The 57,671-nt window shown below is 29.4% G+C and carries 56 protein-coding genes, 1 tRNA gene and 2 pseudogenes (1 of these 59 cut by a window edge); 34 read left to right on the top strand and 25 right to left on the bottom strand.

The window, feature by feature from the left end:
* The 3 genes from AB8B22_RS09365 to AB8B22_RS09355 form a co-directional block, all read right to left on the bottom strand.
* Positions 1-633: the 5' portion of a hypothetical protein gene (locus tag AB8B22_RS09365; RefSeq protein WP_369710908.1), read on the bottom strand. The gene continues 306 nt to the left of window position 1, outside the view; only the first 633 of its 939 coding nucleotides appear in the window; its start codon is at positions 631-633; the stop codon falls past the left edge of the window.
* A gap of 41 nt (positions 634-674) precedes the next feature.
* Entirely contained in the window at positions 675-1,172 is a 498-nt protein-coding gene (locus AB8B22_RS09360; RefSeq protein WP_369710907.1) for a methylated-DNA--[protein]-cysteine S-methyltransferase, read from the bottom strand.
* 177 nt (positions 1,173-1,349) lie between these two features.
* On the bottom strand, positions 1,350-3,053 hold the full coding sequence (locus tag AB8B22_RS09355) for an AAA family ATPase (protein ID WP_369710906.1): 1,704 nt from the start codon (positions 3,051-3,053) through the stop codon (positions 1,350-1,352).
* 191 nt (positions 3,054-3,244) lie between these two features.
* On the opposite strand from AB8B22_RS09355, the gene AB8B22_RS09350 reads away from it, so the two are divergent.
* From AB8B22_RS09350 to AB8B22_RS09315, 8 genes are all read left to right on the top strand, one after another.
* On the top strand, positions 3,245-4,474 hold the full coding sequence (locus tag AB8B22_RS09350; protein WP_369710905.1) for a replication-associated recombination protein A: 1,230 nt from the start codon (positions 3,245-3,247) through the stop codon (positions 4,472-4,474).
* 216 nt (positions 4,475-4,690) lie between these two features.
* Entirely contained in the window at positions 4,691-5,788 is a 1,098-nt protein-coding gene (locus AB8B22_RS09345; RefSeq protein WP_369710904.1) for an RNA-guided endonuclease TnpB family protein, read from the top strand.
* Between the two features lie 249 nt (positions 5,789-6,037).
* Entirely contained in the window at positions 6,038-7,648 is a 1,611-nt protein-coding gene (gene nikA, locus AB8B22_RS09340; protein WP_369710903.1) for a nickel ABC transporter substrate-binding protein, read from the top strand.
* 179 nt (positions 7,649-7,827) lie between these two features.
* On the top strand, positions 7,828-8,766 hold the full coding sequence (gene opp1B, locus AB8B22_RS09335; RefSeq protein ID WP_094079712.1) for a nickel/cobalt ABC transporter permease: 939 nt from the start codon (positions 7,828-7,830) through the stop codon (positions 8,764-8,766).
* A 1-nt stretch (position 8,767) separates the two neighbouring features.
* Positions 8,768-9,568: a nickel/cobalt ABC transporter permease gene (gene opp1C / locus AB8B22_RS09330; RefSeq protein ID WP_094079713.1), complete on the top strand. Its 801-nt coding sequence runs from the start codon at positions 8,768-8,770 to the stop codon at positions 9,566-9,568.
* Between the two features lie 15 nt (positions 9,569-9,583).
* Positions 9,584-10,420: an ABC transporter ATP-binding protein gene (locus AB8B22_RS09325; protein WP_094079714.1), complete on the top strand. Its 837-nt coding sequence runs from the start codon at positions 9,584-9,586 to the stop codon at positions 10,418-10,420.
* Positions 10,413-11,219 carry an ABC transporter ATP-binding protein gene (locus AB8B22_RS09320; protein ID WP_369710902.1) on the top strand — a complete coding sequence of 269 codons (807 nt, stop codon included), beginning with the start codon at positions 10,413-10,415 and terminating at the stop codon, positions 11,217-11,219. Before AB8B22_RS09325 ends, AB8B22_RS09320 begins: the two co-directional genes overlap by 8 nt.
* Positions 11,220-11,372: 153 nt before the next feature.
* A complete protein-coding gene (locus AB8B22_RS09315) occupies positions 11,373-11,783 on the top strand; it encodes an MliC family protein (protein WP_237048708.1) in 411 nt (136 codons plus the stop codon).
* 430 nt (positions 11,784-12,213) lie between these two features.
* On the opposite strand, the gene AB8B22_RS09310 is transcribed toward AB8B22_RS09315, so the two are convergent.
* From AB8B22_RS09310 to AB8B22_RS09230, 17 genes are all read right to left on the bottom strand, one after another.
* Positions 12,214-12,501: a ubiquinol-cytochrome C reductase gene (locus AB8B22_RS09310; RefSeq protein WP_094079716.1), complete on the bottom strand. Its 288-nt coding sequence runs from the start codon at positions 12,499-12,501 to the stop codon at positions 12,214-12,216.
* A 96-nt stretch (positions 12,502-12,597) separates the two neighbouring features.
* Positions 12,598-13,197: a hypothetical protein gene (locus AB8B22_RS09305; protein WP_369710901.1), complete on the bottom strand. Its 600-nt coding sequence runs from the start codon at positions 13,195-13,197 to the stop codon at positions 12,598-12,600.
* Between the two features lie 37 nt (positions 13,198-13,234).
* Positions 13,235-14,356 (bottom strand): hypothetical protein, encoded by a 1,122-nt coding sequence (locus AB8B22_RS09300; protein ID WP_369710900.1) that lies wholly within the window; start codon positions 14,354-14,356, stop codon positions 13,235-13,237.
* Between the two features lie 84 nt (positions 14,357-14,440).
* On the bottom strand, positions 14,441-14,866 hold the full coding sequence (locus tag AB8B22_RS09295; RefSeq protein WP_369710899.1) for a hypothetical protein: 426 nt from the start codon (positions 14,864-14,866) through the stop codon (positions 14,441-14,443).
* 48 nt (positions 14,867-14,914) lie between these two features.
* Complete coding sequence (locus AB8B22_RS09290) at positions 14,915-15,682, bottom strand: hypothetical protein (RefSeq protein ID WP_369710898.1); 768 nt, start codon at positions 15,680-15,682, stop codon at positions 14,915-14,917.
* 16 nt (positions 15,683-15,698) lie between these two features.
* Positions 15,699-16,361, bottom strand: a complete 663-nt coding sequence (locus AB8B22_RS09285; RefSeq protein ID WP_369710897.1) for a DUF6683 family protein — start codon at positions 16,359-16,361, stop codon at positions 15,699-15,701.
* A gap of 33 nt (positions 16,362-16,394) precedes the next feature.
* Complete coding sequence (locus AB8B22_RS09280; RefSeq protein WP_369710896.1) at positions 16,395-17,129, bottom strand: hypothetical protein; 735 nt, start codon at positions 17,127-17,129, stop codon at positions 16,395-16,397.
* A gap of 84 nt (positions 17,130-17,213) precedes the next feature.
* A complete protein-coding gene (locus AB8B22_RS09275; RefSeq protein ID WP_094079722.1) occupies positions 17,214-18,026 on the bottom strand; it encodes a TraX family protein in 813 nt (270 codons plus the stop codon).
* 21 nt (positions 18,027-18,047) lie between these two features.
* Complete coding sequence (locus tag AB8B22_RS09270) at positions 18,048-18,827, bottom strand: DUF6683 family protein (protein ID WP_369710895.1); 780 nt, start codon at positions 18,825-18,827, stop codon at positions 18,048-18,050.
* A gap of 109 nt (positions 18,828-18,936) precedes the next feature.
* Positions 18,937-19,707: a DUF6683 family protein gene (locus AB8B22_RS09265; protein ID WP_369710894.1), complete on the bottom strand. Its 771-nt coding sequence runs from the start codon at positions 19,705-19,707 to the stop codon at positions 18,937-18,939.
* Positions 19,708-19,808: 101 nt separating this feature from the next.
* On the bottom strand, positions 19,809-20,588 hold the full coding sequence (locus AB8B22_RS09260) for a DUF6683 family protein (RefSeq protein ID WP_369710893.1): 780 nt from the start codon (positions 20,586-20,588) through the stop codon (positions 19,809-19,811).
* Positions 20,589-20,677: 89 nt separating this feature from the next.
* Positions 20,678-21,514 (bottom strand): amino acid decarboxylase, encoded by an 837-nt coding sequence (locus AB8B22_RS09255; RefSeq protein ID WP_369710892.1) that lies wholly within the window; start codon positions 21,512-21,514, stop codon positions 20,678-20,680.
* On the bottom strand, positions 21,501-21,914 hold the full coding sequence (locus tag AB8B22_RS09250; RefSeq protein WP_369710891.1) for a flagellar biosynthesis protein FliQ: 414 nt from the start codon (positions 21,912-21,914) through the stop codon (positions 21,501-21,503). Before AB8B22_RS09250 ends, AB8B22_RS09255 begins: the two co-directional genes overlap by 14 nt.
* A gap of 84 nt (positions 21,915-21,998) precedes the next feature.
* Positions 21,999-22,262, bottom strand: a complete 264-nt coding sequence (locus AB8B22_RS09245) for a hypothetical protein (protein WP_369710890.1) — start codon at positions 22,260-22,262, stop codon at positions 21,999-22,001.
* Between the two features lie 74 nt (positions 22,263-22,336).
* Entirely contained in the window at positions 22,337-22,615 is a 279-nt protein-coding gene (locus AB8B22_RS09240; protein ID WP_299575712.1) for a hypothetical protein, read from the bottom strand.
* A 27-nt stretch (positions 22,616-22,642) separates the two neighbouring features.
* Positions 22,643-23,176, bottom strand: coding sequence for a hypothetical protein (locus tag AB8B22_RS09235; RefSeq protein WP_369710889.1), 534 nt, complete (start codon positions 23,174-23,176; stop codon positions 22,643-22,645).
* 244 nt (positions 23,177-23,420) lie between these two features.
* On the bottom strand, positions 23,421-23,939 hold the full coding sequence (locus tag AB8B22_RS09230; RefSeq protein WP_369710888.1) for a DNA methyltransferase: 519 nt from the start codon (positions 23,937-23,939) through the stop codon (positions 23,421-23,423).
* A gap of 233 nt (positions 23,940-24,172) precedes the next feature.
* On the opposite strand from AB8B22_RS09230, the gene AB8B22_RS09225 reads away from it, so the two are divergent.
* On the top strand, positions 24,173-24,769 hold the full coding sequence (locus AB8B22_RS09225) for a CPBP family intramembrane glutamic endopeptidase (protein WP_369710887.1): 597 nt from the start codon (positions 24,173-24,175) through the stop codon (positions 24,767-24,769).
* A 58-nt stretch (positions 24,770-24,827) separates the two neighbouring features.
* On the opposite strand, the gene AB8B22_RS09220 is transcribed toward AB8B22_RS09225, so the two are convergent.
* From AB8B22_RS09220 to AB8B22_RS09205, 4 genes are all read right to left on the bottom strand, one after another.
* Positions 24,828-25,439, bottom strand: coding sequence for a PepSY domain-containing protein (locus tag AB8B22_RS09220; RefSeq protein WP_369710886.1), 612 nt, complete (start codon positions 25,437-25,439; stop codon positions 24,828-24,830).
* Positions 25,436-26,800: a sensor histidine kinase gene (locus AB8B22_RS09215; RefSeq protein WP_369710885.1), complete on the bottom strand. Its 1,365-nt coding sequence runs from the start codon at positions 26,798-26,800 to the stop codon at positions 25,436-25,438. Before AB8B22_RS09215 ends, AB8B22_RS09220 begins: the two co-directional genes overlap by 4 nt.
* Complete coding sequence (locus AB8B22_RS09210) at positions 26,787-27,470, bottom strand: response regulator transcription factor (RefSeq protein ID WP_094080775.1); 684 nt, start codon at positions 27,468-27,470, stop codon at positions 26,787-26,789. The genes AB8B22_RS09215 and AB8B22_RS09210 overlap by 14 nt, the downstream gene beginning before the upstream one ends.
* A 214-nt stretch (positions 27,471-27,684) precedes the next feature.
* The gene (locus AB8B22_RS09205; protein WP_369710884.1) at positions 27,685-28,383 is read right to left on the bottom strand and encodes a DUF2628 domain-containing protein; all 699 of its coding nucleotides are present in this window, start codon (positions 28,381-28,383) and stop codon (positions 27,685-27,687) included.
* A 236-nt stretch (positions 28,384-28,619) separates the two neighbouring features.
* Between AB8B22_RS09205 and AB8B22_RS09200 the strand changes: the two are divergent.
* Positions 28,620-28,829 (top strand): annotated as a pseudogene (locus tag AB8B22_RS09200) (transposase); the annotation flags it as partial.
* Positions 28,830-28,919: 90 nt separating this feature from the next.
* Here AB8B22_RS09200 and AB8B22_RS09195 read toward each other — a convergent pair.
* Positions 28,920-28,996 (bottom strand) — tRNA-Arg (locus AB8B22_RS09195).
* Positions 28,997-29,135: 139 nt separating this feature from the next.
* On the opposite strand from AB8B22_RS09195, the gene AB8B22_RS09190 reads away from it, so the two are divergent.
* The 24 genes and pseudogenes from AB8B22_RS09190 to AB8B22_RS09075 all read left to right on the top strand — a co-directional run bounded on the left by AB8B22_RS09190 (position 29,136) and on the right by AB8B22_RS09075 (position 57,581).
* Positions 29,136-30,854 (top strand): phospho-sugar mutase, encoded by a 1,719-nt coding sequence (locus AB8B22_RS09190; protein WP_369710883.1) that lies wholly within the window; start codon positions 29,136-29,138, stop codon positions 30,852-30,854.
* A 343-nt stretch (positions 30,855-31,197) separates the two neighbouring features.
* Positions 31,198-32,784: a PAS domain-containing protein gene (locus AB8B22_RS09185; protein WP_369710882.1), complete on the top strand. Its 1,587-nt coding sequence runs from the start codon at positions 31,198-31,200 to the stop codon at positions 32,782-32,784.
* Positions 32,785-32,805: 21 nt separating this feature from the next.
* Entirely contained in the window at positions 32,806-33,432 is a 627-nt protein-coding gene (locus AB8B22_RS09180; RefSeq protein ID WP_021745835.1) for a MotA/TolQ/ExbB proton channel family protein, read from the top strand.
* Positions 33,433-33,460: 28 nt separating this feature from the next.
* On the top strand, positions 33,461-33,880 hold the full coding sequence (locus tag AB8B22_RS09175) for an ExbD/TolR family protein (protein WP_018498943.1): 420 nt from the start codon (positions 33,461-33,463) through the stop codon (positions 33,878-33,880).
* A gap of 67 nt (positions 33,881-33,947) precedes the next feature.
* Positions 33,948-36,023, top strand: a complete 2,076-nt coding sequence (locus AB8B22_RS09170; protein ID WP_369710881.1) for a TonB-dependent receptor — start codon at positions 33,948-33,950, stop codon at positions 36,021-36,023.
* 52 nt (positions 36,024-36,075) lie between these two features.
* The gene (locus tag AB8B22_RS09165; protein ID WP_369710880.1) at positions 36,076-37,269 is read left to right on the top strand and encodes a TonB family protein; all 1,194 of its coding nucleotides are present in this window, start codon (positions 36,076-36,078) and stop codon (positions 37,267-37,269) included.
* A gap of 150 nt (positions 37,270-37,419) precedes the next feature.
* The gene (gene hemW, locus AB8B22_RS09160) at positions 37,420-38,610 is read left to right on the top strand and encodes a radical SAM family heme chaperone HemW (protein WP_419951016.1); all 1,191 of its coding nucleotides are present in this window, start codon (positions 37,420-37,422) and stop codon (positions 38,608-38,610) included.
* Between the two features lie 182 nt (positions 38,611-38,792).
* Positions 38,793-39,422 carry a YggS family pyridoxal phosphate-dependent enzyme gene (locus tag AB8B22_RS09155; protein ID WP_369710879.1) on the top strand — a complete coding sequence of 210 codons (630 nt, stop codon included), beginning with the start codon at positions 38,793-38,795 and terminating at the stop codon, positions 39,420-39,422.
* A 12-nt stretch (positions 39,423-39,434) separates the two neighbouring features.
* Positions 39,435-39,965 (top strand): cell division protein SepF, encoded by a 531-nt coding sequence (locus AB8B22_RS09150; protein ID WP_237048713.1) that lies wholly within the window; start codon positions 39,435-39,437, stop codon positions 39,963-39,965.
* Positions 39,966-40,130: 165 nt separating this feature from the next.
* Entirely contained in the window at positions 40,131-40,946 is an 816-nt protein-coding gene (locus AB8B22_RS09145; protein ID WP_314082597.1) for a toxin-antitoxin system YwqK family antitoxin, read from the top strand.
* 21 nt (positions 40,947-40,967) lie between these two features.
* Positions 40,968-41,876: a DNA-binding protein WhiA gene (whiA, locus tag AB8B22_RS09140; protein ID WP_369710878.1), complete on the top strand. Its 909-nt coding sequence runs from the start codon at positions 40,968-40,970 to the stop codon at positions 41,874-41,876.
* Between the two features lie 14 nt (positions 41,877-41,890).
* Positions 41,891-42,919, top strand: a complete 1,029-nt coding sequence (gene lpxK / locus AB8B22_RS09135) for a tetraacyldisaccharide 4'-kinase (protein WP_369710877.1) — start codon at positions 41,891-41,893, stop codon at positions 42,917-42,919.
* Positions 42,920-43,015: 96 nt separating this feature from the next.
* Positions 43,016-43,756 carry a hypothetical protein gene (locus AB8B22_RS09130; protein ID WP_369710876.1) on the top strand — a complete coding sequence of 247 codons (741 nt, stop codon included), beginning with the start codon at positions 43,016-43,018 and terminating at the stop codon, positions 43,754-43,756.
* Between the two features lie 47 nt (positions 43,757-43,803).
* Positions 43,804-45,075 carry a serine--tRNA ligase gene (serS, locus tag AB8B22_RS09125; RefSeq protein ID WP_369710875.1) on the top strand — a complete coding sequence of 424 codons (1,272 nt, stop codon included), beginning with the start codon at positions 43,804-43,806 and terminating at the stop codon, positions 45,073-45,075.
* A 71-nt stretch (positions 45,076-45,146) separates the two neighbouring features.
* Positions 45,147-45,878, top strand: coding sequence for a GH25 family lysozyme (locus tag AB8B22_RS09120; protein WP_369710874.1), 732 nt, complete (start codon positions 45,147-45,149; stop codon positions 45,876-45,878).
* Between the two features lie 105 nt (positions 45,879-45,983).
* Positions 45,984-46,967 (top strand): class II fructose-bisphosphate aldolase, encoded by a 984-nt coding sequence (locus AB8B22_RS09115; RefSeq protein ID WP_094079744.1) that lies wholly within the window; start codon positions 45,984-45,986, stop codon positions 46,965-46,967.
* Between the two features lie 255 nt (positions 46,968-47,222).
* Positions 47,223-48,833, top strand: a complete 1,611-nt coding sequence (locus tag AB8B22_RS09110; RefSeq protein WP_369710873.1) for a CTP synthase — start codon at positions 47,223-47,225, stop codon at positions 48,831-48,833.
* 9 nt (positions 48,834-48,842) lie between these two features.
* Positions 48,843-49,409 (top strand): bis(5'-nucleosyl)-tetraphosphatase (symmetrical) YqeK, encoded by a 567-nt coding sequence (yqeK, locus tag AB8B22_RS09105; protein WP_094079746.1) that lies wholly within the window; start codon positions 48,843-48,845, stop codon positions 49,407-49,409.
* Between the two features lie 247 nt (positions 49,410-49,656).
* Positions 49,657-50,845, top strand: a pseudogene (locus AB8B22_RS09100) (M50 family metallopeptidase).
* 110 nt (positions 50,846-50,955) lie between these two features.
* Complete coding sequence (locus AB8B22_RS09095) at positions 50,956-51,546, top strand: TetR/AcrR family transcriptional regulator (protein ID WP_157697348.1); 591 nt, start codon at positions 50,956-50,958, stop codon at positions 51,544-51,546.
* A gap of 17 nt (positions 51,547-51,563) precedes the next feature.
* Complete coding sequence (locus tag AB8B22_RS09090; protein WP_369710872.1) at positions 51,564-52,832, top strand: TolC family protein; 1,269 nt, start codon at positions 51,564-51,566, stop codon at positions 52,830-52,832.
* A gap of 31 nt (positions 52,833-52,863) precedes the next feature.
* A complete protein-coding gene (locus AB8B22_RS09085; protein ID WP_369710871.1) occupies positions 52,864-54,060 on the top strand; it encodes an efflux RND transporter periplasmic adaptor subunit in 1,197 nt (398 codons plus the stop codon).
* Positions 54,061-54,115: 55 nt separating this feature from the next.
* A complete protein-coding gene (locus tag AB8B22_RS09080) occupies positions 54,116-57,190 on the top strand; it encodes an efflux RND transporter permease subunit (protein WP_369710870.1) in 3,075 nt (1,024 codons plus the stop codon).
* A gap of 94 nt (positions 57,191-57,284) precedes the next feature.
* A complete protein-coding gene (locus tag AB8B22_RS09075; protein ID WP_369710869.1) occupies positions 57,285-57,581 on the top strand; it encodes a PG0541 family transporter-associated protein in 297 nt (98 codons plus the stop codon).
* Positions 57,582-57,671: the final 90 nt, after the last annotated feature.

Below are 57,671 nucleotides of genomic sequence, written 5' to 3'. Positions count from 1 at the left end.
AATTTTTCCAGTATTATAATATTTTCTTGCTTCTACAAGCGTGTAGGTCAAATTCATTGAATGAATGTCCTCATCAGACAGGCCCAGCTCTTTTTTCACATTTTCATCTTTTAATAAATTTAACACTTTTTTTATTTGTGCTTGCCTTTGTATTTTGTCTTTTGTTGTATAAATTTTTATCATTTCCAAAATCGGCGTATTTTTATATTTTTCTTTTAACTGAGAATAATATTCGTCATATTTTTTTTGACTTCCATAACTTCGCTCATAAACCATTTTAGCAAAAGTTTTCTCAAAGTCATAAGGTGTGTATTTTACAAATAAATCCAAGTAATTTTTATAATCTTTTCCAATTTTTGATTCATAGATTGTAATAATATTCTCAGCAGCAACATAATTTCTTTCATCCTTTTTCAAAATATCTGAAAATCGTTGTAATATTTTCCCAATGACAACTTCATCAGTTTGAAAAGCCACAATGTCTCTCGCATCATAATCAGCTTTTACCGTTTCGTTAATAATTTCTTGATTAATTCCCAATTTTTGCAAACTATTTTGTATTTTTTCTTCTCTTGTAAAAGAAAAAGTTAAAATACTTAAAATCAAAAATTTTATCAAAATTATTTTTTTCATCAAATTCTCCTTTTTTATTATTTAGATTTTTATTTATCAAATTATTTTATTTGAACTCCTTCCAATTCTAACAAAAACTGCTTTATATGAAGTCCCCCGCCATAACCAACCAATTTCCCATCGGCACCAATCACACGATGACATGGAATAAAAATTGAAATTTTATTTCGATTATTCGCCATTCCAACTGCACGGACAGCTTTTGGATTATTGATTGCGATTGCGATGTCTTTGTAAGAACGAGTTTCGCCATAAGGAATTTTTTCAAGAGCACTCCAAACAGAAATTTGAAATGGTGTTCCTTCTTTCAAAAATGGCAAATCAAAATTTTTTCGTTTTCTTTCAAAATATTCAAAAAGTTGTTTTTTCGCTTGTTTAATCAGTTCAGTTTCACAAATTTTAAAATCATTATGTTTTTTAAAATCTTCAAAATCTGATTCCCAAATTAAATCTGTGATATGAGAGTCATTTTCCGTCGTAGCAATTCCAATTTTTCCAATTGGAGTGTTTGTTTCATAAAAATAGATGTTTTTTTTCATTGCGTTTACTCCTTAATTTTCATTTATAGTAAAACTACTTTAAAACTAAACTCAAAAGTTATGGCTACTTACTTAAAATCCAAATTTATACAATTTTAATAGTTTTATTTTAAATAGGTTCGAGTGTACAATTGATTTAAAAAAATTAACTTCAAATTACAAAAAATTTTTCATAAATTATTCTCTCTCAAATTTTATTTCAAATTCTTTTCCAAAAAACGCAATTCCAATTTTTAAAATATTGTCAATTCCAGCATTTTTCAAAATCGAAGTATACTCTTTTTCTTCAATTTGATTTAGTGCAACTTCACATTCACTTAACAATTTTTCGTGAATCTTTTCTGAATTTAATTTCAAATTATCTATATTTATTGCTTTTAATTCAATGATAATTCCTTCTTTTCTTTCAAAAATATTTTTAGGTTTCAAAAGTAAATCATATCGACCTTTTCCTGAAAAATTATTTGATGAAATTTCATATTCGTTTTTTAACATTAAGATTAGTCCTAACATTAATCCATGATAAAACTGCTCTTTATAAATTCCGATTACATCAAAAATACCAATATTTTCTAATAAGATTTTATTCAATTCAAATTTAAATTTTTCAATGTTTCCAGTTGTAAGTGCATCAGTCATATCTAGAAAGGTTTCAGAATCTTTGAAATAAATTTCGATAAACATTTCTGAAAACATTTCTAGAATTTCTTTGTTTGGAATTTTAATACTAGCATTTTTTTTCATCACATCATACTTATCAGCCAAAGTCAAATATCCACTATGAAAAAATAGATTCCAAATATTTTTTCCAAAATTAGTTTTCAAATTTTCAAAAGTCATATTGTTGTTTATTCTTTTAAGAATACTTTCTTTATTTAATAATTTTGAAAAATCATCAAAAATATCATTTTTTAATTTTTGGAGATATAATTTGATTAATCCATTTCCGCTTGTATTTACCCAGTAAGATTTTAAATTTCCACGATTTAAAAAATTAATAATCGACCAAGGATTATACACTTTTTTTTCGCCAAATAAATACCCATTGTACCATTTTTGAACATCATTTAATTCATATTTTAAGTCAAAATCTTCAAGAGATTTTTCAACTTCATTTTCCATAATTCCAAAGTATTCTGTAAATTCATCATCTAAAATTGTGTGAACTTCCAAATTATTCAATCCCGAAAAGACATTTTCCTTTGCAACCCGTAATATTCCAGTTAAAATTCCCATTTCCAAATAATTATTATCTTTCAAAACTTTTCCATAAAATGCTTTAAAAAACGCAATACATTTCTCATAATTTCCTTTTATATAGGAATCAATTACTGGCTGGTCATATTCATCTATCAAAACAACAACTTTTTTTCCAGAAAGTTCGTACAAATATCTAGTCAAATTAAACAAGGAATTAATCCAGTCAGCATTATCTTTTTTCAGCCAAATAGCGTCAAAATCTGCCAAGTCACTTTGATTTAAATTATCTCTTATCAAATAAAATTCGTTATACAGCAATTTTATTTCGTTTTTAATTGTGTTAAATCCACTTTCCCAGTTTTCTGCATCATAATTTTTAAAAGAAATAGAGATTACAAAGAAATTCCCCTGTTTTTCAAAATATTCACTTTTAGAAATTTCTAAATTTTCAAATAATTTTTTGTTTTCGTTTTTATTTTTAATGTCAAAAAAGTACTTTAACATCGAAATATTTAAAGTTTTTCCAAATCTTCTCGGACGAGTAAATAATTTAACTTTTGAGCCATCTTCTAAAATGTTTTCTATAAATTTTGTTTTATCGAAATAGTAGTAGTTATTTTCGATAATTTCTTTAAAATCAGATATTCCAATTGGTAATTTCTTTTTTTTGCGATTTTTCATCTTCATTACCCCTCCTTTTTATTTATAAATAATTTTATTGTTTTAACTAAGTGAATATATTATAATATGAATTATAAAAAAAGTAAATTATTTGATTATTACAAAATAGATTGTATAGTGAAATACAATAAATTTAGAATAAAAATATCGTATTAATTATTGTAATTTGAAAAGTAAAAGGGAGTAAAAAAATGAATTTATTTGACAAAGCATATGAAAATAAAAAGCCACTTGCATTTAGATACCGTCCGAAAAGTTTGGATGATTTTTATGGTCAGGAAAAATTGGTTGGAGAGAATGGAATTTTGAGGAAGATTATTGAGCATGGAAATTTTATGAATGCGATTTTTTGGGGAGCACCGGGAACGGGGAAAACGACTCTTGCGGAAATTATTGTTGAAAAAATGAATTATCATTATGAATATTTGAATGCGATAAAGGCATCTGTGACTGATATAAAGGAGATTTCTGATAAGGCACACAACAGATTTCAGACGAACGGACAGCAGACACTTTTGTTTTTAGATGAGATTCATAGATTTAATAAGTTGCAGCAGGATTCGCTTTTGCAGGACTTGGAAAATGGGAATATTATTTTGATTGGTGCGACGATTGAAAATCCTTATTATAACTTGAATAATGCGTTGTTGTCACGATGTATGGCATTTGAATTTAAAAAATTGAGTGAAAAAGATTTACTTGAAATATTAAAAAATATTAATGAAAAAGAGAAAATTGGAATTTCAGATGAGATTTTGAAGTATATTTCAGAGATTATTGAAGGGGATGCAAGACAGGCTATAAATATTTTGGAATTAATTGCGAATGTTGGGGTGGATTTTACGCTTGATGAAGTGAAGGAAGTGCTGAATACGAAAAAATCTTATCACAAGACGGAAGACAAGTATAACACGGTTTCTGCAATGATAAAAAGTATTCGTGGAAGTGATCCTGATGCAGCTGTTTACTGGATGGCAAAAATGCTCTCTGGTGGTGAAGATATTTTGTATATCGCTAGAAGGCTTGTAATTTTGGCTTCTGAAGATATTGGACTTGCAAATCCACAGGCGTTACCAATTGCTGTGGCAGGGCTTAATGCAGTAAAGGAAATTGGAATGCCAGAAGCAAGAATAATTCTCTCAGAAGTTGCAATTTATTTGGCGATTTCTCCAAAGAGTAATTCGGCTTACAATGCGATAAATTTAGCACTTAGCCATATTGAAAATGAAAAAATTCAAGATGTGCCAACTCATCTTACAAAAGTTGGTAAAAAAGATTATAAATATCCTCACAACTATGAAAATCACTATATTGATCAAGTCTATATGAATGAAAAAATAAAATTTTATGAATTTGGCAACAATAAATTTGAGAGGGCGGCTGCGGAATATTTTAAGAAAATAAAAAATAAAGCAAAATAATTTGACTATCAAAATAATTTGTGATAAAATTAAACATATGTAAAAATTTTTAACAAAAAGATATCAAGAAGTCGTAGGCTTTCTACAAGTGGGAGATGAATTGCTTTTTTTGTAAAAAAATTGAAAAAAGGATACACCTATGATACAATTTTTGTGTAAAATATTTAAGAGAAGTCATTAAAAATAATATTCAAAATTAAAAGGAGGTGTAATTTTATGAAATATAATTTAGCATTCAGATACAGAATTTATCCAAATAAGGAGCAGGAATTATTGATAAACAAGACTTTTGGATGTGTTCGTTTTGTTTACAATACGATCTTGTATGCTGCAAATAAATTTTATGAAGAAACGGGGAAAAATAAAATAATTACACCTGCCAGTTTGAAAAGTGAAAACCAATTTTTGAAAGAAGTTGACAGTCTGGCACTTTCAAATGCTCAATTGAATGTAAAACGATCGTTTACAAATTTTTTTCAGAAGAGAGCGAAGTTTCCAAAGTTCAAATCTAAAAAGAATAATATTAAAAGTTACACAACAAATTGTGTAAATAATTCGATACGAATTGAGGAAAACGAATATTTGGTTTTGCCAAAATTGAAAAAAGTAAAATTGAAATATCATAGAGAAATACCAAAGGATTATAGAATAAAGTCGGTAACATTGACAAACAGTAATGGAAATTATTATGTTTCTGTTTTGACGGAATTTGAAAAAGAAATTCAAAAAATGCCAAGTAATGATAAAGTGATTGGACTTGATTTTTCAATGCCTGAATTATTTGTCAGTTCTGAAAACCAAAGGGCTGATTATCCAAGATATTTTAGGATGCTGGAGAAAAAATTAAAAAAATCACAGAAATCATTATCAAGAAAAGTAAAATTTTCTAAAAATTGGTATAGACAAAAAGCGAAAATATCAAAATTACATGAGTATATTAAAAATTGTCGAAGAGATTTTTTGCATAAATTATCGAAAAAATTGTCCAAAGAACATAATGCTGTGATTGTCGAGGATTTGAATATAAAAGGGATGAGCCAGACATTAAATTTTGGAAAAAGTGTAGGAGATAATGGATGGAGAATGTTTTTGAGAATGCTTGAGTATAAACTGATGTTTTTAGGGAAACAATTTTTGAAGATAGATAAATGGTTTCCGTCATCGAAAACTTGCAGTAAATGTGGAAATGTTAAAGAGGAACTGAAATTATCGGAAAGAAGTTATAAATGTGAGTGCTGTGGGATTGAAATTGATAGAGATTACAATGCGGCATTGAATATAAGAGATGTTGGAAAAGAAATGTTGAAATATTAGGAAATAAAAAAACAGGTCAGGAACTGCCCGAAGAGCTTGGTAAATATATTTGGCTAACAAAAGCAGATACTTCCCAAGAAGCTCCCGCTTCTAAAAGCGGGAGTAGTTCACTAAATTAGTAAGATCTCTAAAAGTAATCAAATAGGAGTTTTTTGCTATTAAATCCAATAGGATTTATGTCAATTTTATATTAAATTATAAATTTGAGGATTAATTTTAGAAGAAATTATTTTGTAGGAGGAATTTTTGATGAAAAAGATGAGAAAAAGTAGAATGAAGAAAAACAGGAGTTTCAAATTTCTTGTGATGATGATTGGAATTTTGATGTTTGTGATGTCGTGTGGAGGAAATGTTAGAAAAAATGCTAGTAAAGACGAAATTGTAGCCGCTAATTTTCGTGATATTAGAGATTTGAATCCGCATAACTATGCAGGTGAGCTTTATGCACAGAATATTTTGTATGAGGGACTTGTTTCGATTAATAAAGATGGGAGTATCGCTCCGCAGTTGGCTGAAAAATGGGAAATTTCAAAAGATGGGAAGGAGTATACATTTCATCTTAGAAAAAATGTTGTGTTTTCAGATGGGGAAAAGTTTGATGCAAAGGCTGTAAAAGCGAATTTTGATGCAATTATGGAAAATAAAGATAGACATGGGTGGCTTGAAAGTGTGCGTTTATTTAATGGATTTGAAACACCAGATGATTATACATTTAAAATTAAATTAAAAGAGCCTTATTATCCAATGTTGATTGAGCTTGGTTCGATTCGTCCATTTAGATTTATTTCGCCAAAAGCTATGAAAAATGGTAAAAGTACAAAAAATGGAGTTGACAAGTATATTGGAACTGGACCATATGTTTTAAAATCAAATAAAACTGATGAAGAAGCAATTTTTGAAGTAAATGAGAAATATTGGGGAAAAAAACCAGCAATTAAGACAATTCGTGTAAAAGTTATTCCTGAAGAACAGACAAGGGCATTGGCACTTGAAAAAGGGGATATTGATATTGTGTTCGGGCGTGATATGATTGATAGTGAATCGTTTAAGAAATTTAAAGATAAAAAAGGATTTTCAGCTATAATGTCTGAGCCAGTTGCGACTAGAATGATGCTTGTGAATACTACAAAGGGTGCATTGAAAGATAAAAATGTGAGAAAAGCGTTGCAACATGTTTTAAATAAGAAAGAAATTTCAGAAGGAATTTTTGAAGGTACAGAAACTCCAGCTGATTCAATTCTTGCGAAAACAGTTCCGTATGCGAATATTGACGTGCCAGTTTACGATTATTCATTAGATGAAGCAAAAAAATTGTTGGATGCTGCTGGCTGGGTTCAAGGTGCTGACGGTAAAAGACAAAAAGATGGAAAACCATTGGTAATTACATTGAATTATAATGCTGATAGTGTTAGTGAAAAAGCAATTTCTGAGTATTTTGGACAGCAGTTGGCTAAAATTGGAGTGGAATTGAAAACAGTTGGGGAAGAAGAGCAATCATATAGAGATAGAATGAAAAAAGGTGATTTTGGTATAGTATTTAATATATCTTGGGGAATTCCGTATGATCCGCAATCATTCCTTGGTGGTATGAGAAAACCTGTTTATGGAGATTTTGCAGCACAGCAAGGATTGCCAGAAAAATCGAAAATTGATGAATCAATTTTAAAAGGATTGAAAACTACAAGTGAGTCTGAGAGAGCGGAATTATTCAAATATGTGTTAACAACTTTACAAGATGAAGCCGTTTACATTCCAGTAACTTACGAGACAAATAGAGCAATTTTCAATGATAGAGTAAAAAATGTTAAATTCGGAACATCATTATACGAAGTTCCTTATTACTCAATGAATTTAAAATAAAATAGAATAAAATAAATTTATATCTAAATATATATTTGACAAGTTTGAATATAAAAATTAATATTAATATTGTTCGGTAATTTCAAAAAATTAAAAAGTTTTGGTTATCGAACAAGTTTGTTTAAAGTAAAATTTTTTAAAGAGAATTTTTAAGAAATTTAGAAAGGAAAATTTATTAGATGAAAAAATATATAATAAAACGAATCTTAATATCAATTCCTTTAATTATTGGAATTACATTTATTACATTTTGCTTGATAAATTTGATTCCATCAGATCCAGCTGAAGTGGCTTTGCGTGTGAATGACATCACTCCGACAGAGGCTGATATTCATAAGATGCGTGAATTGCTTGGGTTAAATAGACCATTTTTCTTGCGGTATTTTGACTGGCTTTGGAAGAGTCTGCATTTTGATTTTGGGATTTCATATGTAAATACAAATAGGAAGGTTACTGATGAAATTGCTAGAAGTTTGCCTGTAACGTTAAAATTGGCGGGAGTTTCGCTTGTTATGATATTTGGGATGAGTATTCCGATTGGAATATTTTGTGCTATTAAGAAAAATAGCTTTTTTGATAAAATGACGAGAGTAATCGTATTTTTAGGAACTGCAATTCCAGATTACTGGCTATCGCTAATACTTTTATCAATTTTTGCGTTAAAACTTAACATATTCCCAATTAGTGGAGTTAATTCGGTTTCAGGGTATATTTTACCTGCGTTTGCACTTAGTATGAATTACATTTCGATATATGTTCGATTAATTCGTGCAAATATGATTGAAACATTGGAGCAGGATCATATCTATTATGCGAAAGTTAGAGGACTTTCAAAAAAGTCAATAATTTTTAGACATGCATTAAAAAATTCCATTCATTCGTCATTAAATGCGCTTGGAATGAGCGTTGTAAAATTAGTTGCAGGAACATTTATAATTGAGAATATTTTTGTGTTGCCGGGAATTGGACGACTTTGTGTACAAGCGGTATTTGGAAGGGATTATCCAATAATACAGGCTTATGTGCTAATTATGGGAGTTTTGTTTATTGTGTGCAATTTAATTGTAGATATTGCAAGTTGCTATATTGACCCAAGAATGGTGGAGAAAGAGGTATAAAATGAAAAAAATATTAAAAGACAGGGTGGCGTTGGCGTGTTTGATTATACTTGCAATAATTGTACTTTTAGGTATTTTTGCACCAGTTATTTCGAGTTATAATCCGCTTGAAGGAAGTCTTACTCAAAAATTTAAAAGTCCGTCGCTAAAACATCTTTTAGGGACAGACTATTTGGGAAGAGATACCTTTACAAGATTAATTTATGGAGTAAGATCGACTTTGTTTTTATCAGTTGCAACAATGGTTCCAACAATTTTGATTGGACTAATTGTGGGGCTTATTTCAGGATATTTTCGAGGAATTATAGACGAAATTCTTATGAGATTTTGCGATGTAATGATGTCGTTTCCAAGTCAAGTAATGATTTTAGCTATAATTGGGGCCTTGGGAATAGGAATAAAAAATGTGATTATTGCGAATATTGTTGTGAAATGGATGTGGTATGCAAGAATGATACGTGGAAATGTAATCCGTCAAAATAATAAAAATTTCATTCTTTTTTCAAGAGCAATTGGAGCCAAAACATCATATATTTTTAAAAAGCACATTATTCCATTTATAATGCCAGAATTAATCGTATTAATTACACTGGATATGGGTTGGATGATTTTGAGTATATCGACCTTATCTTTTTTAGGATTGGGAGTACAACCGCCAGTTCCCGAATGGGGTGCAATGCTTAGTGAGGCCAAAAATGTAATTAGTACAAGACCAGAACAAATGCTAGTTCCAGGACTTGCTATCGTAATAACAGTTGCAGCTTTTAATTTATTAGGAGATAGTTTTAAGGATAATCAATAAAGGAGTTTTGGCAAAATGGACATATTAGAAGTAAAAAATTTGGAAGTAATTCTGAAAAAAAATAACAAAGAAATTATAAAAAATATTAGCTTTTCTATAGGAAAAAATAGCTGTGTTGGGATTCTTGGGGAAAGTGGAAGTGGAAAAAGTGTTACATGTAAGTCGATTTTGAATATTTTAAATGATAATTTCAGGGTAAATGGAGAAATTATTTTTAATGGAAAAAATTTAATTGATTGTACAGAAAAAGAAATGAAAAATATTCGTGGAAAACAAATTTGTATGATTTTGCAAAATCCAATGACCTCGTTTGATCCATTATTTACAATTCAAAATCAAATGGTTGAAACTTTTTTGGAACATTTGGATATTTCATCTAAAGAAGCACTGGATTTGGCGAAGGAATCATTAGAAAAAATGAGAATGAAGGAAATTGATGCTGTTTTAAAAAAATATCCGCATGAGTTAAGTGGTGGAATGTTGCAAAGAGTAATGATAGCGATAGCAATTGCATTGAAACCAAAGTTGATAATAGCCGATGAGCCGACAACAGCGATAGATTCTCTCAATCAAAAAGATATTATTGAAGAATTTAAAATATTGAAAAATGAAATAGCTGTGTCAATTCTTTTTGTAACACATGATTTGGGAATTTTGTCATATTTGGCGGATAAATTAATTGTTATGCAAAATGGAAAAATTGTCGAAAGTGGAACGACAGCTGAGATAATAAATAATCACAATCACGAACATACAAATTTTTTGATTGAAACTCGAAGGACCTTGATGAAAAAATTTAAGGAAGTGGCTGATTGGACATTAAATGAAGGTGAGAATAAAATTTATGAATAAAGAAATAAAAAATAAAAATAATATTTTACTGAAAGCTTCGAATATTACAAAAAGTTATACACAGAAAAAGTTTCTGAAAAAATTTGTGAAAACTGTATTGAATGATGTTTCACTTTCGTTGGAGCAAGGGAAATGTCTTGGAATTATTGGAGAAAGCGGGAGTGGAAAAAGTACGCTTGGAAGGATAATTACTGGGATTGAGAAGGCAGATTCTGGCATAGTCGAATTTGAGGGGAAAAATATTCACCAAAAAGAAAATAGGAATGTGAAAAATGATATTAGCATTGTTTTTCAAAATTATGTTTCATCGGTAAATCCTAGATTTTCAGTTGCTCAGATTATTGCTGAACCGTTAATAATTAGTTTTCAAGTGAATAAAAGTAAAATTGATAAAAAAAAGATTGATGACGAAGTGAAAAAATTGATAAAAATTGTGGGACTTTCGGAGGAATTTTTAGAAAGGTTTCCAAATGAATTGAGTGGCGGACAGCTTCAGAGAGTTTGTATAGCACGGGCAATTGTAACAAAACCGAAGTTTATTTTGTTGGATGAAGCTGTTAGTTCTCTTGATGTTTCTACACAAGTTGAAATTTTAGATTTATTGCAAAAATTGAAGAAAGAGTATAATTTATCGTATATATTTATAACTCACGATTTATTGACGATAACTTATATTTGTGATAGTGTAATATTTTTTAAAGATGGAAAAATTGAAGAAAAAATTAATGATATACGAAATTTGAAAAATATAAAAAAAGATTATTCTAAGAGATTGTTGGAGGCAGTAATAGAATTTTGATAATGAAAAAAATATAAATTTAGAAAATTATAGAAATTGGAAATAAAAAACAAGTAATTCTATGTGTTTTATATTGAATTTATTAGTTTTTTATAATTGAAATTATAGTTCTTTGTAGTATACTCTTATTGAAATAAATTATGAGGAGAAGAGATGATTAAGATGAAATTATTAAAAAAATCTATGTTAGTATTATCTGTAATGACTTTAATTGGAGGAATGAGTTTTGCTGCAACAGCTAAAGCTGGGAAAAAATCGTCTGCTAAAAAAACTGTTGCTAAAAAGGTAGTTAATAAAAAATCGTCTGCCAAAAAAACTGCTACAAAAAAAGTGCCTTCAGAATCATACACTTGCGGTACTGAAAAAATAACAGTTTCTTACCCAACAACAAAAACTGCAAAAGTAGTAACAAAAGCTGGAAAAGTTTATAACTTAAATGTAGCAGTTTCAGGTAGTGGAGCAAGATATGTATCTAAAGGTGGAGATATTGAGTTCTTTAAAGGCGGAAAAGACGTTATTTACAGAGGAGCAAATAATATCGAAAAATCTTGTAAAAGAAGATAGTAACTTTGAAAATTAAAAGAAAAACATAATTGACAGATCGAACAGAAAATCTAAGATTTGAAAATTATGTTTTTTTTATAAAATATTTTTGTTTAAGATAGATTGTATAATAAAATGTAACAGATTTAAAATAAAATAAAACTCATGATAATTTCGTGTTAAAATGTTAGTAACTACAAAAACATTAACGAAAGGAAATTTATCATGAGTCGTAAGCATTTTACCATAAATGAAAGAAATCAACTAGAGGTTTCGCTAAAAGAAAATTACAAAATAACAAGAATTGCTAAAATTCTTAAAAAAGATAGAGCTGCTATATTTATCGGGAAATTAAAAGAGTTAAAGGTGAATATTGTGCTAAAAAAGCTCAGGTAAATACCAATAACAAAGGAGATAAAAAAGGCAGAAATTTAAAAATTTTCTTTATAAATTAACGAATATAGTCAAAAGTTTCCAAAGTTAGATTTCTATTTCCCTTTCCGTAAAAATATACTTTAAATATTGTTCCTTTTGAGAATTTGTAATAAGTCTGGTCAACAAGTCCTGTAAAATTAAATGTTTTTCCTGACTGAAGGCTAACACAGTTTGCGAATCTTTTACCATCTTTTGTTATACCTCTTGAAGTCACACGACATTTTTCTACTGTTCGTAAAGTTCCTTGTGCTGCAAAATTGTAAGCACTTGCTAATATTAAAAATGCAAAAATAATTTTTTTCATAACAAATCAACTCCTATTATTATAATCTTTAATCATTCATAAAAATCTATATATATTTCTTTACTTCCATTTCTTTTAATTTTTCAGTTTTTATATTTATCTGATGTTCCATGATGATGTTACTATTTCCAGTAATTTCGTAATGTTGTTTGGCTTTGCAATTACTGCTACATAATATACTTCATTTTCAGCATCTATAAATATCATTGAAGCCTGAAGATTATTATTCACTGTTTCAGAAAATATCAGATAAGCCTGATGGCCATTTATACTGTTTTGATAAAGTTTCAGGTTTTCTTTTTTTTGACCCTGATTTACTAGCTCTGATATCATTTGTGTTGCCGCTTTTCCTGCATTTACTCCTTCTTCAGACGGTACTTTATCCAGAATAATCATTTCATTCTCATCATTTTTTATTCCAGCACTTGTAGAATCTGTATTATTCTGGATTTCATTCCAGTTTCCCTTTGGATAATTTATAAATCCTACTGTTTCATTTCCAAATCTACCGTTATTTGTGTCCTGTATAATATCACTTTTCTGAAAACTGTTATTTTCTGGTACCTGCTGCACAGAACAGTTTTTATTTTCAGAAATTCCATTTTCAGGATTTTCATTATTTTTCTGATTGTCACTCTTCATGGCACACGATAAAAACATCAATATTGTTAAAAATATAAACAGGACTTTTTTCATTTGTAATCTCCTCTTTCCCTTTAAAACTCTATATTTATTACCATTGTACACCCAATTTTTTTATAAGCTGTACATAATTTGCAGGAGGCATCCAGTATTTTATAATTTTTTTATTTTTATTGAATACATCCAGCGCTTTTTCCTTTTCACCTTTTTTCAGATAAACATCTATCATAATTGTAAACAGTTCATTCATTGGATGATTTCTGCTATTTTCATAAACAAATTCCGGATATTTTTTTGTATCGACATTTTTATATGCTTCAATTCCTTTTTGTGCATAATTTAATATTTCTGAATAATTATCAGGATAATTATGATAAATAAAATTTGTCATAATACGGTATCCTTCCGGATAATCAGGGAGATTTTCTATTAATTTTTGCGATATTCTTTTAAAATTGATGTTATCAGGATTTTTTACCGGTGAGTAAAGTATTAGAAGCAGTTTATAATCATCAATTTTTGCTGTTTTATTTTTTATTTTTTCCTCTTTTTCACTAATTAAAAGCTCTTTTTCTTCCTTTGTTGTTATAGGACTTCTTGCTATTTCTCCTATTGTTTTATCCATCCCCTTTATTTTATAATTATCAAGTGAAAGAATATTTATAAATTCCTTATTGCAGTCTTCGGGAATTACCCATCTTCCGATTGGAATATTATATTCAAATTTTACAGTCATCTCTTTTTCGATATATTTTATGTCATTCTTCTTTAATTCACTTTTTAAAAAGGAAGATATTTCCTGTTCTATTATTTCCATCTGTGTTAGGCTGCTTTTTCCTTTAACTAACGAATTAAAATCTTTATTTTTATAAAATTTAGACATTATATAGTTTAAATCGGGATATTTTAGTGACACATTTACATAAGCCAGTTTTATGTCCCTTCCGTTTCCATTTTTCTGCTTCGTTAGTTCAATTTTATTTATTTTATATGTAAGATATTTATAGCTTTCTTGTGAAGTACACCAGACATTCATCCATATTAAATGATATTCATTAACTTTTTTTGTATCTTCATTTTTTGCTGCATTGATATAATCTTCAAAAGCCGCTATTACAGCCTTTTTATCATCATTCTCTTCAGCACTTCGGCTAATTCCGCAGCTTGTTATAAACATAATTGCCAGTAAAATAAATGATATAAATCTTTTCATGATTCCTCCTGATTTTTCTAATAATAAATTTTCCTGATTACACTAAAAATGCTATTTTTTTTAACTTTTTAATCAAAAAATAAACTATTTTTTCATATTTTCTAGAGTAGATGCCACATCTTTGGAAAATGTCATTGAAATTCCTGTATCCTGATTATACTGCACTTTTCCATTTTTTACAATAATTTCATCTGATTCCTTGCCGTTTCCCACAAGAATGTATCTCCCGTTGCCCTTACTTTGCATGTCATAAGTTCCTGCCTTTGTTATACAGTTCCCATTAACTACATTGTTAAGGCTTATATAGGCGATATTTCCTTTTATTTCAAAATATGAATCTTCAAAGCATTTTTGCCCTGCTACCTTTAGAGTCTGCCCTTTTGTAGTCAGCGTTTTCATGTTATATTTTCCTGAAATGGCACCTTGAGAAGTTTTACCCTTTGATTCACATCCCATACTTATTAAAATCATTCCTGCCATTACAACCAGATTTACTTTTTTAATTTTCATTTTTTTACCTCTGTTTATATTTAACTATTCAAAATTCCATCAGTTATTTTAAAATAAATACATATATGCTTTACTTTTATACAAAGAAACAAGTGTCACAATTGATATAAAAAGTAAAAAAAGAAGTATGCTCTGCATTTTTTTCATTTTAAAAAGTTTGAATTTTACTTTTGGAATCTGTCGTTTCTGGATTACATCAATAATATCATCTATAATTTTAGAAATTCTGTCATCTTCCATTATTATATCTATTTGAGATCTTTTTAACTGTCTTTCAGGTATAAAACAGATTTCTTTTTTGCCATCAAGAAGATAAATATGGGATTTAGAGTATATTATTTTAGTTCCAAATAGGGGAAGTAATTCAGTACCCCAGTTGTAGCCCTTAATATCCAACAATTTTCCATTTAAGTAAAAGTCTTCATTTATTATTTCAAGTGTATTTTTTGTTTTTTCTTTTGAATAATAATATTTATATCCATATATCATACTTATTACAGCACAGACTATTAAAAGCAATATTCCAATTTTTATTCCCAGAAATATTAATATTAGCATTATGGCAAAACAAATAATATTTAGAACAACAACTTTTTTAAGATTCTCCGGCACTTCATAAAATACTCTTCCTGTTTCTATCTTTTTACGGTAAACCGTATCAGCGGTTAAAATTCCATGTTTTATTTTTTCTTTAATTTCATCTTCCTGTTTTTGATTAATTTTACGAAGATTTTTTCTGTTTTTTATTTGTTTCACACCAAAAACGATTAATATAACAGCAACTGAAAGATACACTAATACAATAATTGAATTCATTTCAGTCCCCTCCGTATTAATAAGATATTCCTTGGGCTGTTATACGGACTCTGTCAGCATCCACTTTTAAAATAGCTTCAAGTATTTGTTTTCCTGCCTCCCTTAATTGAGCTGTAGTCTGTGAGTTTGGATTACTCTGATTTAATGACTGTCCCACAGCCAAAGTCATTCCTACCATAACCATCTGGTCATACATGCTTTTTTTCTCTCTATTGCTCATTCCATCAAAGAATCTGCTATTTTCAAGATGAGCTTTGAACTGATTTGCCATAGGTTTCACATAGTCGTCATTAAGACTTATATTGTTATATGCCATGTATGCTCCTGCTATTACAGCCGCTACTGCTGAAGACAAATCATTTGTCGGTATTCCTACAGAACGTGCTACCTGTGGAAAAGCCTCATACAGCTGTTTTAATGATGCCCTTACTTCTTTATGTTGACTTTTCGGATAACTTGCAACTAATGTTTCCAGTCCATCAGTACTTCCGTCCTGTGTGAAAGTGAGCGATGATTTTCCATAGGAATTACCTTGTGAAGACGAAGTTATATTCAGAAGTTCCTGCATAATCCCATTTTTAAATGCATCGCTGTAATCAGCATGAGCTTGTCCTGAAATTCCAAGTCCCAGTGCTAAAATACTTAAAAGAAATATTTTTTTCATAAATTTTGCTTTCATAACTTTTCCTCCTGTAATTTTTTTATTTTACTGTTAATTTAAATTAGATAATTTTTTCTTGTTTTCCTCATATTTTTTACTATTAGTAGATTTTAACATTTCATTATTCTTTTTGGCATTTTCTAAAGCTATGTTATACAAAAGGGGATTATAGTTTTCTTTTAGAAATTTTTGATTAATTATAAAAGTTTCTACTGCTTTTTCATTATCTCCTGATAATCTGTAAGCTTGTATCAGATCTTTTTCAATTATCTCTGAAAGTACATTATTTAATACTTTAATATCCTTGTATTCCGCATAGCTCTGTTTACCATGTTTTAAAATACTTATTGCTTTTTCATAATATTCAGCACTTTCTTTATATTTTTTTTCATAAAAGAGAATATCTGCCATCACTCTGTAACCATAAGAATAATCAGGAGCATTTTTTAAAAATATTTCTGTAATTTCCTTTGTTCTTTTAAATTCACGGTTTTGATAAAATGCCACAGTTACATAATTACGGTATTTCTCAAGATTTTTGCTGTCCTTTAAAAATTCCTCTTCCGCTTTTTTTATAGCTTCTTCTGATGAAAGTTCCTTCTGCTTTTCTATTTTAGTGCTATCTTTTTCTGAATTTTTTTTATTTTCTTCAGTTTTGTTTTTATCACTCTGGCTTATATCAATATTATTACTTTTTTTTGTTTTATTTTGTTCCTGTTTCTTATTGCAGCTAAAAACAACAAAAACTATCATAGCTATTATTAAAATTTTTTTCAATTTTATCACTTCCCCAATGGATATAGAATTTTTTATGTTTTTATTTTATTAACAGTTCTTCTTAAACTTTTGCTTTGTAAATATTGGCTTGACTTAATTTCCATAATTCTTACCTATCAAAGAAATCAGATATATCATAAAAGAAACATAAATCGCCACTATTAGTAAAAGGTGTAATGGATAAAAGAAATAAAACATATATTTTGTAAATTTGTTATGAATACCTTGTTTCCCATTATAAAGCCATATTATCGGCAGTGAGAATATCGTAAATATCTGTGTTTTTATAAATATCTCATTTCCAAAAAAGTTAAACGGTAATTCAAGTCCAGGCATAATAAATATGTTTAGAAACACCATTAATAAAGCCTGAAATATTATATTCCTATAATTTTTTTCCCTGAAAAAATAAAATATCAAAATAGTTATAATTCCATATTCCAAATAATCACTTCTTGCAAAATGTGCAATTATAGCAGTGATAATACTTATAACAGCTTTTGCAAAAAATTTTATTATTTTATTCAGATTTTCTGATTTTTCTACTTTTTCCAGCAAATTCATTCCGCATAGAGCAATTCCGAAAGTCCATAATACATTGTTGTATGGATAAAATACCATTATTTCTCCTCTTAATGCCAGACTTGCAAAAAGATTGAACGGAATTTCCGAAATAGTCGCAAAAATAAAAATACGTATTAAATATTTTTTTCTGTTTTTAGTCCTAAAAAATCCTTCCACGAGCATAAAGGCAAAAATAGGAAAAGCAAGTCTTCCAAGCATATTTAACCATATCTGATTAGGAAAAAATATATTCCACAGATGATCTGCCACCATAAATGTCATTGCCAGAATATGCAGTGTAAAAGAATTTATCCCTTTAGAAAATATATCTTTTTTATTCATTTTCACTCCTATTCTATTATTTTAATAAGAAAGTCCTGATGCCGTTATTCTCACTTTGCTTGCACTTACTCCAAGAAGTCCCTCAAGCACCTTTTTACCAGCCTGTCTTAATTGAGCCGTAGTTTTTGCATTTGGACTTTGCTGATTTTCGGACTGACTTACAGCCAAAGTCATCCCTATTATTACCATTTGATCATAAATATATTTTTTTTGACTGTCGCTCATTTTATCAAATTCAGAAACACTTTGCATAGCTTCTTTAAACTGATTTGCAATAGGTTTCATATAACTGTCATTCAAACTGACATTGTTATAAGCCATATATGCTCCTGCTACAACAGCTGCCATTCCTGTTGATAAATCATTTGTAGGTATTCCTACAGAACGTGCTACTTGCGGGAATGAATCCTGTAATTTTTTCAATATAGGTTTCACTTGGGCTCTTTTATTTGAAGGATATTGAAGAACTAAATCATCTAATCCTTTTGTATTTCCATCAGGTTTAAATGTTATTTTAGCTTTTTTTGTAGAAGTAACTGTCTTAGCACTTGTCGATGAAGATGTATTTTTTTTATTCGATGATGTTTTTTTTGACATTAAATTATTATATTCGTCTTTTCCATACATTTCCTCATATCTTTCTCTATTCCTTTTTTCCTGTTCTCTTGCATTTTTAAGCCCTTGATTAGCCATCCATTGTGCATTATAATCAATAAAAAAAGCGTGAGCCTGATTTGAAATTCCAAAACTTAATGCTACTGTTATTGTTAAAAATATTTTTTTTATTTGCTTAACTTTCATAATTTCTCCTCCCGAATTAACTTATATATTTTCATATTTTTTGTTTTCTATTTTTTTACATTACCACTATATACTATGATAAAATTTCTTATTTTTGTAATTATTTATTTTAATAAATAAGCCCTGATGATGTTATTTTCACTTTGCTTGCACTTACTCCAAGAAGTCCCTCAAGCACCTGTTTACCTGCTCTTCTTAATTGAGCGGTAACTTTTGCATTCGGATTTTGCTGATTTTGGGACTGATTTACAGCTAAAGTCATTCCTATTATTACCATTTGGTCATAAATATACTTTTTATCGCTGTTACTCATTTTATCAAATTCCGATACACTTTCCAATGCTTCCTTAAACTGTTTTGCCATAGGTTTCATATAACTGTCATTTAAGCTAACATTATTATAAGCCATGTATGCTCCAGCTAATATAGCAACCATTCCTGAAGACAGGTCATTTGCAGGTATTCCTACAGAACGTGCTACTTGAGGGAATGAATCATACATTTTTTTTAGATAAATTTTTGCTTCCGCTCTCTGTTTTGACGGATAGTTATTGACAAGATAATCAAGTCCTCTTGTACTTCCATCCGATTTAAAAGTTATTTTGGCTTTTTTTGCCGGTTTTGGTTTAGACGATGTTTGGGATGAAGACGATTTACTTTTACTACTTCCTGTACTCTTAGAGTTTGAACTCTTTTCAAGAATATCGTTGGTACCAGTAACTTGATTGTAATAATCAAATGTTCTTTTTAGGGTATCTTGTTCTATTTGAAATCCAATATAATCAAAATCATATCCTGCAAATGCCTGTGCAGGCTGCGATACAAATGCTCCCACTCCAATAACTGCTGTAACAAATAGTTTTTTCAAATTTATTTTCATAATTATTTCTCCCGAATTGAATTATATATTTTCATATTTTTTTTGTTTTTTATTATCATTATATACTATAATAAAACTTCTTATTTTTGTAATTATTTATTTTAAAAAGAAAGCCCTGATGCCGTTATTCTTACTTCACTTGCATTTACTCCAAGAAGTCCCTCAAGCACCTGTTTACCTGCATTTCTTAACTGAGCGGTAACTTTTGCATTTGGGTTTTGCTGATTTTGGTACTGATTTATGGTTAAAGTCATTCCTATTATTACCATTTGGTCATATATATATTTTTTATCACTGTCACTCATTTTATCAAAGGCATCTACACCTTGAAGCGCTGTTTTTAACTGATTTTGCATAGGTTTCATATAATTATCATTCAGACTTACATTGTTATATGCCATATATGCTCCTGCTATTGCAGCTGCCAGTCCTGAAGACAGGTCATTTGTAGGTATTCCTACTGAACGTGCTACCTGCGGGAAAGAATCCTGCATCTGTTTCAGGTATGTTCTCGCTTCTCCTCTCTGTTTTGACGGATAGTTATTAACAAAATAATCAAGCCCTCTTGTATTTCCGTCCGATTTAAAAGTTATTTTGGCTTTTTTTGCTGGTTTTGGGGCTGTAGTTGAAGTTGTTGAACTTCCCGTTGTTTTTGTAGTTGTTTTTTTAGAATTTGATTTTTTCTTTGAAGAATAATCTCCTTTTTTAATGTGGCTTATTACTTCACTACCAAGTAAATAATTTCTTGTACTATTTATCACATTGTTTGTATAGTTAAAACTGTCTGACATATCATAATAAAATGCCTGTGCAGGCTGTGATATAAATAAACCTGTCCCAATAACTGCTATAACAAATAGTTTTTTCAAATTTATTTTCATAATTATTCCTCCTAAAAATTTTATTTCTTATGATTTCTATTATTTGATTATACTGTATATTTTTTAGATTAAAAGAACATTAGAGCTTTTTACTTTCTATCTATTTTTTGATATTTTTTAAATATAAGATTACTCTCAGGAACTCCAATATAAAGAGTTTGCTCATTATCCATAAGCGTTATTACATCGGCATTACTTAAATCGTATAAAAAATCTTTATCACTGTCGCTCAGTTCACTCCCTTTTTTCAGAAGGTTATTCAAATTTTCTATTTCAAAAGAAATCCTGTGATTTTTTAAGAAATATTTTCCCGAATATTTTTTTCCGTTTTTTCCTGTTATGACAACATTTTCTTTATCAAGTTTTATTGAAATTTTACTATTTTTAAGTTCAAGTCCTGCAATATTTACAAGAGTCCATTCATTAGCCATTATTTTTTTCTCAAAATCTTCAATATTACTAAAAAATGAAAATCTGTCTTTATATTTTTCCTCAGAATATTTTTCCATATTATTTAACATAAAGCCGTCCCCTTTTTCAAAGCTGTTTTTCAAAAAATCGGGAATATCCTTTCTGTATATGAGATATACAGTTTCATAATTTTTGTTATCCACATAGACAGGATAATAGCCGTAATCAGAATTTCCTAATGACAGCATAGGCGAAAGGATTGCTTTAACTGTTCCATTTTTGAGATTCTGCACCATAATATTACTGTCCTTATATTCAGTCGCTTTGAAAATAGTATAAGTGGGAGAATGCTCCATTTTTCCAGCAAATTCCCTGTCAATCTCATTGGATACACCTACTTCTAATATATATCCCTTGTCTATTATGTCTTTTTTTGAAGGTTTTCCGCAGGAAATAAATATTATTCCAAAAAGTAGAAAAATTATAAATCCTGTCAATTTTTTAATTTTTATCATACTGTTTTCTCCTTCCTATCAATAAATTTACACCAAGCCCCACAAGAAATATTACATCCAATAAACCTATGGCAAAATAAGCATAATAAGTTGGTAAAAATTCTTCATCTCCTGCTGATGAAACTAAATATTTATACGATATTAAAGATATTAGTATTTTTAATATTACACCAATTATTGTTAAAATTATCAAAGCCTTTTTTCCTATTCCTACTTTTGCATAAAAATATGATAAAAATATATTAAGCAAAATTAATATAAGATTTTCCGAGTATATACCTCCTATCATTTTCAAATTACTTAAAACTGATACTTCTAATACAGCCAGAAAAAATAGTACTAGAATATTAAAACAAAGCAGATGAATAAAATACAGGATTCCAAAAAATATTTTTTTCATTTTTTCTCCTTATTCAAACACTAATTAATCAGTTATTTTTCAATTTTATGATATGTAATATAGATTAAAATAAAATGAGAGTTTTTACTTTTCTTTTTTCTTTCCATAGATATAAAACCAGGCTGCAAGAAATATAATTGATGGTAGTAATGACATAGTATAATTCCCTTTTCCAGTGTGCCCTATTACTTCACTACCAAGTATATAATTTCTTGTACTGTTTATCAGATTGTTTGTATAGTTAACATTGTCTGACGTATCATAATAAAATGCTTTTGCAGGCTTTGATACAAATACTCCTGCTCCGATAATTGTTGCAATAAATAGTTTTTTCAAGTTTACTTTCATAATTTTTACTCCTTGCTTAAAGTTATTTTTTAATTTTGTGATATGTAATTCTAATTAAAATAAAATGAAAGTTTCTACTTCACTTTTTTCTTTCCATAGATATAAAACCAGGCTGCAAGAAATATAATTGAAGGCAGTAATGACATATTGCCGTTTGTTTTATTGCTATTATTAAAAACTTTGTTATGATTATCAAAAGTTTGCTGCAAAAGATTTTCCCGTAACGTATCGCTTGGCAAATTTGTAGGATCCATATAATAATCATATCCCATAAATGCATGTGACTGTTGTGATACAAATACTCCTGCTCCAATAATTGCTATAGCAAATAATTTTTTTAAATTTAATTTCATAGTTCTTACCTCCTAAAATCTGATTTTTTACATTTTCCCTCTTTTAATAAAACTTATTACAAAAAAACCTAATCCCACAGCCAAAAGAGGAGTATTTTTTATTAAAATTCCAATAGCCAGAGCGTATATTCCTCCCCATGCAAATTTTTTAACGAAGCCATGTTCCTCTATCTTTTTATCAATTTTCGCTTCCATTTCTTTTAGCGTCAAAACCATATTATCAACCTTTTCTGCCATTTCCTTTTTATTTTCCCAAAGTATCTCGTCATCTTTTGTCGCAAATCTCCAGCCACTTTTCAAAAGCATATTAATATAAATCTTATTATATAAAAAACTAAATACCACCAATATCAGAAACATTAGTATAGGCAACATCATATGAGATATAGCCGTTATTGCCAAAAGTATCCAGCCGGTCTTCCAATCTTTCCTATAAAACGGAACAAGAAAACCGAAAAAGAAAGTTATCCAAGAAAATCCAATTTTCACTATCTTTATCTCTTCTTCTTTGCTCAATGTTATTTCTTTCTTGAAGTACCTATTTCTACTATTCATTTCCATATCTAAAATCCTCCCATCATGTTTTTTTATATAGAATTTAAAAATCTTATTTCACTTTAACAATATGCTTTTTAGATTAAAGGAATATTAGAGGAAAAAATTATTTTTATTTTTTGAATAACAAGATTTGTAATTTTCTGAATGTGAAATGCAATAAAAAAATGTTTAATAAGATTATACAAAAAAAATGAGAAAATTAAATACAGGGATTTACGAAAATGAACAATCCCTGCAAAAATAAAAATTAATAGACTACTTTCAATCCTTCTTCCTCCAGTTCCTGCTGTCTTATTTCCAGAAACTGAACATTTATCATATAAAGAATTTGGAAAAGCTCATCATTTGTGCTGATTGAATTATCTATAAAATCTCCAATAAATAACATATCCTGAAAAGCGAGTGCCTTATTTGTCGGAAGTTCCAGTAAATAATAATCTCCTTCTTCTTTATTTATCGTCTGTTTTGTAAGATATTCGACTGCATAGTCTGAAGCTGTTATGTAACGGTACATATCGCCATCATATTTACACCTCATTTGAAATACAACAAGCCTTTTTTCTTTTAATGTTTTAACAATTTCAGGATTTGCTACGTCAGCCGGTACTTCCTCGTCTTTATATTTTTCCGTATCTTCGTAAATTAATCTTGCTTTACTGTTTATTTTTAGCTCTTTAGGAATATAGCACATAATTTTTTCAATCTGTTCTGCAGAAAAACTTAAATTAAAAAATATAAGTGTCAGTATAATAATAATTTTTTTCATTTTCTTTCCTTCCATATATGCAACATAAAGTAAAAATTTAATTTTAAAGTTATTTAAGTACATTATATAACAGAAAAAGATTTTTCTCAAATAAAATCTTTAAAAATGGCTAAAAGTTACTTTACTACAAAATAAAATAAATAGAAATAGAAGTAAAATATCTCTCATTTTATTTTAATATCTTAATGATAATATATTTTACAAGAAAAATTTAGGAAAGGGGAACAATCAAAATGGAAAAAAATATTGAAAAATCTAAAATAAAAGAATTGGGGTTACTAATATTAAATACAGCCTGTTATTCAGCAATAGTTATTACATCTGTAATAATTTTACTTGCCGTTTTAAGTTCTTTATTGTCTAAAAAGATAGTTCTTGCCGATTATTCAAAGCAGTCTTTTGCAATTAATGAATTACTTAAGTTTTTAGTATTTTATCCTGTTGGGGAAGAGCTTTTATTGAGAGGACTAATACTTCATTTTTTAAAGAAAAAAACAAAATATGCTAATTTAATTCAGGCTGTAATTTTTGGAATACTTCACCTGAATCCAATTAAGATTATATACACAACAATATCAGGTATCTTTTTCGGAAATGTACGACTAAGACCCAGTCCAATCTGGTGGACAATTTTACTGCATTCGACATTCAATCTTATTTCAATATTTCTGTATAAGCCTTTTATAATTACAATTGAAAAGATATTTTATCTTCAAAATATGCCGATAATAACATTAATTATTGTATTTATTCCACCTTTATTCATATTTGATTATACTCTTAAACAGCTTAAAAATAGATTTAATTATGAAAAACTTTACAAAGCATAATTTTTAACAAAAAAATACCCTCTTCAGTATACTAAACTTTAGAGGATATTTTACTTTACTAATTTTCATTTACTTCCCAAGTTATTACTTCACCTGTTATAGCATCAATGTCGAACTTATACTCTGTATTTTTATATACAATTTTTCCTTCATAAATCTTTCTTCCTTTTTCACTATCCATCTGAATATTTGTAACGTTGATTTTTTTCGCACCAGTAATCCGTGCAACTGCTATTTCTTTTGCTTTTTCCATTCCAATATATTTTGGTGTTTTTCTTATTTCTGTATCACTGCCATTTGTATTAATAATTTTTCCGTCATCTCTGATTACTGTTGAAGCTGATGACCGTTCTTTTTCACTGTAACTCAGAACTTTTCCTGTGTTTGCATCAATGTTATATTTGTATTTTTTCCGTTCTGTATAGAATTCTATTTCATAAATAAATTTTCTATTTTCTTTATCCAGACGAATTTTAGTCATTTTTGCCATATTTTTTGACACTTTTGAATGATTCAATGCAAGCTGCTTTGCCTGTTCAATCGAAATTTTTACATCGACATTTAAAACTCTTACGGTTTTGGTCTTTTTAGCTGAATTTCCGTTTGCAAAAACTCCTGCCATTGTGATAAAAAATACTATAAGTAGTTTTTTTAAAAAATTATTTTTCATTTTCTCTCCTTCTTTAACTTAAATATAAACGAACTTCCTTTTCCAATTTCACTCTCTACAGCAATCTCTCCTTTATGTGCCTCTATGATCCATTTTACCATTGATAAACCAAGCCCTAAGTTTTCTGTTGTTCTGGAACTGTCCACCTGATAAAATCGTCCCCATATTTTAGGTATATTTTCTTTTTCAATACCAATTCCGTCATCGATAATTTTACATATTGCAAAATCTTTATCCTGTGATAACTTTATCCAGATATTACCGTTTTCATGACCATAGTTAATTGCATTTGAAATTAAATTTACAAAGACTCTCATAATCATCGTCTCATCGCCAACAATAAAAATGTTTTCCTCTGCTTCAGAATGGATTTTTATATTTTTAGTATCTGCATTATGTTGTTGACTGTCAGCAATAAGATGCGCCATCTCGCTAATATTTATTTTATCAAAATTAAGTTTCTGATTACCTCTGTCCATTCTTGATAAAGTTAAAAGTTGCGAGATTAATTTTGACATTTTTTTAGTTTCATCCAGTACAGAAGAAATTGTATCTTTTGCATTTTCTATTGAAGTTAGATTTTCAAGCCCGTATTCACATTCAGAAATAATAATTGCTACAGGTGTCCGCAATTCATGTGAAACATCCGATGTAAACTGCGCTTCTCTTTCGAAGGAGTTTTGCAGCCTGTTAAACATTGTATCAAATGTATTTGCCAAAGTGTAAATTTCATCATTTCCTTCTCCAATATTAATTCTTTGGGTCAAATCGTTTCCCTCATTGATTTTCTCCGCAGCTTCCCTTATTTTTTCTATCGGTTTAAATGCTTTCTTTGTTATGAAATATCCGCTTATTGCTGAAAATAACAAGAAAAATGGTAATACAATCAGAGAAATGAAAACAATTGTTTCAATAACATTTTCCACTTCTGTTGCAGGAGCAATTCCACGAATATGAATAATACCATAACCTGAAAAATTCTTTTTACTGTCAAAGATATACCATTTTTTATTTTTATGTTTTATAATTCTCACATCGTTTTTATCGGAAAAAGTTTCATCATATTTAAAATCCAGCGGAATATCCCCGTAAATAAATCCTGTTTCATCGTCATAGACCGACAAATGGACATTATTGTTAAAAATAATAAAATCATTGTCAATTGTAAGTTCACCATCATAAACTTCAATTTCATCAAATGCTGAGATTACAGAGCTTTTCAAATTTTTATAAGCGTTTGCCCGTACAAGATTTTCACTGATATAAATTATTGTTGTAAGAAATATGATTGCGAGGCTTATCATAAGGCCAATATACCAGAAAGCTATTTTGGATTTTATGGAAAGTTTATTTATTTTCATTATCAACCCTCAGGACATAGCCCAATCCACGAACTGTATGAATGAGTTTCGGAGTATAGCTGTCGTCTATCTTTTTTCTCAAATATCTGATGTAAACATCTATAACGTTGGTTCCGCCTGCGTATTCATAATTCCATATATGGTCTTCTATTCTTTCTCTTGGTAAAATTTTTCCTTTATTCCGTATCAAGTATTCCAAAACAGAATATTCCCTAGCTGAGAGTTTTATAAGTATATCATCCCTAAAAACTGTTTTAGCATCAAGGTCAACCTTAAGATTAGCTATTGTAACTATATTATCGGCATTTCCAGAATTACGTCTTAAAAGTACACGGATACGAGCCATAAGTTCTTCAAAGATAAAAGGTTTCACAAGATAGTCGTCTGCACCGTAATCTAACCCTTTCACTTTATCATCTATATTGTCTCTTGCTGTTAGAAGCAGTATTGGAACTTTATTTTTCTTTGCTCTTATTTTTTTTATCACTCCAAATCCATTAAGTTTTGGAAGCATAATATCCAAAATTATTACATCATATTCTGTTCCTTCAACGTATCTGACTGCTTCCTCTCCGTCAAAGCAGCTGTCAACTCCGTAATACTCCTTTTCCAGCTTTTTTGTAATAAGTTCATTTAATTTCTTTTCATCCTCCACAACTAATAATCTCATCATCTTTCACTCTCTTCCATTTTCATCAGGATACACTGATTCTTTTCACAAAATAGTTTTAATTGTTCTATTTCTACTATTTTTTCATACTTTTCATCATTTTCTGTAAACAATTCATTTCTATTATACCTTATAAATACCGTTAAAAACAGAGAAAAAAGAAAAAAAATTTTTATTAAATTTCTGTAATTTTCAGATTTAATTAAATATTTTTTTATTTCCATCTTATCTTATCCTTATTTTTTACTGCTAAAAATGCTCCTCCGCCTGTCAGTCCTGCTCCTAAAAGAATTAAAATACTATTTGCTGTAAAAACTCCTAAAACAAGCGAAACAAATCCTCCACCAATTGATCTTGCTACAAATTTCTGAATTGTACGGTTTTTATAATTCATTTTTGGAACATTTGGATTACCATTATGAAAATTATCAGTATTCATATTATCCATACTGTTATTACTCGTATCACAAAAATCATTAACACTGTCATTTTTCTTAAATTCAATAACTTCAGTTTTTTCTGAAGGCTGCATATCGTAATACTCAATTTCTTTTGCCATTCCTTCCCTATTATTTTCAGAGGAATTATTTTTGTCATCAAAAAGAATTCCATTCATTCTTAGAATTTGTGCATCTTCTTCTGTAAACGGATGCCATCCTTGTTTAATCAGCTTTTTAACATACATTTTATTGTATAGAAAACCGAATACCATTGATAGAACAAATATCAATGGGAAAAATATCATACTTGCTATACTAATCACGACAAAAGAAATTCCAGCCACCATATAATCCTCTTTAATTAACGGATATATAAATCCTAGAAAAAATGCTCCCCATGAAAATCCAAATTTCACTTCTTTTCTTAAAGTTCCATTCTCTAAAATCGCTCTTTTTACATTTATCTTTTTCATAAATAATCATCTCCTTTTATTTTTCTATCATACATTTTTATTTTTTGTTTTCAAAAATATGATATTATCAAAACATTAAAGTAAAATGAGAGTTTTAATTTTTATATTATAAAAGGAAAAGAAAAAAAGTGGGAACCAAAAGAAACAAGAGGAGAAGTTTATGTTGAAAAGTCAATTGATGTGAGAACAAAAGAAATTAAGACAAAAGAAGTTTTTAGACATTGGGAGCTAGATTCCATTTTGCAAATCTTTATTGCTCGTGGCAGAGAGGCAGCAACGAAAATAGCAATGGTTTTCTGAGAGAATTTTACCCAAAGAAGACAGATATATCAAAAGTAGAAACAGAAGACTTGATAAGAACTTTAATGCTAATAAATTCAAGACCTAGAAAATGTTTGAACTACACAACATCATTTGAAAAATTTTTATATGAAATTAAATTTTAGGCAATTTAAAAAATGTTACATTTAATATTGTAATTTATGATAAAATAAAAAATTGTTGTTAAGTTTTTCCAAAACTTTTGAATAAAAAAATGGCGTACCTGTGAGGAATCGAACCCCAAGCCTTCTGATCCGAAGTCAGACGCTCTATCCAGTTGAGCTACAAGTACACAAATTTATGTTACCATATTTTTTTTAAATAGTCAACGAAAAAAATTTGGAAATTTCGTAAAATGTGGTAAAATTAAAGTGAATAGATAAAGTTATTTAATAAAAGTTTGCAAAATAAAATTTTAGGAGGAAAATATTATGGATTTTATGAAAAAATACGAATATTGGCTAAATTCAGATGCCATTGATGAAAAAGACAGGGAAGAATTGAAAAGCATTGCAGGGAATAAAAAAGAAATAGAAGATAGATTTTTCAAAGATTTGAGTTTCGGAACTGGTGGAATTAGAGGAGTTCGTGGAATTGGAACTAATAGAATGAATAAATATGTAATTAGAAAAGTAACTCAAGGACTTGCAAACTATATGCTAAGTTTTGATGAAAAAGCTGCAAAAGAAAAAGGAATTATAATTGCTCACGACTGTAGAATAGGTTCGAGAGAATATGCATTAAATACTGCAAGAGTAATGGCTGCAAATGGAATTAAAGCATATATTTATGAAAGTTTACGTTCAACTCCTGAATTGTCATTTGGTGTAAGATATAAAGGATGTATGTCAGGAATCGTTGTTACGGCTTCTCATAATCCAGCTGAATACAATGGATATAAAGTTTATTGGGATGATGGAGCACAAGTTGTTGATCCGCATGCACCAGCGATTGTTGAAGAAGTAAATAAAATTTCTACATTGGAAGAAATAAAAGTTATTTCTGAAGAAGAAGGAAGAGAAAAAGGATTAATCATTCAGCTTGATCATAAAATTGATGATGACTATATAGCAGCAATTAAAAAACAAACTATACATACAGATATTCCAGGAAAAGAAGATTTCAAGATTGTTTATACTCCGCTTCATGGAACTGGTGGAAGACCAATGAAGAGAATTTTATCTGAATTTGGATACAATTTTGAAGTTGTAAAAGAACAAATTGAGCCAGATGGAAACTTCCCAACTGTAGTTTATGCAAACCCTGAAGAAGTGGCAGCGTTCAAATTGGGAACAAAATTAGGAAACGAAATTGGAGCACAATTAATTTTGGCAAATGACCCAGATGCTGATAGAATTGGTATTGCGATAAGAGATGACAAAAATGAATGGTACTATCCAAATGGAAACCAAGTAGGATTGTTGTTATTACAGTATTTATTGAATTACAAAAAAGATATTCCAGCTGATGCACAAGTTATTACAACAGTTGTTTCAACACCTATGATTGATGTTGTTGCACCTGCCAAAAATGTTGGAGTTATGAAAACATTGACTGGATTTAAATACATTGGACAAAAAATTAGACAATTTGAACACAAAGAATTGGAAGGATCATATTTATTTGGATTTGAAGAAAGCTACGGATATTTGATTGGAACTCATGCAAGAGATAAAGATGCGTTAGTAACTTCAATGGTTATCTCTGAAATGGCAACTTATTACCACTCAAAAGGAACTTCTATTTACAAAGAATTACAAAAATTATATGAAAAATTTGGATATTATTTAGAAGGAATTAAATCAGTAATGTTAAAAGGTAAAGATGGAATTGAACAAATGGCAGCATTAATGTCTAACTTGAGAGAAAATGTTAAAGATGAATTGCTTGGTAAGAAAATTAAAATTAAAAGAGATTTCTTCTCACACAAAGAACATAACTTGGAAACTGGTGAGGAAAAAGAAATTAAATTGCCAAAAGAAAATGTATTACAATTCGTGCTTGAAGACAATACATTCATTACAGCAAGACCATCTGGAACAGAACCAAAAATCAAATTCTATTTCAGCGTAAATGCAGATTCTAGCGAAAATGTCAAAGCTAAACTTGATAAAACAATGGAAGAATTTTCTAAATTTATTGGATTATAATTTTTTGAATAAATATTTTGAAAAATTTGAAAAATAGAAGCTTGATAGAAGTTAAGTAAAAAATAAAATATAGAGGCAGGAAAATATTCTCGTGTTGAGAATAGCTTTCTTGCTTTTTTATTGGAAAAATAAAAAGAATGAAAACATTATTTTTTAAAATAAGTTAAATTTTTAGTTAAATTTCGATTTTTTTTTGAAAATGTATCATAAGTTACATATTTTAAAGATAAAAATATGATATAATAAAATAAATATTTGAATATAAAATATTTTTTGAATAAAATAATTTGCAAAAAGATTTTGAACTTTGATTAAAAAAATAAAGTATGAGGTGGTGTTTTTTATGGAAAAAGCGGATATGAAGGATCATTTGAATATAAATTTTGATCTGATTGAAAAAATGACTGAAATTAAGAAAGATTATATAGAGGGAACGGCGGATGTTGAGACGACAAAAAGGCGGATAAAGGAAACTTTTAAGGATAAAAAGATAACTCCTGCTGAGTTTGCTTATTCTGAACAGAAAATAAAAGATTTGGGATTTGATGATGAGACTGTTCATGATAAAATGAATGATGTGCTTGATTTGTTTGATGAAATTATTGAAAGAGAGAAACCTTCGCTGCCTGAAGGACATCCAATAAAAACCTATTTGAGGGAAAATGAGGCGGCTAGAAAATTAATTGCTGAAATGAAGGAAGAACTGAATAAAAAATTTATAAAAAATAGATGGCTGGAGTTTTACGATAAACTTTATACATTTAATTTGACACATTTGGCTAGAAAACAGCATCAATTATTTTCAATACTTGAAAGTAAAGGATTTGACAGACCGTCTAGGATAATGTGGACTTTTGATAATGCAGTCAGGGATAATATAAGTGAGGCTAGAAAGCTTTTAATGGAAGATAAAATGGAAGAATTTTATGCAAAACAGGAAATTGCTTTGGAATTGACGTTGGATATAATGCACAAGGAAGAAGAGGTTTTATTTCCGACTTCACTTAAAATGATTACTGAGGAAGAATTTAGAAATATGAGAAATGGGGATGATGAGATAGGATATTTCTTGATTGACAAGCCTAAAGGATTTTTGCCTGAGAAAAAAGAAGAAAAAGTTGAGAAAAATGAGAATGTGAATGTAAATGCGTCTCAAACAGGTAATTTTATGAGTGATTTAGCTGGACTTCTTTCAAAATATAATATGAATGCAGGTGGAGAAAAATCTGACGTGTTAGATGTTAAACAAGGAAAACTTACTTTGGAGCAAATAAACTTGATTTTCCAACATATGCCAGTGGATTTATCTTTTGTGGATGAGAATGAGATTGTTAAGTTTTATACTGATACGAAACATAGAATTTTTCCTAGAAGTGCGGGAGTTATAGGGAGAGATGTTAAAAACTGTCATCCGAGAGAAAGTGTTGCTTCGGTTTTGGAAATAATTGACGCATTTAGAAATAATGAGCAAGATGAGGTGGATTTCTGGCTTGAAATGAATGGGAGATTTATTTATATCTATTATGTAGCTGTGAGAGATGAAAATGGTATATTTAAGGGAGTCCTTGAGATGATGCAAGATGTTACAAGAATAAGAAGCCTTGAAGGAAAGAGAACGCTTGTAACTTGGGAAAAACCTAAAAAATCTGAAATTAATCAGGAAAATCAAAAAAATTCTGAAGAAGATAAAAATCCTTATGGATTAACAGAAAATACAATAATCGGAGAAATAATAGATAAATATCCTTATATAAGAGAATTTATGCCAACATTGTCGCCTACATACAAAAAACTTCTTGATCCAATTCAATATATGATAATGTCTAAAGTTGCAACGCTTGATATGATTGCGATGCGTGGTGGATTCCCTCTAGATGAGTTAATAGATAAAATCTCAGATGAAATTAAAAGGCATGAATCTAAAAAATAGTTTTATGGAAAGGAAAAATTAATGTTGCTACACTATTTTATTTCAGGTGGAATATTTATGTGGGGAATACTGGCGGCTTCAATTTGCGGAGTCGCAGTAATTTTGGAAAAATTATGGATTTTTTTTACAATGGAAAAAGATTTTACAAAAGAGTATAGAAAAGAGCTGTATAAGGCATTGCAAACAAAGAGTAAAGAGGAAGTTATTAAGATTACAAACTCAAAAAGAGATTCAGTTTCTAGAATTATTACAAAAACAATGGAAAATATAGATTTGGATTTAAATAAAATTGAGGAATCAGAGAAGGAATATCTTGAGGAAATAATAAGAGAAGCTGTTTTGGCACAAACAGGAAAACTGGAAAAAGGGATGTGGCTTCTTGGGGCAGTAGTAAATACAGCACCTCAGTTGGGGCTTCTTGGAACAGTTACTGGAATGATAACATCATTTTCGGCATTATCTGCAAGTGTGGAAAGTTCTAAAACAGTTGCAGCAGGAATATCAGAGGCTCTGTACACTACGGCGTTTGGTCTAATTGTGGCGATACCTACTTTAATCTTTTACAATTACTTTAATAGAAGAATAGATGCGACAGCGTTGGAAATGGAGAGAGCGGCTTTGCATATTATGGGAAGAGTAAAAAAATAGAATTATAAAGTATTGAAGGGAATAAAAAATGAAATTTTCTAATAGAAGGAATAGGCAGAATGCGGAAATATCAATGCTTAATCTTATTGATGTCATATTTATGTTATTAATATTTTTTATGATTGCCACGACATTTAATAAATATTCACAATTTCAGCTTTCTATTCCTAAATCGGATGCTAAATTTGATAAAAAAGAGGAGACGAAGGCAGAAATAATAGTTAATAGAGAGAAAAAATATTTTTTGAAGTTAGGAAACAATGTTAAAGAAATTTCGGGAGAGAATATTCATAATGAGATTTTGAGATTGCCAAAAGAGATGCTTGAAAATATGACATTGACGGCTGATGAGCATCTTGAATATGGATATATTGTAGAAATAATGTCGAAATTACGTAATGAGAATGTAAAAAATGTTAGTCTTAATATACAAAAAAATGATAAATAATAAATATTAATTTTAAGAAAAGGAGAGCGTGACAGATATATATAATTGTCATGCGGGAATGAAATTTATGTTAAAAAAAATTGCAATTTTAAGTTTAATTTTAGCTAGTCTTTCTTTGTATGCAGAAGGAAAATACGAGGGAAAACTTGAAGAAACAGTCGTAACAGCGACAGGATTTAATGATAATATTGACAATCAAATAAAAAATGTTACGATTATTACATCGGAGGATATTCAAGAAAAAGGGTATAATACTGTAGAAGATATATTAAAACAGGCACCAGGAGTTAATATAACACAAACTGGATTCGGTTCAGCGGTGGATATGAGAGGTCAAGGGAGATTTGGATTAGGAACGAGTGCAAACATTTCTAAAGCAGTTTCTTCAGTAAAAATCTTGATTGATGGAGATATTGCTATGGATACGATTGATACTTCCCATGCTTATATTCCTTTAAATACAATATCAGTTAATGATGTGGAAAGAGTAGAGATAATAAATGGCGGAGGAACAGTTCTGTACGGGAGTGGAACTCGAGGTGGAGTTGTAAATATTATTACGAAAGATAGAACAAAAGAAGGAGCTTCAGGCAAAGTTTACTATCAAAATAGCTCTTATGGAACAAATAAATTAGGATTTGATGCTGGAATAAATTATGGTAATAAATTTATCATTGATTTGGGGTATGAAAATGTTAATGGAAAAGGATATAGAAGAGGTTCTAAAGAAGCGTATGAATATTTGAATGGGAGCTTGAAATATAATATAACAGATAATCACAGTTTGAAATTTAAGGCGGCGAGATACAATTCAGAAGAAACATTGGCGTCAGATTTAACAAAATCGCAACTTTTGAGTGACAGAAGACAGTCTGGGACTTTGAGTGATCTTGATATTGATAGAAAAGAGTATAGCTTGGGATACGAAGGGAAAGTTACCGATAACTTGAAATTATCATTGACAGGATATAAACAGGATACAAATAAAATTATGTATGGAATGCCTAAAACAAAATTTGAAGATAATAAAAAAGGAATCAATTTTAAGGTAAATTATGGACTTGAAAATGGGAATATAATTTTTGGATATAACTACATCGACCATAAAGGAAGTAGAGAGCAAACTATATTTGGAACACCAATTATGAATGTTGATTTAGCGAAAGAGACGAATTCGTTTTATTTGATAGGACGGCATAAAATTGTTGGCAATTTAGAGGGAACAGCAGGATATAGATACGAAAGAGCGGAATATAAAACAAATAGGGAAGTTCCGTCTACGAGAATGCCGATACCTGGTGGAAGAGGCTTTGTGAATATTCCATCAAGAGAAATGCACGGTTCGAGAAAAGACAGCAATAGTGCTTATGAATTGGGACTTAATTACAAATATTCTGATACAGGAAATGTTTATGCGAAATATGAAAGAGGATTTAGATCACCAGCTGCAACAGAATTTGTTGATTATGCACCAGGAGCTAGAAATTATACTTTAAATAATTTAAAAACAGAAAAATTTAATACATATGAAGTAGGATTTAAAGATATGTTGTGGAATTCGTTTGTAAGTGCCACAGCGTTTCATACACAAACAAATAACGAAATATACTTGAATATGGATCACGGAGTATTGGGAGGACCAAGTACAGCAAGATGGACATTCCATAATTTAAAAGCTACCGAAAGAACAGGTGTAGAGCTATTTGCTGAGCAATATTTAGGTAAATTGAGAGTAAATGAGTCGTTTACATACGTGAATGCTAAAATTAAAAAAGTGGGAGATGATGTACTAACTTCAACAACTTATAATTTTAAAGATGGGCAAAAAATACCAGGAGTTCCATCTACAAAAGTTACATTAGGACTTGATTATGAAATAGCAGATGGTTTGAGAACTACTGCTAACTTAAATTATTATTCAAGCTCAGTGGATACCTACAATGAAAAAATACCTTCATATTCTACAACAGATTTAGGTTTAAAATACAAACATCAAAGTGGATTTGGGCTTAATGCAGGAGTAAAAAATGTATTTAACAAAAAATATAATGTCGCTCAAGGAAAAGATCCGCTTACAGGAAAGACAGTATATTCACCAGCTGACGAACGAACTTATTATATTGGAGCAAGCTATGAATTTTAGAAAAGTGAGCTTATTTCATAAATTTGTTTAGAACGTTAAAGAGAGGGAAAAAATGAAATTTTATATAATTTCAGTTATTTTAAATATTATGATTTTGTTTATTCCAGTAGCCTATTATACTTCAAATAGCAGTAAAAAAGAAAATAAGCAAAACGAGCCAATAACAGTAAATTTAAGTGAAGGTATGTTTCAAGATTCTTCGCAAGAAACTGCTGGAAATGAAAATATTGGAGAAAAAAATAATAAATCTGGAAATAATGAGAGTGTAAAGAATATTGATGATACTAAAAATACTGGAAATTCTGAAAAAATAGAAGTTTCAAAAAATGATGAAATCTCAAATTCACAGTCTGAATCTAACTCAAAGAAAATTAATAACTTGAATAATCAGAAAGAAATGAAAAAAGCTAAAAATACTAAATCAATCTCACAAAATGAACAAGAAAAAGAAGAGCTAAAAGTATTTCCATTAGAAAATAAGAAAAAGGATATTTCACAGGCTATTTCTGGTATTTCATCAACCTCACCTTTAGAATCAATATTTTCCTCAAAAAATACTGAAAAAATTTTACAAAAAAATGAGAACTTGAAAGTAATTTCAAAAGAAAATCTGACAAATGCAGTATCAACATCTACAAATATTTCAAAAAATATTTCAGAAAACGCTGCTGGAAATGACAAAAATGATTCTCATACTTATAAAACAAGAACTAATAGTGTTGCTGGAAAAAATGAGAATCAGGGAGATGGTACTAATAAAAACAGTAAAAGCAATTCTTTTATTCAAAAAGGAAGAAATAATGGGAATAATGGAAAAGATGGAAATAACAGGGGAAATATTAATGGAAAAGGTCAAAGTGGAGATAATTCAAAAACAGGAAATTTAGAAAAAATTAGCAAAAATTCTAGTAAAAATCATAATATTGAACGAAAAAGAAGTACTAAAAAAGGGGAAGAGGGAAATGAGAATGTCTGCAATGAAGGGAAAGATTTTACAGTTTCATACAATCCAAATTTGAGTTATCCAACTGGAGCTCAAAGGCTTGGGAATAAAGGAACTGTTACTGTTTTAGCAAGATTCAGTTTTAATAGCAGTGGTTCTGTTAGTGTGATTTCAGTATCAGGCGGGAGCTCAATATTTCAACAGGAGGCAAGGAGAGCAGCTGGTAGAATAAGAGTGAAAATAAAAAATCCTGAAACTTTGAAATGTACGATAACAAAACCATTTACATTTGAATATAAATAATCTAAAAAAGGTTAAAAAGGGAGTTGTATTTCTCCCTTTTGTTTTATCTGAAATTTTGTAATTTTTATTAAGATATTAATGCAAAAAGTTTGAAATCACATCTTACATATGGTAAAATATATTAAGTAATTTAAAAAAGGTAAAAAAATAATGATTGAAGTAAAAAATATTAAAGCATCGAAGGAAAAAAATATTGATGCAATATATATTCATATTCCATTTTGCAGCAAAAAATGCGAATATTGTGATTTTTGCACATTTGTGAGAATGGAAGAAGAATATAGAAAATATACGGATTATTTGATTAAAGAAATTAGAATGTATCCAAAAATTAAATATGATACAATTTATTTTGGCGGAGGAACGCCTTCTCTGCTGCCTGTTGAAATGATAAGCGAAATATTAAATGAACTTGACTGGTCTAAAAATGCTGAAATTACGCTGGAATTGAATCCAACGGATATGACTTTTGAGAAATTGAAAAAAATTCGAGAAAGTGGAATAAATAGACTAAGTATTGGAATTCAAAGTTTTCAAAATCATGTTTTAAAATTTATTGGAAGACAGCATAGTTCTGAGGATGCGATAAATGTTTATAAAATGGCAAGAAAAGCAGGATTCTCCAATATTACGGTGGATTTAATGTTCGGAATTCCTAATCAAAGTCTTGAGGATTTGCAAAGGGATCTTGATATTTTGCAGGGATTAAAGCCTGAAAATGTTTCGATTTATTCGCTTATTTGGGAAGAAGGAACGGTTTTTTGGAGTAAGCTACAAAAGGGTATTTTATCCGAAATTGATCAGGATTTGGAAGCGGAAATGTATGAGAAAATTATTGATTTTTTTGAGAAAAATGGATATTGCCAGTATGAAATTTCTAATTTTGCGAGAATTGACGACAAAGATAAAGATATTGAAATTAATAAAATAAAAAAATTTGAAGATTTAAGAAAAATGCAGAAAAATGCGGGAAGACATAATTTGAAATATTGGCGAAATCAGAAATTTATTGGCGTTGGAATGAGTGCAGCTAGTTATTTTGACGATAATAGGCATAGTAATGTGCGGACTTTTAAGAAATATTATAATTTGATTGATGATGAGAAATTTCCAATTGATGAAAATACAATTGAAAAAATTGATGATTTTGAAAAAGAAAAATTGAAAAAAATGTTGGGTTTAAGACTTATTGAAGAAGGGGTAAATTATAGTGAAAAAGATGCCAAAAAAGTTGAAAAACTTATAAAAAATGGATTGATTGAAGAGTTTTTTATTGAAAAAAATGAAAAAATAAAATTTAAAAATAAAAAAATTTTGTTAAAAATTATGAAAAAAGAATAAAATTGACAAAAAAAGGACTTTTTTTGGCAAATAATGTATTTGTTGAATTTATTTAAAAAAAGGTTATAATAAAATAATTATAGATAACAAAAATTCTTTGATTTTTAAAATAGGAGCAAAAAAATGGAAAAAAAGAAATAAAACTTGATTGTGAAAAAATAAAAAAAAATTACAATGAAATTTTGGAAGATATAAAAAAATACTCTTCTAATCCAGGAAAAGTGAAACTTTTGTTTGTCAGCAAATATTTTGATGTTTGTCAGCACAAAGAAATTGTCAAAATGGGATACAATTATTTCGGAGAAAATAGAGCGCAACTTTATCGGGATAAATTAAATGAAATTGGTAACAATGGTATCAAATGGGATTTTATTGGAAGATTGCAAAAAAATAAGATAAAGTATATAATTGATAGCGTAAATTTGATACATTCCATAGATTCATATGATTTACTTTTAGAAATCAATAAAAAGGCGGCTGAACACGGAAAAATTGTAAATGGACTTCTGCAAATCAATGTTTCAAAAGAAGAGTCAAAAGCAGGAATTTATATCGACGATTTTGAAAAGAATTACAAGAAATATTTTTCACAAGGTAATGTAAAAATAATAGGTTTTATGACGATGGCACCATTTTTGGCGACAGATTGTGAAATTGATAGTTATTTTAAAAAGATGCAAGAATTGAGAGAAAAATTTTCAAAAAAATATGATTATTTGACAGAGCTTTCAATGGGAATGTCAAATGATTATAAAATTGCTCTAAAAAATGGTACAACAATAATCAGAATTGGAAGCAAATTATTTGAATAGGAGGTTAGAATTTTGGGACTAAAACGAAAATTAATGGAATTTTTTGGGGATGACATTGAAGATGACGATGAAGAATTGGAACAATCGGCAGAAGAGAATAAAGAGGTAGAAAATCCAAAAACACAGCAGCAACCAAAGCCAAAACCGATTTTTAAAGAGGATAAACCTAATGAAGAAAAAAAAGGTATAGGTAGTATTTTTGGTGTAGGAAATAAGAAGGAGGAGAGTACAAAGATGGCAGCAGAAATGGCATCAGCTACAAAAGTTAGTTATGTTTCAATAATCAGACCAAAAGTTTTTGAAGATTCGAGACTTATTGCAGATGCGATAAAAGAAAATAAAGTGGTAACATTCAGTTTGGAATTCTTAGAATATGAAGTGGGACAAAGAGTAATAGATTTTGTAAGTGGAGCGGCATATGCTATGAATGCACACTTATCAAAAGTTACAGATAAAGTTTTGACTTCGATTCCAGTTGGAATAGATTATGAAGATATTGATGCTTCACTAGGTGAAGACTCTAAAGATAGCAATTATTTATAGTCATAAATTTCTTTTGATTCGTTTCATAAAAAGAATTATTTCTATTTTGTAATTATTAGAAATAGTTCTTTTTAATTTAAAAAAAATTTTTAAAAAATAGAAAAATTTGTTATAATGTAAAAAGAATATTTGAATATTAAATAAAAAAAAATAGGAGATGTAACTATGAAAAGAATAAATAAGAAAAAGATGTTATTTATTGTGGGATTCATGACCATGTCAGCCATTTCTTATGGTAAAGACGTTTTTGCAAATTATGGTATTAGTTTTGGGAAAGTAAACTTATCCAATGTTACAGGTATTGGTCCAGAAGATGCCAAAAGAATTAATGGAGCAACTTATCAGCTCGTTGGAAGCGGAGAGTACAGAATTATGGATGAAGGTGGAAGAAGACTTGTTGTTAATACGGCTAACGGTGTTCTAAATGGCAATTACACTGAATATTATGCAAATGGAAATCAATATACGACAGGAAGGTATACAAATGGAAAAAAAGAAGGAGAGTGGCTAGTTTACTACGAAAATGGAAAATTGTGGAAGAGATACCAATATGCTAACGATGAATTAAACGGAAGATATTATTCATATTATGGAAAAACTGGAAGTCAAGAAACGGTTGGAGAATATCAAAATGGAAAGATGACTGGAACTTGGATGGAATATTATGAAAATGGTTCTAAAAAATCGCAAGGAACTTATGCAGGAGGTTATAAAAACGGATTGTTTACTGAATGGAAAGCAAATGGTACAAAAGTTTCGGAAATTAATTATCAAAATGATCAAGTTAATGGTTTGATGAAGGTTTACTACGAAAATGGAAATTTATTTTACGAAGCAAATTTAAATAATGGAGCTGGAACTCTAAAAGGCTATTATACAAATGGAGCAGTTGGATTTACTGGAAATCTTAACGGTCGAAGAAGAGTTGGAACTTGGACTTACTATGACAAAGCTGGAAATTCGAGAACTGTAAATCATTAAAAATTAAAAAAAGGAAAAAAAATGTCATATTCAGCAAATTTAAAAAGGGAAATACTAGGTTTGGAAAATGAGAAAAATGAAGTGGTTTTTGCAGAACTATTTGGAATACTTGCTTCAAAAAATGCGATTTTGGAAAATGGGCTTTTTTTTAGCACAGAAAATGTTTCATTTGCCAAAAGGGTTTACTCAAATTTGAGAAGAGTTACAAATTTAGATATTCAGCTAAAATGTATCATAAGCAAGCGTCAATTGTTCTCGAAAACATATAGGATAATATTGATTCCCACAAAGCAAAATGAAAAAGAGTATAAAAGTTTTTTTGAAAAGCTATTTTCTTGTAAAAATTGTTCGGCAAAAAATGTTGAAGATGAAGAAAAAATTGCAGGAGTGATTCGAGGCGCTTTTCTTAGTTGTGGTTATATAAAAGCTCCTGAAAAATCTTATGCATTGGACTTTTTTTTAGACAGCGAAGATTTTTCAAACTTTTTATTTAATTTATTTAGCGAGATGGGGAAAAAAATTTCAAAAACTGAAAAAAAAGAGAAAAAAATTATTTATTTGAGAAATTCGGAAGATATCTTGGACATAATTTTTTTGATAGGAGCAGTAAATTCGTTTTTTGCATTTGAAGAAGTTACGATAAATAAAGAGATTCGCAATAAAATTAACAGAAATATGAACTGGGAAATTGCGAATGAAACAAAAAAAATCTCGGCGTCAGAAAAACAAATAAAAATGATAAAATACATTGACGAAAAAGTAGGTTTAGCTGAACTCTCAAATGTGTTGCAGGAAACGGCAAAGGCACGGCTGGAAAATGAAGAACTCTCGCTTCAGGAACTTGCGGATTTGATGAATATTTCAAAATCTGGAATAAAAAATAGATTTCGAAGAATTGAGACGATGTATAAAGATTTATTAAATTTTTAAAATTGGAGAAAAAATTGGAATTATTATCAATGATATATGGATTTATAGTATTTTTACGAAATAAACTTTTTGATTTAAATATTTTGAAATCTAAAAAAGTTGACAGAGTAAAAGTGATTTGTATCGGAAATATTGTTGCGGGAGGAACGGGGAAAACTCCAGCTGTACAATATTTTGTGAATGAATATTTAAAAAAAAATATGAAAGTTGGGATTTTGAGCCGAGGTTATAAAGGCAAGAGAAAGACGGATTTGCTTTTGGTACGTGATGAGAAGAAAATTTACTGCACTTCAAAAGAATCTGGAGATGAAGCGTTTTTTCACGCTGAAAATTTTAAAGTTCCAGTAGTTGTGTCAAAAGACAGATACAAAGGTGCAAAATTTTTGAAAGAAAATTGTAGTGTTGAAGTTATTATTATGGACGACGGATTTCAGCACAGAAAACTTTTGAAGGATGAAAATATTGTTTTGATTGATGCGACGAATCCTTTTGGGAATAATAAATTTTTGCCGAAAGGTAGACTTAGGGAATCGATAGATTCGTTGAATCGTGCAGATGAAATAATCATTACTAAAAGTAATTATGTGGAAAAAAAAGAAATTTTAAAAATTTTGGAAAAAATAAAGAAATATGAAAAAAAAGTTTTTTTTGCCGTTTTTGAGAGCGATTATTTTTACAAATTAAATTTTGAAAATGATGAAAAATTTGGTAAAATAAATAGTGAAAATAATAAAAATTTTGAAAATAAAAAAAATAAAATTTCTAAAAATATTATAAAAAATAAAAATATTTTAATTTTTTCATCTATTGCAAATCCTGCGACTTTTTACAAGACGATAAAAAATTTGGCACCAAAAAATGTGGATGAAATTAAATTTTCAGATCATCATTTGTATAGCTCTGAAGATTTTGCAGAAATTCAGAAGAAGAGTAAAAACTATGATTTTATTGTAACGACGGAAAAAGATGCCGTCAAAATTCATAAAAATATAGAAAATTTGATTGTTTTAAAAATGAAATTTGATTTGAAAAAAGATTTTTAAAATTATAAAAAATAAAAAAATAATAAATAAAATGGAGAAAAAAATTAGATAAAAAAACTAAAAAACTAAAAACTAAAAAACTGGAAGGAGAAAGTTTTGGAGATAAAAAGTTTTTCACAATTTATTTTGGAACATAAAAATCGTTTTGAAAAAAGAAAATATTTTATTTTGGACAAAAATTTTAAGATTGTTCGTAAAGAGCCATCTTTTATACTTGAGATGGCTTATATTTATTGTGAAAATGAAAAAAAAGATGAAAAAGTTTTGGAAAATATAAAAAGTGAATTTGAGAACACATTTTTGGAAAAAGAAAAAAATGTAAAAAGACAGTCTAAAATCGAAGCTAAAAAATTGGAAGATAGTTTTATTAGAAGTCTTTTTAACAGGGAGAGCATTCATGCACTAAAACTTGGAAACGAAATGTTTTACAAAAATAAGAAAAAATTTTTTGAAATTTTATATAATTTTTCATTTGTTTCGGCTGATGAAAATAAATTTATAAAAACTTTTTTTGCAGAAAAAATGGTTGAAAAAATTGTTCTTGAAAATGGCGAAAAATATTCAAATATAAGATTTTTTGTGGAAGAGATTTTAAAAAATATTTTAAATTATTTTACAAAGTCGCAATTCTGTTTTTTGGATTTTGAAGATGAAAAAAATATAAAATATTTTTTGGAAAATGAAATTTCTATGCTTTATAAAAAAATTTATGTGGAAAATTTTGACAAAATTATAGAAAAATATGAGATCCGAAATGTGAAAAAAATAAATTTTGAAAAAAATTATAATTTTGAAGAATTATCAGAAAGTAAAAAAATATTATATAATTTTATTTAAACATAAAAATAAAAAAAACAAGTAAAAAAATAGAGAAAGGGAAAAAGATGCTAGAAATGAGATATATCCGTGAAAATTCGGATAAAGTAAAAGAATTTTTAAAAAATAGAAAAAGTGATTTTGATTTGGATGCACTTTTAAAATATGATGAAGTGAGAAGAAATTTATTGCAAGAAGTGGAAATGCTAAAAAAAGAGAGAAATGAATCAAGTTCATTAATTGGAAAATACAAAAAAGAGGGAAAAGATACGGCTGAACTGCTTTCAAGAATGCAGGAAGTGAGCGCAAAAATAAAAGAATTGGACCAAAAATTGGCTGAAAATGATGAAAAACAGCTTTTATTGAATTATACAATTCCAAATAAACTAAGTCCTGATACGCCAATTGGAAACGACGAAGACGACAATGTTGAAATTAGAAAATGGGGAACCCCAAGAGAATTTGATTTTGAAATAAAATCTCACGATGAATTGGGAGTTAATCTTGGAATTTTAGATTTTGAAAGAGGTGCGAAACTTGGTGGTTCAAGATTTACAGTTTATAAAAATGCGGCTGCTAGATTGGAAAGAGCGTTAATTGCTTTTATGATTGATGTTCACACTCAAGAAGAGGATTTTGAAGAAATTTTCACGCCACAGCTTGTAAAAAAAGAAATGATGATTGGAACTGGACAACTTCCTAAATTTGCTGAAGATGCTTATAAAATCGAAGGGGAAGAAATGTATTTAATTCCAACAGCAGAAGTAACGCTTACAAATTTACATAATGGAGAAATTTTAGATGAAGAAGAATTGCCTAAACATTACTGCGGATATACAGCTTGTTTTAGAAAAGAAGCTGGTTCAGGTGGACGTGATTTAAAAGGACTAATTCGTCAACATCAATTTAATAAAGTTGAAATGGTAAAAATTGTAAAACCTGAAACTTCTTATGACGAACTTGAATCAATGGTAAATAGTGCAGAAAAAATCTTGCAGAAATTGAATTTACCATATAGAGTGATTTCACTTTGCAGTGGAGATATAGGATTTAGTGCTGCTAAGACTTATGATTTGGAAGTTTGGGTGCCTAGTCAAAATAAATATAGAGAAATCTCATCTTGCTCAAATACAGAAGATTTCCAAGCAAGAAGAGCTATGATTAAATATCGTGATAAAGAGACGAAAAAAAGTTATTTTGTACATACATTAAATGGTTCAGGACTTGCAGTTGGACGAACATTACTTGCAATTATGGAAAATTATCAGCAAGCTGACGGAAGTATTGTAATCCCTGAAGTTTTAGTACCTTACATGGGTGGAATGACAGTTATTAAGTAAAAAAATATTTCTTTAAGATTGTCATAAAAAAATGATTAAAATTCGTGAATTAAGTTAAAAGGAGGAAAATCATGAAACAAATTATATTCAATATTTTGAAATTTTTGGTTGTTGTGATAATCTTTGGAGGAATAGTAATTTTTTTAGAATGGTGTGGATATTTGAATCACAATGAAGCACTTGCTCTATTTAAGGGACATAATATTCAGGGGCTTGATATTTCCCATCATCAGGACAAAGTAAATTGGACAAGGGTTGACAAAAAATATAAATTTATCGTATTAAAAGCGACAGAGGGGCAAAATTTTTTGGATTCGGATTTTTCATATAATTGGAATAACGCAAGATTAAATGGATTTACAGTGGGAGCGTATCATTTTTTTACTATGACAAGTGGTGGAGAAGCCCAAGCAGATTTTTATATAAGCAAAGTTCCCTATTCAAACAGGACTTTACCGCCGATTATAGATTTAGAAATCTCCACAAAAAAATATAAAAAGAGTGAAGTTTTGCCAGAATTGAAAAAAATGATACAAAAACTAGAAAATTATTATCAAAAAAAAGTGATTTTTTATGTGAATTACAAGACATATAACAGTTACATAAAAGGAGAATTCTTGCAAAATAAGCTTTGGATAACGGATTACAAGTATTATCCGAGAATAGTGGAAGATGATAGATGGGTAATTTGGCAAATTTCTAAAAAGGGAAGAGTCGAAGGAATACCTGGTTTTACTGACAAAAATGTGTTAAGAAAAGGGATTACGGTGGAGAGATTGATAGAAGACAGTAAATTAAATTAAAAAATAAAAATTATTTTATTTTAATTATTGATTTTTATAAAAAAATTTGGTAACATATAAGTGGGAAATTAATTTATTAATTAAAATATTTAGGAGGCAAAAAAAATGAAATATCATTTTAAAGATTTAGGGTTAGTAAACACTAAAGAAATGTTCGCTAAAGCAAACAAAGAAGGATATGCAGTTCCAGCATTTAACTTCAATAACATGGAACAATTGCAAGGTATTATTGAAGCAGCTGTTGAAACTGGTTCTCCAGTAATTTTACAAGTTTCTACAGGAGCTAGAAAATATATTGGTAAAGAAATGTTACCTTGGATTGCTAAAGCTGCAACAGCTTATGTTAAAGCTGCAGGATCTGACATACCAGTAGCATTACACTTGGATCATGGTCCAAACTTTGAAGAAGCTAAAGACTGTATCGAATATGGATTCTCTTCAGTAATGTATGATGGTTCTCACCACCCATATGATGAAAATGTTGCAGAAGCTAAAAAAGTTGCTGATTTTGCTCACCAACACGATGTAACAGTTGAAGCTGAATTGGGAGTTTTGGCTGGAATTGAAGACGATGTAAAAGCAGCTGAACACATTTATACTCAACCTGAAGAAGTTGAAGATTTCGTATCTAAAACTGGTGTTGATTCATTAGCAATCGCAATTGGAACTTCTCACGGAGCTCACAAATTTAAACCAGGTGAAGATCCTAAATTAAGATTAGACATCTTAGCTGAAATCGAAAAAAGAATCCCTGGATTCCCAATCGTATTACACGGTTCTTCAGCAGTACCTCAACAATTCGTAAAAATGATTAAAGAATATGGTGGAGAATTAGCTGACGCAATTGGTATACCTGATTCTGAATTGAGAAAAGCCGCTAAATCAGCAGTAGCTAAAATTAATGTAGATACTGATGGAAGATTAGCATTTACTGCAGGAGTTAGAGAAGTATTTACTAAAAACCCTAAAGAATTTGACCCAAGAAAATATTTAGGACCAGCTAAAGACTATATCAGAGATTATTACAAAGATAAAATCAAAAATGTATTTGGATCTGATGGAGCTTACAAAGCAGGTTCTGCAAGATAATAATTTTAATTAAAAAAATTAAAAAATTAATTCAAAAAGGAAAAGTTAGTGTAATTTTTATTAATTTACTAACTTTTTCATATAAATTTGCATTGATTCTTTAAAGTGAGATGAAAATTTTTTTTTTTCATCTTTTTTTTGTAAAATATTTATAATTAATAAATAAAAAGACTGATAAATAAAATAAAAAATAAAATTAATATTAAGTGTAATACTAAAATAATAATAGCGATAATTATAATTTAAGGAGGAAAAATGAAAGTAAAAGGAAACACAAAATATATATTTGTTACAGGTGGTGTTGTTTCTTCGCTTGGGAAAGGAATTGTTGCGTCGTCGCTTGGTAGACTTTTGAAAGAGAGAGGATACAAAGTGACAATTCAAAAATTTGATCCATATTTAAATGTGGACCCAGGGACAATGAGTCCTTATCAGCACGGGGAAGTTTTTGTTACTGAAGATGGTGCGGAAACTGACTTGGATTTGGGACATTATGAGAGATTTATCAATGAAAATCTTACACAGTATAATAATCTTACTTCTGGAAGAGTGATGTCAAGAATTATTGAAAAAGAAAGAAGAGGAGATTTTTTAGGAGGTACGGTTCAAACAGTTCCTCATGTTACCGATGAAATTAAAAGAAATATAAAACTTGCAGGAGAAAAAACTGGTGCAGATTTTGTAATTACTGAGATTGGTGGAACAATTGGAGATATTGAAAGTGATCCGTTTATTGAAGCTATTAGACAGTGGAAAAGAGAAGCTGGAAGAGAAAATATCGCTTATATTCATGTGACTTTGCTACCTTATTTAAAAGCGGCAGGAGAGCTTAAGACAAAGCCTACTCAGCATAGTGTAAAAACATTGCAAGGACTTGGAGTTGCACCTGATGTGATAGTTGTGAGAAGTGAACATCCAGTAGATCAAAATATTAAGAAAAAAATCTCTATTTTTTGTGACATTGATGAAGAAGCCGTGATTGAGTCAGAAGATGCCAAAAGCCTTTATGAAATTCCATTGACAATGGAAAAATTAGGACTTGCTGATGTGATTTGTAAACATTTTAATTTAGAAAATAAGAAACCGTCTTTAGAAGGATGGAGTAAAATGGTAGATAAATTTAAACATCCTAAAAAATCACTAAAAGTTGTGGTTGTCGGAAAATATGTGGAATTAAAAGATGCTTATATAAGTATTCATGAATCAATAGAACACGCTGGATTTAATCTTGATACAAAAGTAGAAATTGATTATTTGAAAGCTGGAGATTTTGATGTAAAATCGCTTTCAAAGTATGCTGGAATCTTGGTTCCTGGAGGATTTGGAGATAGAGGGATTGGTGGAAAAATAGATGCAATTCAGTATGCAAGAGAAAATAATATACCATTTTTAGGAATTTGCCTGGGAATGCAGATGGCTTGTGTAGAATTTGCGAGAAATGTGCTTGGGTATAAAGATGCAACTTCGACAGAATTTGACAAAGACACAAAAACTCCTGTAATTAGCCTTATGGAAGAACAAGAAGGAATTGAGGATATGGGAGGGACTATGAGACTTGGGGCTTATCCATGTGTTTTAAAAGATGACAGTATTGCGGCACAAGTTTATGGGAATACTGAAATCGCTGAAAGACATAGACATAGATATGAGTTTAATAATACTTACAGAGAAGAATTTGAAAAAGCGGGAATGGATATTGTGGGATTATCTCCAAATGGAAAATATGTAGAAGTTGTGGAAATAAAAAATCATTCTTATTTTGTGGCTTGTCAATATCACCCTGAGTTTAAAAGCAGACCAAATAGACCTCATCCACTATTTACTGGATGGATAAAAGCCGCTATAAAAAAAATCGAAGGAAAGTAGGAAAAAATTATGAATATTCAAAAAATTAGAAAAAATGTAAAAAAATATTTGGACGAAAAAAGATATAATCATGTGGAAAGAGTGGCAAAATGTGCAGTTGAATTATCAAAAATATATGGAACGGATCCATTAAAAGCTGAAACTGCTGGGATTCTTCACGATGTGGCAAAATTTTTTGAAATACCTAGAATGCTTGATTTGGTTCGTGGAAAATATCCTGAGATTGAAAATAAAATTTTTTGGACAAATGCGATTTTACACGGATTTGCAGGAGCTGAGTTTGTCGCAAAAAATTATGATTTGTTTGAAGTTGACGACGATGACATTTTTTCTGCGATAAAATATCACACAATTGGAAGCGAAAATATGACAACTTTGCCTAAAATTATTTATTTGGCTGATGCGATTGAAGAAAAGAGAGATTGGGATGGTGTAGAAACTGCAAGAAAATTGGCAAAAGAAGATTTAGATTTGGCAATAAAATTTGAAATTGACAGAAAATTAGAATATTTACTTGAGAGAGATTCGGTTATTCATCCAAATATTATTAAATTTAGAAATTCTATTTTAAAATAAAAACTTTAAAAATTTAAAAAAATTAAAATAAAAGTTATTTAAAAATTTTATATTTTTGAGTAACTTTTTATTTTTATTTATATATAATTTATTATATTTATATATTATTTAAATTAAATTACTTAAATTACTTACTTATATTTACATATAACTTATTTTTTTATGAAAAAATTTGATTTTTTTATAAAGTTGTGATAATCTAAATAAAAAAATAAAAAATTAAAAAGGGAGATGAAAATAGATAGTTATGAGCATAATTTTAACATTGATATTACTTGGAGTTATAGTTTTAATTCATGAATCGGGACATTTTTTTATGGCAAAATTTTTTAAAATGCCTGTTTTTGAATTTGCGATTGGAATAAATTTAAGATTTTTCACGGAAAAAGGGAGAGACGGTTTATTCAATTCGTGCTTTGCCGCTTGGAGGATTTGTCAATATTGGCGGAATGCAGCCAGAAGAGTTTGACTTTGAAAATTTTAAAAGAGAAAAAATTGATGAGATTGCCGAAATTTTGAAAGAAGAAGAAGATTTTAAAAATTTAGAAATGGACGACGAAAAATTTGTGGACGAAGTGGAAAAAAGAGTGAATCTTGAAATGAGAGAAGAAGAAAAAAGACAAAATTACATTTCTAAAAATGGATTTTATACAAAATCTCCGTTCGCAAGATTTGCTGTTCTGATTGCTGGAGTTGTAATGAATTTTATTTCGGCAATAATTGCGATTTTTATAATGCTTTCTGTAACTAATATGAAACCTATGGAATTGACAGAACCTGTTGTCGGTGTAGTTAGAAGCGACTCAAAAGTCAATGGGAAGCTGGAGAAAAATGATAAAATTTTGGAAATTAATGGGAAAAAAATTCAAAATTGGAAAGAGATGACTAAAGAAATTTCAAAAATTGGTAAAAATTATAAAGACGAAGATATTTCGCTAAAAATTTTGAGAAATAATAAAGAAATGACTCAAAATGTGAAATTAACTTATTACAGTGAAGCTAAATCAAATTTGCTTGGAATACAAGTTTTGCAAAAAAAATTGACTTTTGGAGAAAAGATAAATTCGACTTTTTATACATTTAAAGATTATTTTAAAATGACACTTGACGGTGTAAAAATGCTCGTCACAGGGAAAGTTGGAATGAATGATATGACAGGACCTGTGGGACTTCCAAAAATTGTTGGAATGGCTTACAGTAACGGTGGTGCTTTGGCTCTGCTCGGTATATTTATTTTGATTTCAATAAACATAGGAATAATGAATTTGCTTCCGATTCCTGCTCTTGACGGAGGAAGAATTTTATTTGTTTTGCCAGAATTTTTCGGAATAAAAATTAATAAAAAAATTGAAGAAAAAATACATATTATCGGAATGATATTTTTGATGGCTATTATGTTAATAATAGTATTTTTTGATATAACAAAGTATTTTTAGAATAAAAAAATATTGACAAAAGGGGGAAAAAATTATATTATATTTATTATATTAAGTGACTTATTAGTCATTTAATATAATAAAAAAATACGATTTTGGGAGAAGAAAAGTTGGCTAGAAGTTGTGAAAAGGAGAAAAAAAGAGAGAGAATTTTAAAAAAATCTTGGGAATTATTTAAAAAAAATGGGTATGAGGAGACAAAAATTGAGAGGATAACAAAGGAAGTGGGAATATCCAAAGGAAGTTTTTATACTTATTTTAAGACAAAAGAAGATGTTTTGTTCTCGATTTTGGAAAAAATAGAAATTGAAATCGAAAATTCTATAAATGATATAGATACTTCTGAAGAACCGTCAAAAGTTTTGTATAATCTATTAGAAAAAAGAGTGGAGCTATTTTTGGGATATGTTCAAAATATGAAATTGGAAAATTTGTATATTATGAAATCAGGTCAAATTGATGAATTTAAAAATAAAATAACTATCTTTTATACGACTTATATTAAAGAAAATATCATAAAAAATTATGGAAATAAAAAAATTTGGAATTTGGAAATTATTTCAAAATATATAAATTCTTCAATTGAAGGTTATTTTTTGGAAGAGATTTTTGAAAATAAAGGGGTAGATAAAGATTTTGAAAATAGAGCCAAAATAGCGATTAAAGAAATTGCAAGGTTCATAGATAGTGCATTAAAATAGACTTACGAGGAGGAAAAATGAAAAAAAATAATTTGAGAATACTGGTATCATTATTATTGTTTATTGCGATTCCAGCTTTTGCTGAAAAAATCTCAATTCAAGATGCGGCTGAGATGGCAATTAAAAATAATAAAGATATTAAAATAGCGATGTTAAAAACCGAACAAAGTAAAATTGATGTGGATAAGGCGTGGTCCAAAAAGTTTTTCACAGTTGGTTACACAGCTGGAGCAAATACATATCTAAATAAAAATTTTTCCAAAACAGGAGAAAAATTTCAGCATTATTTGACATTGTCACAGCCAATTTACACAGGTGGAAAGTTAAAGTTAGGGCATGAAATAAGTAAAGAGAATCTGACATTGTCACAGCTTAATTTGGATAAAGTGAGAAAAGATACAATTCTTGATACAGTTAAAGCATATATTGATGTCTATGATGCTATGAGTACACTTGAAGTTTTGCAGAAATCTAAAGAAACATTGAATCAAAATTTGAAGACGCAGCAGGAGCTGTATGATTTGAGAATGACGACAAAACCTGAATTTACAGAAGCCCAGAGAAGTGTGGCTGATATTGACGCACAAATTGTGGAACAGGAAGGAAATATTGAAGTTTCAAAAGAAGCACTTGGGATTCTGATTGGAGTGAAAGATAGCTCACAAATTGAAATAATTCCTTTTGGAGTCGATGACAACTTCACTTCAACAGTTAAATTGGATGAAGATTTGGCAAAACTTAAAACTGATAATACAGAATATAAAATTGCAATGAAACAAAATGATTTAAGTAGAAAAAATGTGGAAGTGGAAGAAGCTTCTTTTAAGCCGTCTATAAATGGAGTCATTAATTATGGGACATTGCAAGGGCAAGATAGATTTGGAAATATTTTAAAACCGAGAAATTTTTCGACTTCTGCGGGAGTTAATTTTAGCTGGGATATCTTTGACTGGGGACAGAGAAAAAATAATGTGAGATATGCTAAAAAAACTCAGGAAATTTCTTCTGTTCAAATTGATCAGACACTTGACACGGTTACTGCAAATATGAGAAAAACTTATTTTCAGCTAAGATCGCTTGAAAAAAGTATAAAAGCGTTGGAACTTGCGGTACAAAAAGCTGAAGAGTCGTATGAAATGGAAAAAGAAAGATATGCATATAGACTTATCACAATGGAAAATTTATTGCAGTCGGAAACTAGTTTAAGACAGGCTCGTGTAAATTATGCTCAGGCAAAATTAAAATACTATTATTTAGTTTCAAAATATGGAGCGTTTTTGGATTAATAATTTAGATTAGAAAAAATGGGAGGAATATATGAAAATTAATAAAAAAATAGTTGCAGTAGTGGCAATTCTAGCGATGTTTTCAATTTCATGTGGAAAGAAAAAGCTAAAGATGTCTAGCTCTTCAAGACCAGTGAAAGTTCAAATGATAGGTCAAAATGAAATTTCTATAGGATATTCTGCCAGTGGAACGATAAAAGGGATTGAGGAAATACCGTATACAGCGACTTCAAGTGGAGAAGTAGTGGCAATTAATGCACAAAATGGAGATTATGTGAATGCAGGACAAGTGATAGTTTCGATTGAAAATCAGGCGGCTAAATCTGGAGTGAGATCGGCAGCTTCAAATGTTCGAACGGCTGAGTCAAACATAAGTTCGGCAAGAGCGGATATTAGTGCATCAGAAGGAAACATAAGTTCAGCACAGGCCGCTGTCGAAGAAGCAAGAATTAACTTTAGAAAATATCAAATGCTGTATGACAAAAGGCTAATAACGGAAACTGATTATTTACAGGCAAAAACACAGTTAAGTGCGGCACAAGCTAAGCTAGATTCAGCAAGAAGCAGTTATCACACAGCAGTAAATTCACTGTCTGCCAGAAGAAATAGTCTTGATTCAGCACAAGCGGATCTTGATACAGCAAGAGATACAAATAGTAAATCAAGCATAAAAACGAAGGTTTCGGGAGTAATTGCCAATATGAATTTGGAGAGAAGTCAAGAAGTTTCAAATGGACAGCAATTGTTTACTTTAGTTAATGAAAGTGAAATGAAATTGGAAATTGGAGTTTCAGCCGATATTGTTCAGAAAATTCAAATTGGAACACCAGCAACTGTTAGAATTGACGACTTGAAAGGAAAAGAAATCAATGGTGTAGTTTATGAAGTTGCGGCAACAGCTGATTCAGAGAGTAGACAATTTATTGTAAAAATAAAACTTCCAAATGAAAATAGAGAACTAAGAAGTGGAATGTATGCAAAGGCTAATATTTCAACAGGAGCAGAAAATGGTTTAGTAATTCCCAAAAAAGCCATTGTTGTAAGAGGAGTTCAACAAGTTATTTATGTCGTGCGAAATGGAAAAGCAGTAGCAATTCCTATAAATATAACAAATCAAAACGAAACATTTGCGGCAGTGACAGGGCAAGGTTTAGATTCTGGTGACGAATTAATTGTCGATGGACAAAATGTTGTACAAGCAAATGAAAAAGTCAAAATTGTCAGATAGTCATTTTGCACAAATTTAAGGAAAGGAGTACACGATTTTTATCGTGTGAAAAAAAATGACAGTAGCAGAATTTGCAACGAAGAGAGTAGTGTCGACAACGATGATACTTATATTTATGATTTTTGCTGGTTGGGTAGCGATGACAGGTATGAAACAGGAAAGAATACCAGATTTCGATATACCGATAGTTGTTATTAATGCCACTTGGACGGGAGCAACAGCGGAGGATGTAAAAACACAAGTATCAAAAAAACTAGAAGATGCGGCATTAAATGTAGATGGAATTAAAAATATAACAACTTCATCTTCTTATGGTTCATCAGTAGTTACGATAGAGTTTAACTATGGTGTAGATACGGATATTAAACAGGTACAAGTTCAAACACAAATAGATAAAATAAAAGGACAATTGCCAGATGATGATAACTTTAAAGATCCTACAGTATCAAAAATGGATGCGACAGGTAGTTCCAATATGGCACTGATGATTGGGATTACTGGGAAAAATAAAGAGTTAATAACATCATTTGTTGAAGAAACATTACAGCCTAGATTGAAGAGAAATAGAGGTATTGGTAATATTTCTGTAATGGGTAATGCGACAAGACAAATTAAAGTTTGGTTGAATCCATCTAGATTAAAGGAGTATAATTTGTCAGCGGCAGAAATTTATAGTAAAATAAAAGCGGCTAATACGGTAACACCAGCAGGTACAATAACTGATGGGACGAAAGAATTTATCTTAAAAGTTGATGGAGAGTTAAAAGAGCTTGATCAAATTCAGGATATTGTTATTTCAAATCAAAATAATCAAACGGTTAGATTGGCTGATGTGGCAAAAGTTGAGTATGGAACAGAGGATCCAACATCGTATGTAACATATAATGGAAAAGAAATGGTTGCTGTTATGATTCAAAAGAGTAAAGATGGTAACTTGGTGGAGGTTGCGAAAAAGGCTAAGGAAACTTTGAAAGAAGCAAAACCATTATTTCCAGAAGGTTCTAATTATAATATAATAGTTGATAACAGTGAACAAGTTAGTAAATCAATACAAAATGTTGCGAGTTCCGGGCTGCAAGCGGTTATCATTACAATTATAGTGCTTTTTGTATTCTTGAAAAACTTGAGAGCATCATTAGTTGTAGGAACATTGATTCCAATTTCAGCAATGTTTACATTCTTCTTGCTTACAACACAAGGGATAACACTGAATATGATTTCGTTAATGGGATTGTCACTTGCGGTTGGGTCACTGGTAGATAACGGGGTTGTTACGCTGGATAATATTTTTGATCATATTCAGGTTAATAAGGAACCAGCAAATGTAGCAGCGATACGAGGTACAAATGAAGTAATTCTTCCAATGATGGCATCAACGGCAACTTCAGTTTGTGTATTCTTGCCAATTATATTATTTGACGGAATAGCTAAGGAAGTATTTAAGAGTATTGCGTTTTCAATGATGTTTGCGTTGTCAGCTTCGATTATTGTTGCGATGTTATGGGTTCCGATGGCTTCAAGTTTATTTTTAGATGTTAAAAAAATCTCAGAAAATTCTGAAAAAGCTGCTAGATTTAATACATTTAGAGATAAATACAAGGAATTAGTGGCAAAAGTATTGGAAAATAGATGGAAAATGGTAATTGGAGTTGTAATAGCATTTGTAGTAGTTGTATTTGGAATAGGAAAAACAGTAAAAACTACATTCTTTCCAACGATTGATGATAATCAATATTCGGTGGTTGCGACGCTTGCGACAGGATTAGATTTAGATGTATCGAGAGATATTGCGAATAAAATGGAAGCTGTTGTAAAAGCAGATCCAGTAACTAAAGATATAAATGTACTTGCTTCAAAGGGTGCAGCGGTAATAAATGTCGATGTAAAAAAAGACACAATGAAAGCAATGAACCGTGTTAGGGAAAAATTAAAGGATTTACCAAATGTAACACTTGCAGTTTCGCCACAAAAAGCAGGAGGTCGTTCGTCGCAGAAAGATTATTCGTTTCAAATAGAAGGTGATGATCCACAAGAATTAGACAGAATTGCAAATTCAATAATGAATGACATGAAGAGACAGTCTTGGTTTAAAGATGTCAAGTCATCAACTGAGGGTGGGTATCCACAAGCTAAGTTGGAAGTTGATAGAGTAAAAGCAGAAAGTTATGGAATAACTGTAACAGATATTACTCAAATGTTATTTATGACAGCTTCTGGATCTGCAAATCCGATTGATGTAACTCAAAGTACAGAAACATTGGATGTAGTATTGGAATTGGAAAAAAATCAAAAAAATTCATTGAATAAAATTATGGATTTAGAGATAAAAACTAATAAAGGAACTTATGTTAGATTAGGAGATATTGCTACAATGCAATATGAAGAAAGTGCTTCAACTATTTCAACAGAAAATGGTACAAGAATTGTAACAGTTGGTGCAAACTTGGATAAATCAAAAGGATTTAACGATGCAGCAGCATTTATTCAACAGTCATTCAAGAAAACAAATCCAGCTGAAGGATACAAAATTGGGGTAGCAGGACAAGCTAAAAACCAATCTGAAATGGGTGGACAAATTATGAAAGACTTGTTGCTTGCGATTGTGTTGATTTATACAGTACTTGCGGTTCAGCTAGAATCATTTATATTGCCGCTTATGATTATGACAACATTGCCGCTTTCTATGATTGGAGTAATTTTTGGATTAGCGATAACTAGAATACAACTTAGTATGTTCGTTATGATCGGTATTTTGATGTTATTTGGTATGGCGGTTAATAATGCGATTGTAATGCTTGATTTCGTTGCAGGATTGCGAAAAAAAGGCTGGACGATACACGATGCCTTAGTAGAAGCCTGTGGTTCAAGACTTCGACCAATTTTAATGACAACACTTACAACAGTATTAGGATGGCTTCCAATGGTATTTTCAAGTAAAGGAAGTTCGGGATACTATCAAGGTATGGCAATTGCAGTAATGTTTGGACTTTCATTCTGTACGGTGTTGACATTGTTTTTTACACCAGTATTGTATTCATTAGTTGAAGAAAGAAAAGAAAGAAAACAAAAAGAAAGAGAAGAAAGAAGAAGACAAGAAAAAGAAGAAGAAAGAAGAGGATATGCTAAATAATTCAATTCTTTGATTTATTGAAATGTTTGATAATTTATAAATTCACGGGTTATCAAATAGAGTTAAATTTATAAAAGTTAGAGAGGAGAATTTTGTGAAAAGATTAGAGATATATTTTGATTCATTTTATACGGAAAAAATGAAAGAAGAGTTAAGAGAATATGGAATAGAGCAATATTTTATTGTTCCAACTATTCATAGTTCCTGGAGCAAGGATTTTAAACATTTTAATACACATGTTTTACTAGGAACAGATAGTATTTTAATTACTTATTTGGAAGATAGGCATGCAGAAGAAATTTTACGGATTATAAAAATTATGAAAATAGACTTAGGTCGAGGAATTTCGATGGGAGCGGTGATGTTATCAGTAGATGATATCATTTTGTAAAATAAAAAAATCAGCAGAGATGCTGTTTTTTTATTTATATTTTTGTTTAAAAATTTTTAAATTTGTGATAAAATAACTTCAAGAAAAAAT

Source organism: Leptotrichia rugosa (assembly GCF_041200005.1).
In the GTDB taxonomy this organism is placed as follows: domain Bacteria; phylum Fusobacteriota; class Fusobacteriia; order Fusobacteriales; family Leptotrichiaceae; genus Leptotrichia; species Leptotrichia rugosa.
The sequence above is the reverse complement of the archived record's forward strand: the minus strand, read 5'-3'. Positions and strand labels throughout refer to the sequence as shown.

Coding starts and splice junctions, on each gene's coding strand:
- AB8B22_RS09085 (WP_369710871.1), top strand. CDS start 52,864: ATGAAAATTAATAAAAAAATAGTTGCAGTAGTGGCAATTCTAGCGATG.
- AB8B22_RS09145 (WP_314082597.1), top strand. CDS start 40,131: ATGAAAAGAATAAATAAGAAAAAGATGTTATTTATTGTGGGATTCATG.
- AB8B22_RS09295 (WP_369710899.1), bottom strand. CDS start 14,866: ATGAAAATTAAAAAAGTAAATCTGGTTGTAATGGCAGGAATGATTTTA.
- AB8B22_RS09190 (WP_369710883.1), top strand. CDS start 29,136: ATGGATTTTATGAAAAAATACGAATATTGGCTAAATTCAGATGCCATT.
- AB8B22_RS09315 (WP_237048708.1), top strand. CDS start 11,373: ATGATTAAGATGAAATTATTAAAAAAATCTATGTTAGTATTATCTGTA.
- AB8B22_RS09305 (WP_369710901.1), bottom strand. CDS start 13,197: ATGAAAAAAGTCCTGTTTATATTTTTAACAATATTGATGTTTTTATCG.
- AB8B22_RS09255 (WP_369710892.1), bottom strand. CDS start 21,514: ATGATAAAAATTAAAAAATTGACAGGATTTATAATTTTTCTACTTTTT.
- AB8B22_RS09270 (WP_369710895.1), bottom strand. CDS start 18,827: ATGAAAGTTAAGCAAATAAAAAAAATATTTTTAACAATAACAGTAGCA.
- AB8B22_RS09205 (WP_369710884.1), bottom strand. CDS start 28,383: ATGAAAAAGATAAATGTAAAAAGAGCGATTTTAGAGAATGGAACTTTA.
- yqeK (WP_094079746.1), top strand. CDS start 48,843: ATGAATATTCAAAAAATTAGAAAAAATGTAAAAAAATATTTGGACGAA.
- AB8B22_RS09245 (WP_369710890.1), bottom strand. CDS start 22,262: ATGAAAGTAAACTTGAAAAAACTATTTATTGCAACAATTATCGGAGCA.
- AB8B22_RS09355 (WP_369710906.1), bottom strand. CDS start 3,053: ATGAAAAATCGCAAAAAAAAGAAATTACCAATTGGAATATCTGATTTT.
- AB8B22_RS09240 (WP_299575712.1), bottom strand. CDS start 22,615: ATGAAATTAAATTTAAAAAAATTATTTGCTATAGCAATTATTGGAGCA.
- AB8B22_RS09110 (WP_369710873.1), top strand. CDS start 47,223: ATGAAAGTAAAAGGAAACACAAAATATATATTTGTTACAGGTGGTGTT.
- AB8B22_RS09345 (WP_369710904.1), top strand. CDS start 4,691: ATGAAATATAATTTAGCATTCAGATACAGAATTTATCCAAATAAGGAG.
- AB8B22_RS09360 (WP_369710907.1), bottom strand. CDS start 1,172: ATGAAAAAAAACATCTATTTTTATGAAACAAACACTCCAATTGGAAAA.
- AB8B22_RS09225 (WP_369710887.1), top strand. CDS start 24,173: ATGGAAAAAAATATTGAAAAATCTAAAATAAAAGAATTGGGGTTACTA.
- AB8B22_RS09285 (WP_369710897.1), bottom strand. CDS start 16,361: ATGAAAGCAAAATTTATGAAAAAAATATTTCTTTTAAGTATTTTAGCA.
- nikA (WP_369710903.1), top strand. CDS start 6,038: ATGAAAAAGATGAGAAAAAGTAGAATGAAGAAAAACAGGAGTTTCAAA.
- AB8B22_RS09215 (WP_369710885.1), bottom strand. CDS start 26,800: ATGAAAATAAATAAACTTTCCATAAAATCCAAAATAGCTTTCTGGTAT.
- AB8B22_RS09310 (WP_094079716.1), bottom strand. CDS start 12,501: ATGAAAAAAATTATTTTTGCATTTTTAATATTAGCAAGTGCTTACAAT.
- opp1B (WP_094079712.1), top strand. CDS start 7,828: ATGAAAAAATATATAATAAAACGAATCTTAATATCAATTCCTTTAATT.
- AB8B22_RS09250 (WP_369710891.1), bottom strand. CDS start 21,914: ATGAAAAAAATATTTTTTGGAATCCTGTATTTTATTCATCTGCTTTGT.
- AB8B22_RS09090 (WP_369710872.1), top strand. CDS start 51,564: ATGAAAAAAAATAATTTGAGAATACTGGTATCATTATTATTGTTTATT.
- AB8B22_RS09120 (WP_369710874.1), top strand. CDS start 45,147: ATGAAACAAATTATATTCAATATTTTGAAATTTTTGGTTGTTGTGATA.
- AB8B22_RS09170 (WP_369710881.1), top strand. CDS start 33,948: ATGTTAAAAAAAATTGCAATTTTAAGTTTAATTTTAGCTAGTCTTTCT.
- AB8B22_RS09300 (WP_369710900.1), bottom strand. CDS start 14,356: ATGAAAAGATTTATATCATTTATTTTACTGGCAATTATGTTTATAACA.
- opp1C (WP_094079713.1), top strand. CDS start 8,768: ATGAAAAAAATATTAAAAGACAGGGTGGCGTTGGCGTGTTTGATTATA.
- AB8B22_RS09080 (WP_369710870.1), top strand. CDS start 54,116: ATGACAGTAGCAGAATTTGCAACGAAGAGAGTAGTGTCGACAACGATG.
- AB8B22_RS09230 (WP_369710888.1), bottom strand. CDS start 23,939: ATGAAAAAAATTATTATTATACTGACACTTATATTTTTTAATTTAAGT.
- AB8B22_RS09325 (WP_094079714.1), top strand. CDS start 9,584: ATGGACATATTAGAAGTAAAAAATTTGGAAGTAATTCTGAAAAAAAAT.
- AB8B22_RS09265 (WP_369710894.1), bottom strand. CDS start 19,707: ATGAAAATAAATTTGAAAAAACTATTTGTTACAGCAGTTATTGGAGTG.
- AB8B22_RS09350 (WP_369710905.1), top strand. CDS start 3,245: ATGAATTTATTTGACAAAGCATATGAAAATAAAAAGCCACTTGCATTT.
- AB8B22_RS09275 (WP_094079722.1), bottom strand. CDS start 18,026: ATGAATAAAAAAGATATATTTTCTAAAGGGATAAATTCTTTTACACTG.
- AB8B22_RS09115 (WP_094079744.1), top strand. CDS start 45,984: ATGAAATATCATTTTAAAGATTTAGGGTTAGTAAACACTAAAGAAATG.
- AB8B22_RS09320 (WP_369710902.1), top strand. CDS start 10,413: ATGAATAAAGAAATAAAAAATAAAAATAATATTTTACTGAAAGCTTCG.
- AB8B22_RS09220 (WP_369710886.1), bottom strand. CDS start 25,439: ATGAAAAATAATTTTTTAAAAAAACTACTTATAGTATTTTTTATCACA.
- AB8B22_RS09175 (WP_018498943.1), top strand. CDS start 33,461: ATGAAATTTTCTAATAGAAGGAATAGGCAGAATGCGGAAATATCAATG.
- AB8B22_RS09165 (WP_369710880.1), top strand. CDS start 36,076: ATGAAATTTTATATAATTTCAGTTATTTTAAATATTATGATTTTGTTT.
- AB8B22_RS09235 (WP_369710889.1), bottom strand. CDS start 23,176: ATGGAAATGAATAGTAGAAATAGGTACTTCAAGAAAGAAATAACATTG.
- AB8B22_RS09290 (WP_369710898.1), bottom strand. CDS start 15,682: ATGAATTCAATTATTGTATTAGTGTATCTTTCAGTTGCTGTTATATTA.
- whiA (WP_369710878.1), top strand. CDS start 40,968: ATGTCATATTCAGCAAATTTAAAAAGGGAAATACTAGGTTTGGAAAAT.
- AB8B22_RS09180 (WP_021745835.1), top strand. CDS start 32,806: ATGTTGCTACACTATTTTATTTCAGGTGGAATATTTATGTGGGGAATA.
- AB8B22_RS09185 (WP_369710882.1), top strand. CDS start 31,198: ATGGAAAAAGCGGATATGAAGGATCATTTGAATATAAATTTTGATCTG.
- serS (WP_369710875.1), top strand. CDS start 43,804: ATGCTAGAAATGAGATATATCCGTGAAAATTCGGATAAAGTAAAAGAA.
- AB8B22_RS09210 (WP_094080775.1), bottom strand. CDS start 27,470: ATGAGATTATTAGTTGTGGAGGATGAAAAGAAATTAAATGAACTTATT.
- hemW (WP_419951016.1), top strand. CDS start 37,420: ATGATTGAAGTAAAAAATATTAAAGCATCGAAGGAAAAAAATATTGAT.
- AB8B22_RS09260 (WP_369710893.1), bottom strand. CDS start 20,588: ATGAAAATAAATTTGAAAAAACTATTTGTTATAGCAGTTATTGGGACA.